The organism is Sphingomonas changbaiensis NBRC 104936 (assembly GCF_000974765.1).
GTDB classification, from domain to species: Bacteria; Pseudomonadota; Alphaproteobacteria; order Sphingomonadales; family Sphingomonadaceae; genus Sphingomonas_B; species Sphingomonas_B changbaiensis.
Window position 1 is genome coordinate 1 of sequence record NZ_BBWU01000003.1, and the last position, 54,375, is coordinate 54,375.

The following is a 54,375-nucleotide window of genomic DNA, read 5'->3' on the forward strand; positions in this document are numbered from 1 at the left end:
GGGGTCGCGAGCGACAGCGAGCCCTATGCCGAACCGACCCCTCCACCATGCTTCGCATGGTTCCCCTCCCCGTTCCGGGGAGGATTTGAAATCCGCCACTCGAATGCCGGCGCCGGTTCCCGGTCCGCCGTCATGAAGGCATCGGCCACGAGCCGCAGCGGCTCGTAATCGACGTGGCTCCGTCGCCCCTGGACCAGCTTTGCGAACGCGGCATAGATGCCGGGATACTCGCCCAGGCCTGTCGGCGCGTGCGCCTGGCCGCCGATCTCGATCTCCGAGCCGCCGTGCCGCAGCACCACCTCGGGTCCGCCCACCGGCTGGACGGTGATCGTCCATTCGTCCTCCGTCGTCGGGCACCAGTCGAACGTCGCCTCGATCGGGCCGTCCGCGACCGGGCTCGACAGTTTCAGTCGGGCGATGATCGGCTGCTGGCGATTTGCGGGAACGCGGAGCACCGCCTCGTCCAGGATCAGCTTGCCCGGCACGATCTTCACCGCGATCGACAGCGCGTTGATGCCGGGATCGAACACGCCGAAGCCGGCTGGCCCCCAGACCCAGTCCTGGCCAGGGTGATATTTGTTGACGTCCTCGTGCCAGCAGATGCGCATCGACGCGATCCGCGCGCCCGCAAGCACGTCGCGCGCCTGCTCGACCGCGGCCGCATATTGCGAATGCCAGGTGGTGAACAGCACGCGCCCCGCCTTCTCGCAGTCGACCGCGAGTTCCTGGATTTGCCCGAGCGTCGATGCCGGCGGCTTTTCGAGCAGCATGTCGAGTCCGGCGGCGAGGCACTGGCGCGCGATGTTGTAGCGCGGTTCCGGCGGCGTGCTGATCGTGACAGCATCAATCTCGCCTTTGAGCGCCTGAAGCAGGTCTTCGGTCGTCCGGAACACCGGCACCCCGTCGGGTCCAGAGCCGGCCGTGGTGACGACGCCCTTCAGCTCATACCCGCCATGATTGGTGAGCGCCGGATAATGCTGGTCGCGCGCGATCTTGCCGTAACCGATGATCGCCAGCCGGATCATGCCCGCACTCCCGCAACATAGGCGCGCGCGGCGTCGGCGACCTGGGCGGCGCTCTGCCCCGGCTTGAACAGCCCGGAGCCGAGCCCGAAGCCGCTCGCGCCTGCCTCCGTCCAGGGCCGCATCGTGTCCGGCTTGACGCCACCGACGACGATCAGCGGCACATCGTGCGGCAGGACCGCCTTGATCGCCTTGAGAACCGCGGGGGACGCCGCTTCGGCCGGGAAAAATTTCAGCGCATGCGCGCCGGCCTTCAGCGCGCAGAACGCCTCGCTCGGGGTGAAGAAGCCAGGCGCGGCGACCAGGCCTTCGTCCCACGTTTCCCTGATCACGGCCGCGTCGCTGGACGGCGAGACGATGATCCGGCCGCCCGCGCGCGCAGCCCGCTTGACGTCGTCGGGGTCCAGCACCGTGCCGGCGCCGATCAGGGCCTCGCTGCCGAACCTTTTTGCCAGCCGCTCGATGCTGACGAACGGATCGGGCGAGTTCAGCGGGACTTCCACGATCCGGATGCCGGCGCCGATGATGGCGTCGCCGACCGCCTCGACCTCGTCAGGACGCACGCCGCGGATGATCGCGATCAGCGGACATTCGGCGAGGTAGCGGGTGAAATCGGCAAGGGCAGTCATGTCAGTCTCTCCGCAATCGCGCGCGCCCCGAGCAGGAACGCGCGCTCGCCGTCGATCTGTCGGGCTTCGCGTCCGGCCAGGCTGAGCGCCTCGGCATAGAGCGCAGTCAGGTCCGGACGGCCGACCAGCGCGACAGGGCCCTCGCCGCCGAATGCGAGGCCGATCCGCACGTCCGCGCCGATCAAAAGGCCGCTGGCGTAGGATGCATCATCGCATGCGCCGACGTTCAGCAGATAACGCGCGCGGATCGAGAAGAGTTCGGCGGTGAGGTCGTCGCAGCCGAGCCCATGCTCCGCCCCGGCGCGGAAATTGTCGTTCGGTACGACCTTGCCCTGCAGGCGGTCCATCAGGATGCCGTGGCGCGAGAGGGTGCTGAACAGCTCTCCGGTCATCACCGTACGGAATGGCCCGATCGCGCGACCCTGCAGCCGCACCCATTTTGCATGGGTACCGGGGTGACAAAGCAGGCCGTCCGGCTGCAGGCCGGCCGCCAGTCCGCCGAAAATCTGCACTTCCTCGCCGCGCATCACGTCGGCGTCCCGCCCGTAACGGTAGCTCACGCCCGGCACGATGCAGACGCCGTCCTCCGGCCAGCGCATCGCGTCGACGATCCCATCGAGCGTGGCAGGGGCGGGTACATAAGCCGCCTCGATCCAGCCCCGGTTCGAGCCGATCATGCCCGCGAGCAGTATCGGCCTGTCGCCATGCTGCTGCCGAAGCGCCGCAATCTCGCTGGGGAATCCGCCCGGTTCGACTTTCAGCACGCCGAGGCCGTCGTCGAGCAATTCGCGGGTCTCGCCGTTCGCAGCGACCGCCCAGGCGCGGCGGTTGGTCGTGCCCCAATCGACCGCGATGAACCCGTCAGACCAGTCGAACCGTCCCGCCATGCGGTTGGGAACGGTCGGGCCGCAACTTCGTTTCGTGATCGTGATCGAACATTCCGCAGCCGAACCGATCGCACCGGTCGAGGCCGTGCTCGGAGAAGGCCCCGTCTGGGTGGAACGGGATCAGGCGCTCTGGTGGGTCGACATCAAGGGTCCCGCCGTGTTCCGCTGGACGGAAGCGGGCGGTGTCGCGCGGTGGACGCCGCCGCTCCGGATCGGCTCGCTGGCACCCGCGGAGCGCGGCGGCTTTGTCGCCGGAACGGAGCGAGGCTTTTTCTGGGCCGATCCGGAAGCCGGCCTTTACGAGGCGATCGCGGACCCCGAAGCCCTGATGCACGACAATCGATTCAACGACGGCAAGGTCGATCGCGCCGGCCGCTTCTGGGCGGGAACGATGGATGATCGCGAGGAGCTGGCCCAGGGCGGCCTCTACCGCCTCGATCCTGATCTCAGCTGGCGACTGGTAGACGACGGCTACATGGTCACCAACGGTCCCGCGTTCAGCCCGGACGGGCGGACCATGTATCATACGGATTCGGTCAAGCGGCTGATCTACGCATTCGACCTGGACAGTGACGGGAATGCGTCCAACCGCCGGCCGTTCGTCAGCTTCCTCGAAGAACACGGACATCCCGACGGCATGACGGTAGATTCAGAAGGCTGCCTCTGGATCGCCTTCTGGAACGGCTGGTGCGTGCGCCGGGTGTCGCCCGAGGCGGATGTGCTCCAGACCGTCAACCTGCCGGTCGAACGGCCGACCAGCTGCGCGTTCGGTGGCCCCGCGCTTGATCGCTTGTTCGTCACGTCCGCCCGCGTCGGCCTCAATGAAAATGCGCTCGCCGTGCAACCTTTGGCGGGCGCGCTCTTTATGTTCGAAACGAATGTGCGCGGCATTGCCGAGCGGCCGTTCGGATAAAGCCTGGGAGGGCAGAGCCATCGCAAACTTCATGTTCTGCACCGGGATCGAAAACAGCGTCCCGACCATCAACAACGGCAAGACTCGCGTCGATGAGATGGAGGTGTGCGGCCATTACAAGCACTGGCGCACCGACTTCGACCTGCTCGAGGACATGGGCATCCCCTATGTCCGCTACGGCCCGCCGATCCACACGACCTTCCTCGGGCCCGGCAAGTACGACTGGGAATTCGCCGATATGACGTTCGCGGATCTGCGGCGGCGGGACATCACGCCGATCGTGGACCTGTGCCATTTCGGGGTGCCGGACTGGATCGGCAATTTCCAGAACACCGACTTTCCCGAGCTGTTTGCGGACTATGCGTCCGCCTTTGCGGAGCGGTTTCCCTGGGTCCAGCTCTACACGCCGGTCAACGAGATGTTCATCTGCGCGACCTTCTCTGCGCGGATCGGCTGGTGGAACGAGCAGATGCACGGGGACAAGCCGTTCGTCACCGCGCTCAAGAACATCGTCAAGGCCAATGTGCTGGCGATGCAGTGCATCCTGAAGCGCCGCGCCAATGCGATCTTCATCCAGTCCGAATCGTCGGAATATTTCCACGCCGAGAACCCGGCTGCGATCGGTCCGGCCGAAGTCCTGAATTCGATGCGGTTTCTGTCGCTCGACCTGAACTATGGCCGTCGCGTCGATTCCGAAATGTACGAGTATCTGTTCGATAACGGCATGACCAAGGAGGAATATCATTTCTTCCTTGGCAACCGCATCAAGCAGCACTGCATCCTCGGCAACGACTATTACTGGACCAACGAGCACCGGGTCAGCGCCGATGGCACGTCGGTCGCGTCGGGAGAAGTGTTCGGCTACACCGAGATCACGCGCCAATATTACGACCGCTATCGGCTGCCGGTGATGCATACCGAGACCAACCTGATCGAGGGCCCGAACGGCGATGAAGCCGTGCAGTGGCTCTGGAAGGAATGGGCGAGCGTGCTGCGGCTTAGGAACGACGGCATCCCGACCGTCGGCTTCACCTGGTATTCGCTGACCGACCAGGTCGATTGGGATTGCGCCCTTCGTGAGCAGCGCGGCACGGTCAACCCGCTCGGCCTCTACGACCTCGATCGGAATATCCGCGCCGTCGGCAAGGCCTATAAGCAGCTGATCCGCGACTGGCGCGACGTGCTGCCGGCATCCAGCGTGTGCCTGGTCGTGCCGATCGTGCCGCCGTCTCACTACAACATCATGGAAGAGCGAGAGGTCGAACGCCACCAGCGCGTCGTCAATCTCCGTCCGACCACCACTCAGTCCAACCCGCAAGCCGGCTGATCGGGATGCAGATCGGGCGGATCGAGACCTTCATCGTCCCGCCACGCTGGCTGTTCGTGCGGGTCGAGGCCGATGACGGCCATTTCGGCTGGGGAGAGGCGAGCCTGGAAGGTCATGCCGAAGCGGTCGAAGGCACGTTCGAAGCCTATCGCGACCGCTTCGTCGGGCACGACCCGTTCCGGATCGAGGACATCTGGCAGATCGGTTACCGCAGCGGATTCTATCGCGGCGGCCCGGTGTTCATGTCGGCGCTGTCCGGGCTCGATCAGGCGCTGTGGGACCTGAAGGGCCGGGCGCTGGGCGTTCCGGCCTGGGAGCTGCTCGGCGGCCGGGTGCGCGATCGCATCCGCGCCTATGCCTGGATCGGCGGCGACCGGCCGGGCGAGATCGGTGCGGCGGCCAAGGCGCGCGCGGCGCAAGGCTTTTCCGCGGTCAAGATGAACGCGACCGCCGAGCTCGACTGGCTCGGCACGCCGAAGCTGCTGGAGGAAGTCGTCGCGCGCGTCGAGGCGGCGCAGGCCGAAGGCATGGATGTCGGGCTCGACTTCCATGGCCGCGTCCACCGTCCGATGGCCAAGCAACTCGCCAAATTGCTCGAGCCGCTCGGGCTCCTCTTCATCGAAGAGCCGCTGCTTTCGGAGAATCACGAAGGCCTGATCCAGATCGCGCAGTTGGTATCGACCCCGATCGCGCTCGGCGAACGGCTTTATTCGCGCTGGGATTTCAAACGATTCTTTGAATCAGGGGCAGTCGATATCATCCAGCCGGACCTGAGCCACGCCGGTGGCCTGTCCGAATGCCGGCGCATTGCGTCGATGGCGGAGGCGTATGACGTGGCCGTCGCGCCGCATTGCCCCTTGGGCCCGCTTGCGCTCGCCGCCTGCCTGCAGCTGGCCGGCAGCGCGCCCAACGTCGCCATACAGGAAATGTCGCTCGGCATTCATTACAACACCGGCGGGCATGACCTGTTGAACTTCGTGGTCAACAAGGACGCGCTGAGCCCAGTCGACGGCTATCTGCCGATCCCCACGGGGCCCGGTCTGGGCATCGAGATCGACGAGGCCGCGGTGCGAGAGGCAGACAAGGATCGCCATCGCTGGCGCAACCCGGTCTGGCGCACCCGCGACGGGAGCTTTGCGGAATGGTGAGGAACGGCCCTGATCCCTCTTCCCGTCGGGGAGAGGGTTTAAGATCAGGCCGCGATGCTGAGCTGGCCGCCGTGATAGCGGGCGTCACGCGCCGCTTCGTCGGCCGTCTGCGGCCGCAGATAGGAAACGGTCAGGCGCCGTCCGAACACATCGTCGCCGCACATCCGGACCTTGGCGTCTTCCGCCCCTTCGGGCAGCCGGTCGCGGACCGCGGAGAGAAGATCGATCATATGGTCGAGCGACACCTGATCCTCGACCTCGAAGAAATCACGAACCAAACGAGTCATATGCGCCCCCCCGGGCACGAAATTGAACATGTACGCCTTATGCGTCGGCGCTACTTAATGGAGCGTGACTCGGGCAGAAAGCCCATTGCGGTGACTACGATATCGCTTTCTGTGGATAACCTAGGTGAGGGTCGGCCATGATAGCGATCGGCGCCGCGGGCTACGAGCTGGTGCTGGCGCCCGGCATCGGCGGCGCGATCGCTCGCTTCGCGCACCGGGGCAAGGCGGTGCTGCGCGGCGCTGACGCACCCAACAGCCCGCTCGATTGCGGCTGCTTCCCGCTTGTGCCCTATTGCAACCGCATCCGCGGCGGCCGCTTCAACTTTCGCGGCCGCACGGTCGAGCTTGCGCCCAATATGAAGGGCGATCCCAGCCCGCTGCACGGGCAGGGCTGGCTCGGCCCCTGGTTGGTCGAGAGCCAGGGGGCCGACTGCGCCTGCCTGTTCTTCGCGCATCAGCCCGGCGAATGGCCCTGGGCCTATGAATCGCGCCAGACCTTCAGTCTTGGCGACGATGGACTGGAGGCCGAAATCGAATGCAGGAACCTGTCGGGTGACCCGATGCCGTGCGGCCTGGGTTTCCATCCCTATTTCCCCTGCGATGCGGGAACACGGATCGACACTCGGGTCGCGCAGGTCTGGGAAGTGGACGACAAGGTTCTTCCGACCGGCACCGCGCCCGCGACGGGCCGCTATGCGCTCGACGACCAACCTGCCTGCGCGCGTGGCCTGGACAATGGCTATGACGGCTGGAGCGGGGAGATGCGACTGACCGACGGGGATCGGGTTCGCCGGATGGCGTCGCCCGATGCGCGCTTTTTCCAGATATATTCGCCGCCCGAAGGGTGCCTGCTTGCGGCCGAGCCGGTGAGCCATGCCAACGCGGCGCTCAACGAGCCGGAAGCGAAATGGCCGGAGTTGGGCCTGCGCGTGCTTGGGCCGGGCGAGTCCATGCGGTTGCGAATGACCCTGGGCGTACGGCACTAGCAAGGACAAAGCGGTTGTGGGGCCGGAATGAACTGGTCTAGTTTCGGACCATGATCGGCTCGCTGCTCCCCCGCCGCTCGATCCTGCTGGGCGCCGCCGCGTTCGCCGGCACCGCCCGGGCGCAGCGCCTTGTCGATCTTCATTTGCCGGGTGGCCCGTCCGAGCGTCCGACCAGCGCCGCCTGGCCGCAAAAAGGCGAGATGATCGTCCAGCGCGCGCGGCCGCCGCTGCTTGAGACGCCGTTCGACGTGTTCGACGAAAGCGTGTTCACGCCGAACGATCGCTTTTTCGTGCGCTGGCATTGGGGCGACATTCCGACATCCATCGACGCCGCGGCCTTTCGCCTCAACGTGCACGGCCATGTCGCCACGCCGTTGTCGCTGAGCCTCGACGAGCTGATGAAGCTGCCGCGGATCGAATATGCGGCGGTGAACCAATGTTCGGGCAATTCCCGCGGCTTCTTCCAGCCGCGCGTGCTCGGGGCGCAGTGGGGCCACGGCGCGATGGGGAACGCCCGCTGGACCGGCGTGCGGCTGAAGGACGTGCTGGACCGGGCCGGCGTCCAGCCCGGCACCGTGGCGGTCCGCTTCGCGGGGCTCGACCAGCCGCTGGTGCCGGACGGCCCCGATTTCATGAAGTCGCTGGACATCGACCATGCCCGCGACGGCGAGGTGATGATCGCGTTCCTTCAGAATGGCGAGCCGCTGCCGCTCTTGAACGGCTTTCCGCTCCGCCTGGTGGTGCCGGGCTGGTTCTCGACCTACTGGATGAAGATGCTGAGCGACATAGAGGTGCTCAGCGCGCCGGACGACGATTTCTGGATGGCCAAGGCGTATCGCATCCCGGATACGCCCGGCGCGAATGTTCAGCCGGGCGCCAAGGGCTTTGCCACGGTGCCGATCAATCGGATGATCCCGCGCTCCTGGATCACCAGCCATGCGGAAGGCGCGCGCGTGCCGGCCGGCACGCCGCTGTCCGTGCGCGGCATCGCGATGGGCGGCGATGCGGGCGTGAAGTCGGTCGCCTTGTCCGTCGATGGCGGCAGGAGCTGGACGGACGCGAAGCTCGGCCGTGACGAAGGCAAATACAGCTTCCGACGCTTCGACGCGGTTCTGCCCGCACCGGCCGCGGGCGATCTCACTCTGCTGCCGCGCTGCACCAGCACGGCCGGCGTCACGCAGTCGATGCACCCGATCTGGAACAGCGGCGGCTATCTGCGCGGCCAGGTCGAGCCGACCCGGATCGTCGCAGCATGAAGCTGCTGCTCCTCGCTGCTCTCGCAGCCGCCGTCACGCCGGCGCTGAAGTCCGTCGAAATTTCTCTGCCGAATGACGAAACCCAGTTTACCGGCCCCGATGCCGATCTGCTCAATGCGAACTGCACCGGCTGCCACAGCCCGGCAATGGTGCTCTATCAGCCCCGAATGGACGCGGCGCATTGGGCGGAATCGGTGAAAAAGATGCGCGAAACCTACAAGGCGCCGATCGAGGATGCGGACGCGGCCAGGCTTCCGGCAGCGCTGGCGGCGGTCCAGGCAAGATGAAGCTAGCTCTGCTGGTGGGGAGCCGCCTCGAAGCCGAACGCTAGCTGCGCCTCGCCAGCGAGACCGCGACCAGCGCGATCCGCTCGACGTCGCGATAGGCCGGCTTACTCAGTTCCTCGCCGAACACGTCTGGATCGAGTTCCCGGCAGCCGAATGTCAGGTCGCGCTCGGCGGCGAGCGTCGCGATCGCTTTGCACAGCGCATTCCGACCGTCGACGATCGCCGCGCCGGTATAGAGGATCACCCGTCCGCCCGGGGCGATCCGGTCGGCCGCCATGCGGGTCATTTCGAGCGGCACTTCGCCGCCGTGCATGCCGCCGCCGTCGCGATAGGCGCGGCTATCCGCGTCGATGATATAGGGCGGGTTGATCACCGCCAGATCGATCGGACCGGAAAGGGGCTCAAGCGTATCGGTTTCGATCGTCTCGACGGCTATGCCTGCAGCCGCGGCGTTGATCCTGGCCAGCCGCAGCGCCTTCGGATTGAGGTCCGTCAGCGTCACATGAACGCCGGGATTCGCCAGCGCTGCGACGATCCCGCCGACGCCTGCACCGGCGCCCATATCCACGACGCGCGCACCCGGCGGCAGCGGCGAGCGGGCCAGCTCTGCGACAATCAGGTCGGCAAAGCGATAGCTGTCCGGCCCGAAGAACACGGAATCCGGCTGATCGGTGGGATAGGCGGAATGCAGGAACAGCCGCCCGTACAGCCGCGAGACCCGCAACCTGCTTTTCAACAAACCGTTGCCCGCGTCCTCGATCATTCCCGCCTGACGCAGCAGGTCCGCGACTTTCCGATCGATCGTCCCGGGCACGAACGGCAAGCTCCAGCCGAGCATGCCGCGCAAATCATGCGCTCGCCTCATCGTCGGCCGCGCGATCACCCGGGCATGGCTCGCCGGTGTCGGCGTAACGAAGTCATAGGCGCGCTCGTCCAGCAGCCTGAGCAGGTCGAGCAGCGCGGCGTCGGCGGTTCCGGTCATCAGGCAGCAACCAAGCGTGCCCGCGCGTGTTCCCCAACCATGCCTAAGGCCGCACTCTTCGATGTCGACGGAACGCTCGTCGACAGCAACGACCTGCATGCGGAAGCGTGGGGAGAGATTTTCCGGCGCTTCGGGGTCGACATTCCCCACGCCGTTATTCGTCAGCAGATCGGGAAAGGCGGCGACAACCTGATGCCGGCGCTGCTTCCGCCTCGGCTCATTGCCGCGCACGGCCCCGAAATCGAGGCGCAGCGCCGCTCGCTCTATCGCGATCGCTACCTGCCGCGCGTCCGGCCCTTTCCCGGCGTGCGCGCGCTGTTCGAGGCGCTTCGGCGAGATGACATTCGGATCATGCTCGCCTCGTCGGCCGCGGAGCAGCAGGTGAGGCAGCATTGCGCGATGCTCGACATCGCCGACCTGATCGAGGGAACTGTCTCCGGCGATGATGTGGCGCACTCCAAGCCGTGTCCGGACCTGTTCGCGGCGGCTCTCAACAGGCTGGGCGGCATCGATCCCCAAGACGTCGTCGTTATAGGAGATTCGCCGTACGACATGGAAGCGGCGAGCAAGCTCGGCATTCCGGCAATGGGATTGCTGTGCGGCGGCTTCGATGCCGGCCTGCTGCGCTGGAGCGGGGCTGCCGCCCTGTTTGAGGGTCCTTGGACATTACCCGCGCGGATCGACGACTGGTTACCGGCCGAGGTGGCAAAGCCCTGCCCCGCGCCGGCGCCGATCTCGTAAGCGTCGTCCCCCCGAGTGCCGTTGACCGTTTTGCCGCGGGCTGGCTAAGGCCGGCTGGCGAGGAGACGCGCTCATGAAGAAAATCTATCCCGACGCCGCTTCGGCGCTCGACGGCCTGCTGTTCGACGGCATGACGATCTGCTCCGGCGGCTTCGGCCTGTGCGGGCTGCCGGAACGGCTGATCGACGCGATCCAGGCCTCGGGCGTCAAGAACCTGACCTGCGTCTCCAACAACGCCGGCATCGATAACGAAGGGCTCGGAAAGCTGCTGCGCACCCGACAGGTCCGGAAGATGATCTCCTCCTATGTCGGCGAGAACAAGGAGTTCGAACGCCAGTATCTGGCCGGCGAACTGGAGGTCGAGTTCTGCCCCCAGGGCACGCTTGCCGAACGCTGCCGCGCGGGCGGGGCGGGCATTCCCGGTTTCTATACCAAAACGGGCGTCGGCACGCTGGTCGCCGAGGGCAAGGAGCACAAGGACTTCGACGGGGAAACCTACATTCTCGAACGTGGCATCCGCGCCGACCTGTCGATCATCAAGGGCTGGAAGGCGGACGAGATGGGCAATCTCGTTTTCCGCAAGACCGCGCGCAACTTCAACCAGCCGATGGCGACGTCGGGCAAGGTCTGCGTCGCCGAGGTCGAGGAGATCGTGCCGGTCGGCAGCCTCGACCCCGACTGCATCCACGTCCCCAGCATCTTCATCAAGCGCCTGATCCTGGGCGCCCCCTACGACAAGAAAATCGAATTCCGTACCACTCGCCAGAGGGAAGCCGCCTGATGCCCTGGGATCGCAACGAAATGGCCGCGCGGGCGGCACGGGAACTCAAGGACGGTTTCTATGTGAACCTGGGCATCGGCATTCCGACGCTCGTCGCCAACAACATCCCGGACGGGATGACCGTCACGCTGCAGAGCGAGAACGGGATGCTCGGCATCGGCCCTTTCCCATACGACGATGAAGTCGATCCGGACCTGATCAATGCGGGCAAGCAGACCGTCAGCGAGCTGCCGCAGACCGTCTATTTCGGCTCGGACCAGAGTTTCGCGATGATCCGGGGTGGCCATATCGACCTGGCCGTGCTCGGCGCGATGGAAATCTCCGAAGGCGGCGACATCGCCAACTGGATGATCCCGGGCAAGATGATCAAGGGCATGGGCGGCGCGATGGACCTCGTCGCCGGCGTCAAGCGCATCATCGTCGTGATGGAGCATACGTCAAAGAACGGCGATCCGAAGTTCATCCCCGAATGCACGCTGCCGCTGACCGGCAAGAACGTCGTCGACATGATCGTGACCGACCTGGCCGTGTTTCAGCGCCCCGACCATCAGAGCCCGTTCAAGCTGGTCGAGCTGGCGCCGGGCGTCACGGCCGAGGAGGTGAAGGCGAAGACGACGGCGCATTACATCGCATGATGTGTTAGCTTCGTCTCGCGCAAGGTGAGACGCGGCGGCGCTTTTGCTCAGCCACGCTCGCTCCACCTTGGGAGGGACGAGATGGCGACACGGGCGATTGCGCCGCGCCTGGCGGCCGAGCGGCGTTTCTATTTCTGGATGGCGGCAGCGATCCTGGCGACGATCTTCGCCGGCTTCGCGCCAAGCTTCTACCTGCGCGGCGTGGTGCCCGCCTATCGCCCCTATCTGCCGCTCACCTGGCTGGTCGCGCTGCATGGGCTGATCTTCAGCTCCTGGGCGTTGCTGTTCATGACCCAGGTCGGGCTGGTCTCCGCCGGTCGGCCGGATATCCACCGCCGGCTGGGCCTAATCGGCTTCGGCATGGTTGCCGCGATGGCAATCGTCGGCACGTTCGCCGCGCTGTACGGCGTCGCGCGCAAATCGGGTCCGCCGGACCTGTCGCCGCTCACTTGGCTCGCGGTGCCGCTGCTGGACGTGCCTGTGTTTGTGGCCCTGATCGGTCTGGGCCTGGTCAATCGCCGCAAGCCGCAGGTGCACAAGCGGTTCATGCTCGTCTCGATGATCGGCCTGTTGCCGCCGTCGCTCGGCCGTCTCCCCTGGCCAGAAACCGTGCCGTTCCCGCTGATCATCATCGGCGGCCAATTGCTGTTCCTGATCCCGCTCGCCGTCTGGGACCTCAACAGCCGCGGTCGCGTGCATTGGGTGACGATGACCGGGGCGGCTGTGCTGGTCGGTTCCTGGCTCTTCCGCCTGGCAATCTGGCAGACGCCGTGGTGGCTCGCCTTTGCCGGCTGGATTTCGGCGCCGTTCGTCTGAGTTCCCGACTCGACCGCTGTTTCCTGTCGCTTCGTCGTGAAATTGCGGCATAAAAGCTTGTCGTTAAGGTGAATCTCTGATTCCTGTGCCATATAGGGGCAAAGGGCAGAGGGTCGCGCGACGGTGGTGAAGAAAATCAGGACCGGCATCAGGCAACGTCCGCGGGCAGCTGCGATCGGCGGGGGTCTTGCCGGGCTTGTGTCCGTGCTCGCGCTTGGGCCCAGCCTCGTCGCGGCGCGGGCGCCCGCGCAGGTTCCCCAGCCCGCAGTCTATGCCGGCGCCCGGTCGGGTGTCGTCTCCTCCAGCCTCCACGCGCCGAAAAAGATCGATTACGAGCGGCTGGACCAGCGGATGCGCATCGCCGCGTCAAAGCCGGACGTGGTCGGCATGGCGGTCGCCGTGATCGAAAATGGCGAGATCACCTTCGTCCAGGGCTATGGCACGACGACGGCGGGCGGTTCCGATCCGGTGACGCCGAACACCGTGTTCCGCTGGGCCTCTCTGTCGAAGGGCGTCGCCGCAACGATGGTCGGCGTGCTCGCCAACGAAGGCAAATTGTCGCTCGACGAGCCGGTCGCGAAGTTCAACACGTCGCTGCGCCTGCCGGCCGGCGGCGAGCAACTCGCGACGGTCGCGGACATCCTGTCGCATCGCGTCGGCCTGCCGCATAACTCCAACGACAACAAGCTGGAGGCGGGCGCCGATCCCAAGGCGCTGCGCGCCTCGCTGGCCGAGGTGAACGCGATCTGCGCGCCCGATACCTGCCACAGCTACCAGAACGTCGCCTTCGATACGACAAGCGAGATCGTTCAGCGCGTGACGGGCGTTCCCTATACCGAAGAAGTGCGCCGTCGCCTCTTTGCGCCGCTCGGCATGCAGAATGCCAGTCTCACGCGCGCCGGGCTGATGTCCGCCCGCAGCTGGGCGCGTCCGCATATCGGCCGCCGCACGGTCGAGGTGAACGATAATTACTACCGCATCCCGGCCGCCGGTGGCGTCAACTCGTCGATCATGGATATGGCCCTGTGGATGCGGGCGCAGATGGGCCTTGCGCCGCAGGTGGTGCCTGAGCGTGTGCTCGACACCATTCACGAGGCGCGGGTGAACACCGAACGCCGGAACACGATGTTCGCGCGGGTGATGGGGCCGTCGAGATACGCGCTCGGCTGGCGCGATTACACTTATGCCGGTCACGCGCTGATCGGGCACCAGGGCGCGGTGATGGGCTATCGCTCGACGATCCTGTTCGATCCGCAGACCAAATCCGGCGTCGCCGTGCTCTGGAACTCGCAGAGCACGCGGCCATCTGGCGTCCAGCTCGAAGTGCTCGAAATGCTCTACGACCAGCCGCGCAACGACTGGCTGAAGATCGACAGCCCCGGCGGCGGGCCGATCCAGGCCGAGGACATTGCGGCGCAATAATCGGGCAGCTCTGCCTCGACTTCACGTAATCATCTGTTAGGCGATAGCGCATGGCAAGCCGCCCGCGCACTCTGTACGAAAAAATCTGGGACGCACATGTCGTCGAACGGCGCGCCGACGGCACCTGCCTGATCTATATCGACCGTCATCTGGTCCACGAAGTGACGAGCCCGCAGGCCTTCGAAAGCCTGCGTCTCGGCGGGCGCAAGGTTCGGCGCCCCGACCTGACGCTCGCGGTTCCGGATCATAACCTGCCGACCACGGCACGGCTCGACGCGGAAGGAAACCGCATCCCGATTGCCGATCCCGAAAGCGCCGCGCAGCTGGCGGCACTGGAAGCGAACGCACCGGCATTCGGCATCCGCTATATTGGGCCGACCGATGCAGAACAGGGAATCGTGCATGTCGTCGGGCCGGAACAAGGCTTCACGCTGCCCGGCTGCACGCTTGTCTGCGGCGACAGCCACACCGCGGCGCACGGAGCCCTCGGCGCGCTCGCGTTCGGCATCGGCACCAGCGAGGTCGAGCATGTGCTCGCCACACAGACCCTGCTGCTGAAACAGTCGAAATCGATGAACATCCGGATCGAGGGCGCGCTCGGCTTCGGCGTCACGCCCAAGGATCTGATCCTGCACATCATCGGCCGGATCGGCGCGGCGGGCGGCACCGGCTATGTGATTGAATATTCCGGCTCCACGATTCGCGACATGTCGGTCGAAGGGCGGCTGACCGTTTCCAACATGTCGATCGAAGCCGGCGCCCGCGCCGGCCTGATCGCGCCCGACGACAAGACTTTCGCGTATCTGCAGGGGCGGCCGATGGCGCCGAAAGGGGAGGCGTGGGAGCAGGCAGTCGCCTGGTGGCGGACGCTGCCCAGTGACCCCGGCGCCCCGTTCGACTGCGTGGTCGACATCGACGCCGCCGCCGTCGCGCCGACCGTCACCTGGGGCACAAGTCCCGAAGACGTGGCGCCGGTGTGGGGGGCCGTGCCGGACCCGCAGAGCTTCGCCGAACCGGCCAAGCGGGAGGCCGCGCAGAAATCGCTCGCCTATATGGGGCTCGAGCCCGGCCAGCGCATGCAGGATTTGGCCGTCGAGAACATCTTCATCGGCAGCTGCACCAACAGCCGGATCGAGGATCTGCGCGCCGCCGCCGCCGTGCTGAACGGGCGCCGCCGCGCGGATGGCATCAAGCAGGCGCTGGTCGTGCCGGGCTCCGGGCTGGTCAAGCGCCAGGCCGAAGCCGAGGGTCTTGACCGAATCTTCATCGAAGCTGGGTTTGAATGGCGCGAGCCTGGTTGCTCCGCCTGCCTGGGCATGAACCCGGACAAGGTGCCGCCGGGCGAGCGCTGCGCCTCGACGTCCAATCGAAATTTCGTCGGACGCCAGGGGCCGGGCGCGCGGACGCACCTGGTGTCGCCGGCGATGGCGGCGGCGGCGGCGGTGACTGGGCGTCTGACGGACGTGCGCGAGTTGATGGGTTGAGTGGTTCGAGTCGGGGAGCGGGATAATGAAACGGGCAATTTTCCTTCTGGTCGCAGGCACCTTGCTGAGCGGGATCGCGTCATTCGCAGTGAGCGCCAAGCCCGAACCGGTCGCGATGCGGGCGCCGTGACGCCGGTCAACACCATCGAAGGCAAGGCGATCCCGTTCGGGCGCGCCAACGTCGACACCGACGTGATCATCCCCGCCAAGTGGCTGAAGACGATCAGCCGGCAGGGGCTAGGACGCGGCGCGTTCGAGACGGTGCGAGCCGAACCGGGCAACGTCTTCGACGATCCAGACTATGCCGGCGCGCCCATCCTGATCGCAGGCGAGAATTTCGGCTGCGGATCGAGCCGCGAGCATGCGGCCTGGGCGCTCGCCAATCTCGGCATCCGCGCGGTGATCGCGCCGAGCTATTCGGACATCTTCTCGGGCAACGCTTTCAAGAACGGCATTCTGGCCGTCGAACTGCCGCGCGCAGCGATCGACCGGTTGATGGACGTGGCGAAGACAGATCCTATCTCGATCGACCTGGAACACCAGACCGTCACGACGCGCTTCCAGGACCGCTTCACGTTCGAGATCGATCCGTTCCGCAAGCACTGCCTGCTGGAAGGCCTCGACGAGGTCGGCCTGACGCTGGCGATGGAGCCCCGGATCGCCGCGTTCGAGAAGCAGCAGGCGAGTTGGCTCAGCCCTGCGGCCTGAGCGCCTTGTACCCGAAGACGCAGAGCAGGATCAGCATCGCTTCGACGATCATCGGCAGCGCCGCGCCTGCGAAATAACCGTTGACCGCTAGGTTCACCGCCCGGCCGGTGATCGCCACGGCATAGAGCGCCGCCGGGACCAGCAGCGCTGCGCCACGTCCTTTCGCCGCCGCGTAGAACGCCCAAGCTGCGCCGATCAGGAAAAAGCTCGACATGTCGGCGCGCAGCGTTGCCTGACCCGCGGCGCCGAGCGGCTCAACGAAGAAGGCAGCCGCCGCCTCCGGCGTCTTGATGAAGAACCATATCCCCAGCGCCAGCCCGAACAGGCCCACCAGCACCGCCGCCACTCTTGCCAATCCCGTCATGATCCAGCCCTCCCGCGCGCGACCGTAACGGTCTGGACAACGCGCGTCACCCCGGCGAAAGCTGGCGCCAATCGGTCGAGGAGAGGAAACGGCATGAAGGCCCTGTTGTCGCGCGCGCCCGGCGGACCCGAGACATTGGAGCTGGCCGAGGTTCCGGAGCCGGTCGCCGGCAAGGGGGAACTGCTGGTGCGCATCCAATATTGCGCGATCAACTATCCCGACGTGCTGGTGATCGAGGACAAATACCAGTTCAAGCCGCCGCGGCCGTTCGCGCCGGGCAGCGAAGTGTCGGGCGTGGTCGAGGCGGTGGGCGAAGGCGTCGAAGGCTGGCAGGTCGGCGATCGGCTGCTTGCGCTGACCGCGTCGTCGGGCGGCCTTGCCGAGAAAGTGGCGGTTGGTGCCAATCGCGCGTTCAAGGTGCCGGACGGGCTGCCGCTGAAGGAAGCCTCGGCGCTGCTGATGACCTATGCGACGACGATCCACGGTCTGCTGGATCGCGGGCATTTGCAGGCCGGCCAGACCCTGCTCGTGCTGGGCGCCGCCGGCGGGGTCGGCCTGTCGGCGGTCGAGCTCGGCAAAGCCTTCGGCGCACGTGTGATCGCGGCCGTGTCCTCGGCCGAAAAGGCGTACGTCGCCAAGGCATGCGGCGCCGACGACGTGCTGATCTACGACCGCGCTCCCTTCGACAAGGAACAGTCGAAGGCGCTCGCCGACGCTTTCAAGGCCAAGCTGGGTCCCGAAGGCGCGCACGTCATCTACGATCCCGTTGGCGGCGACTATGCGGAGCCGGCGCTGCGATCGATTGCCTGGGAGGGCCGGTATCTCGTCGTCGGCTTCCCGGCTGGGATCCCGCGCCTGCCGCTCAACCTGACGCTGCTCAAGAGCTGCGATGTTTGCGGCGTCTTCTGGGGCGCGTTCACGATGCGCGAGCCGAAACGGCACCAGGAGCATGTCGCGACGCTCTTCCGCCTTTGGCAGGAGGGCAAAATCGCGCCGCGCGTGTCGGAAGTCTATCCGCTTGAACGGGGCGGCGAAGCGATCGCGAAGCTGGCCAATCGCGGCGCAGTCGGCAAGCTGGTCGTGGAGATCGCCTGAGCGGCGTTGCGTCGCCGCTCCGCCCTCCTTATCTCACGATCGAAACGAGAGGGCATTGCATGACGACCTTCGACGATCGCGAGCGGGCATTCGAGGCGAAGTTTGCGCGCGACGAGGAGATGCTGTTTCGCATCACCGCGCGCCGCAACAGGCTGCTCGGCCAATGGGCGGCCGAGCGCATGGGCCTCACACCCGCCGAGACCGACGCTTATTCGAAAGCTGTCGTCCAGGCGGAGTTTGAAGAGGCGGGCGACGAGGACGTCATCCGCAAGCTGCTGGGCGACCTGACGGCCGCGGGCGTGGATGTCGACGAGTCGACCGTGCGCCGGGCGCTCGAGGACAAATCGATCGAGGCGCGCCGCCAGCTGATCGAGGCGCAGTCCTGATATGCCGATGCCCGCGCATGAGATCGAAGCCATGATCCAGTCGGCAATCCCCGACGCGCAGGTCCAGATTACCGATCTGGCCGGCGACGGCGATCATTACGCCGCGCGCGTGGTGTCGGAGAGTTTTCGCGGCGTTTCGCGCGTCGAGCGCACCCGCCGCATCTATGCCGCATTGGGCGGCCGCATGGGTGGCGAGTTGCACGCCCTGCAGCTGACTACAGACGTGCCCGCAGGAGGCTGAGTTAAGATGACCGACGAATCCCAGGCCCGCATCCAGGAGCTGGTCTCCGCCAATGACGTGCTGCTGTTCATGAAGGGCACGCCGCTGTTCCCGCAGTGCGGCTTTTCCAGCCGCGCCATCGCGATCCTCGATCGGCTGGGCGTCGACTATGAGAGCGTCGACGTGCTGCAGGACCAAGGCATTCGCCAGGGCATCAAGGCGTTCAGCGACTGGCCGACCATTCCCCAGCTCTACGTGAAGGGCGAATTCGTCGGCGGCTCGGATATCATGATGGAAATGTACGAAAGCGGTGAGCTTGCGGAGCTGATGAACGACAAGGGAGTCGCGAAGGCGGGCTGATCGGAACTTCGTTCCGCGGCGCACGTCCTTGCCCGACATGGGCAAGAAGAAATCGCGATGGTCGTGGCTCTCGTCCATGCTGGACGATCCCAAGGTCCAGGCGGCGCTCGCGGAGTTGGTTGCCGCGGGCATTGGCGCGCTGGCGGCGGCGCTTGCCGAGAACCGGACCGTCCGGCGTGAGGCGGGCAAGCTCGCCGACAAGGGCAAGGCCGCCATCACCGGTGATCCGCCGTCCGCGTGACGGCTTATTCATTGACTGTTCAGCCAAACGATGACACCTGTAATCGTAATAACGACTAAAGGGCCTGGGGAATGGCTGAACGCATCAGTGAAGCCGAGCATGCGGTGATGGAGGTGCTCTGGGAGGAGCAGCCGCTGACCGCCGCCGAAGTCGCCGAGCGCGCGAGCCCGGAACGGGGCTGGAGCGTGCACACCGTCAAGACCCTCTTGTCCCGCCTGCTCGCGAAGGGGGCGATCGCCCATGAAGCGGACGGGCGCCGTTTTCTCTATCGTCCCGCCATCGAACGCGAAGCCTATGTCGGCCGCGAATCGGAAAAGCTGGTCGATAAATTGTTCGGAGGCCGCGTAACGCCGCTGATCGCGCATCTGGCCGAGCGCCGCTCCCTTTCGCCTGAGGACATCGCCGAACTCGAAGCTCTTTTGAAGGAGCTGAAGCCATGATCAGCTGGGCCATCGAGACCTTGATCGCCAGCACTCTGCTGATGCTGGTGGTTCTTGCCGTGCGCCGCCCGGTGGCCCGGCATTTCGGGCCGCATATCGCCTACGGGCTGTGGCTGTTGCCGGCCCTGCGCATGCTGCTGCCGCCGCTGCCCGAGACCGTCGCGCCGGCGCCGATCCATGTGCTGCCTGCCAATGTTGAGGCGCTGCTTGCCGCAGCCGCGACGTTCCATGCGAGCACCGCGACCGCGCAGGTGGATGCGCCCTCCGTCGACTGGCTGCTGCTGTTCGGCTGCTTCTGGGGGGCAGGCGCGCTTGGATTCCTTGGCTGGCATATCTGGTCCTATCGCCGGTTCGTGCGCACCGCGCTCGACGATGCGACGCAGCTGCCGCGCTTCGACCGTCATGGGGTGGAGGTCTGCTCCAGCCCCGCAGCGCGCGGCCCGTTCGCGGCCGGCATCTTCCTGAAGACCGTCGTGCTGCCCCAGGATTATCGGCGCCGCTATGAGCGCGACGAGCTGCGGCTCGCGATCGAGCACGAAATTCAGCACCACCAGCGCTGCGATATGTCCGCCAATTTCGCCGCGCTGGTCGTGCTGGCGCTGCACTGGTGGAACCCGATTGCGCACTTCGCGCACCGCGCGTTCCGCGTTGATCAGGAGCTTGCTTGCGACGCTCTGGTGCTTGCGCAAGCGACACCGTTCGAGCGTCATGCCTATGGTTCGGCGCTGCTGAAATCCGCCTGCGACCGCCTGCCGGTGGCCGCATGCGCTCTTGGGGCCGGGGATGACCTCAAGAGGAGACTGACGATGATGAAGGTTTATCGCTGGAACGCCAGCCGTGCGCGGCTGGGCAGCATGATCGCCACCGGACTGGTCGGCGTCGGCCTGATGCTGACGGCATCGAACGGCATTGCCGCCGAGACGACAAAGCGCGTCGAACAGAAGGTGCGGACGATCCTGCCGGTCGCAGCGCCGTTGCCGCCCACGGCACCCGTGGCGCCGCCGGCGCCGCTTGCGCCGGAAGCGGTCGCAGCTCCGACAGCGCCCGAGGCGCCAATCGCGCCGCCGGCGCCACCGACTCCGGTCGCGGTCCCCACGGCTCCCGCGGCGCTGATGTCGGTCAGCTGGACAAGCGACGACGGTGATCAGGTCATCGATACCGCCGAGATGAACCGCACCATCCAGGAATCGGTGCGCGAGGCGCAGGCGGAAGCGCGTGAAGCGGCGCGCGAGGCGGAGGCCGATGCGCGCGAGGCGGCTCGTGACGCGGCTAACGATGCGCGCGAGGCCGCCCGCGAAGCGGCACGGGTCCGGCCTGCGGTCGCCACGCGGCACTGCCCGGCGGGTGCGCCGTTCATGGCGAAGGTCGGCGACGACGGCAATGCGGTCGTCCGCTGCGGAGCGATGTCGCCGGTCGACAAGGCAAAGATGCGCCAGCAATTGATCGTCTCGCTGGAGCAGGCGCGGCAATCGGTGGCCGCGTCGCTCAACGATGACTGGGCCCGGCGCGCGCGCGAGCAGGCACTCGCCAGCATCGACCGCGAGATCGCGCGGCTCAAAGCGGACAAGTAGGAGCTCGAGGGTTGTCAAAGCCGGCGGGGAACCCCATCGCTTAAGGATGGAGAACCCGCCGGTCGGACAGGTCGTCGAACTCGAGCCCCTGGTGCGCCGGGTGCTGGCCGGCAATCCGAGTCCGTTCACCTACACGGGAACCGAGACCTACATCGTCGGCAAGGGCGAGGTCGCGATCATCGATCCGGGACCCGACGACACCGCCCACATCGCCGCGCTCCTTGAAGCGACTGCCGACGAAAAGGTGATCGCGATCCTCTGCACGCACACCCATCGCGACCACAGCCCCGCCGCACCGGCAGTGAAGGCGGCGACCGGCGCGCCGATCATGGGCTGCGCGCCGCTGGTGCTCGAAGACCTTGGCCCGCGCGCGGACGCGTCGTTCGACGAAAGCTATGCGCCCGATCATGTGATGCAGGATGGCGAGCAGGTGAGGGGTCCCGGCTGGACGCTGGAAGCCGTGGCGACGCCGGGCCACACCTCCAACCATCTCTGCTTCGCGCTCGACGAAACCGGCGCACTGTTCACCGGCGATCATGTGATGGGGTGGTCGACGACCGTGGTCTCACCGCCCGATGGCGACATGGCAGCCTACATGGCCAGCCTCGATCGTCTGATGGCGCGCAAGGACCGCGTCTATTATCCCGCCCATGGCGACCCGGTCGATAATCCGCAGCGCTTCGTGCGCGGGCTCGCCGGTCACCGCAAACAACGGGAAGGACAGATATTGCGGCTGCTCCGCGAGGACGTCGGCGCGATTCCGGCAATGGTCGAGCGCATGTATGTCGGGCTCGACCCGCGCCTGCACGGCGCCGCCGGTCGCTCGGTGCTCGCGCACCTGATCGACCTGCGCGACCGCGGCATCGCGCGGCAGGAGGGCGACGCCTGGAGCCTTGCCGCGTGACACGTGAGCTTCGGAGTGCGCTGATCGGGGGACTGGTCGCGATCGCCGTGCTCGCCGCCGGCTTCTTCGCGATGAAGAGCTATCTCACGTCCAAATTCGCACCGGACCCCGAGACGATCGCCTCCTCGACGCTGAGCGGCATGCGCGAGCAGAACCGGCTGACATCGTTCATCGCAAGCTACGTCGCTGTCGTGACGTCGGAGCAAAGTCGCCTGGGGCTGACGGCTCGCAAGACACTGATCATGCCGGGCACTGTCCGATACGAGGTCGATCTGGGCAAGCTCGGCCCCGAGGATCTCAGTTGGGATGACGGCAGGAACGAGCTGACCGTCACCCTCCCGCCGGTCGAGATCGCCGGGCCGCAAGTCGATCTGAACGCGATCCGCGAATATGACGGCGGCGGCCTATTGATGCGTCTCACCAATGCGGAGGAGCGGCTGGACGACGCGAACCGCAAGGCCGCCCAGGCCGAACTTCTGCGCCAGGCCAAGGCGCCGACGCCGATGCGCATCGCGCGTGAGGCCACCCGCCGCGCGGTCGAGCGCAATTTCGCGCTTCCCCTGCGCGCCGCGGGGCTCGATGCGCATGTAACTGTTCGCTTCCCGGACGAAGGGCACTCCGCCGAGCAGATGGACCGCTCGACGCCGCTGAACGAGGCAGTCGCGACCCACTAAGCGGACTGGATTGTTCCGCCGCCAGTCCCCATCTCCGTTCGGCCTGAGCTTGTCGAAGGCCTCCCTTCTTCTTACGGGCTCCGAAAGAAAGGGAGGGCTTCGACAAGCTCAGCCCGAACGGAGTTTTACGGCGAAATGGACGCGAGAAACGGCTTCGGCGGAACTGTGACTGGCCTCGACCTGCGGGCCGAGATCGACCGGCTGCGCAAGGAGCGCAATGCGGTCATCCTCGCTCATTATTACCAGAAGCCGGAGCTGCAGGACCTCGCCGACTTCGTCGGCGACAGTCTTGAGCTCAGCCGCAAAGCGCAGGAGACGGACGCCGACGTGATCGCCTTTTGCGGCGTCCGCTTCATGGCGGAAACGGCGAAGATCCTGAGCCCCGAAAAGATCGTCGTCCTGCCCGACATGGACGCCGGCTGCAGCCTGGAGGATAGCTGTCCGCCTGAGCGGTTCGCCGCCTTTCGGGCCGAGCATCCGGACCATATCGCGCTGACCTACATCAACTGCTCGGCAGCGGTGAAGGCGCTGTCGGACGTGATCGTCACCTCCTCGTCCGCCGAAAAGATCCTGATGCAGCTCCCGAAGGAACAGAAGATCATCTTCGGCCCGGACCGCAACCTGGGCGGCTACCTCGCGCGCAAGACCGGGCGCGACATGCTGCTATGGCCCGGCGTCTGCATCGTCCACGAAGCCTTTTCCGAAACCGAGTTGCTGAAGCTCAGGGCCGAGCATCCCGACGCGCCGATCCTCGCCCATCCGGAATGCCCGCCGCACCTGCTCGATCACGCCGATTTCGTCGGCTCGACCAGCGCGATCCTTGAACATGCGAAAAAGTCGCCGGCCAGGACAGTCATCGTCGCGACCGAGCCGCACATCATCCATCAGATGCAGAAGGCGGTGCCGGACAAGCAGTTCATCGGCGCGCCCGGAGCGGACGGGAACTGCAACTGCAACATCTGCCCCTATATGGCCCTCAATACGATGGAGAAGCTCTACATCGCGCTGCGCGATCTGGAGCCGCGGATCGAGCTGGACGAGGAGCTGCGCCTGAAGGCCAAGACCAGCCTCGACCGGATGCTGGCGATGGCGAGCGGAACGGTCGGCATGGGCGATCTCGGCCCGGCGCGGGTTACCGGAGACTGAGGCTCGTGAAAGTGCTTGCCCTTGTCCTGGCCGGCATTGGGGCGCCCGTCGCCGCGCAGACCCCCCTCTGCGCCTGGAACGGCGCGGCGCTCGTCTGCCCGGGTCAGACCATGCCCGGGCCGCTGCCCTTGTACGAGCAGCAGACCGGCCAGTTGCCGCCGATCGCCGATCGTATCGACCGCCTGAACGATCAGGCGACGCTGGATCGCGCGCTGGCCCTCGCCCAAGCGGAACAGGCCGGCCGCAAGGCCGAGGCGGCTCGGCAGGCTGATGCGAGCGCGGCCGCCGGTTATTGCACCGGCGGCGAAATGCTCAACACCGACGCCGCCGAGCCAGGACTCGAACTGCTGCGAGCCCGCTGCAAGGCGCCGCGTCGATGAGCTTCAGCCTGCCGGGGTTTGACCTCGACGCCTTCGTCCGCGCCACGCTTGCCGAAGACCTGGGGGACGGCGGCGATATCACGTCGGGATCGGTGATCCCGGCCGATGCGCGGTTCGACGGGGTGATGGACAGCCGCGATGCGATCACCGTTGCCGGCCTACCCATCGCGGCCGCCTTCTTCCGCGCGCTCGATCCGGACGTCGAGATCGAGATGCTGGTGGAGGACGGACAGCAGGTTCGCGCAGGCACGGATCTGATGCGGCTGCGCGGCAAGGCGCGCGCGATGCTGACCGCGGAGCGCTCGGCGCTGAACACCGTCCAGCATCTCTCCGGCATCGCGACCCTGACGCGGCGCTACGTCGACGCGATCGCCGGCACCGGTGCGACCCTGCTCGACACGCGCAAGACGATACCCGGCCTGCGGCTGCTGGAGAAATATGCGACACGAATGGGCGGCGCGACCAATCACCGCATGGGGCTGTGGGACGCGGCGATGATCAAGGACAATCACGTCGCGGTCGCCGGCGGCGTCGGCGAAGCGGTGCGGCGCGCGAAGGCGGCGGGGATCGCGGAGATCATCGTCGAGGTGGACCGGGTCGACCAGATCGAGCCCGCGCTTGCGGCCGGCGCGACGTGGCTGCTGCTCGACAATATGGACCCGCCGATCTTGCGCGGCGCCGTGACCCTGGTCGGCGGACGCGTTCCGACCGAAGCCTCGGGCGGCGTGCGGCTGGAAACGATTCGCGCGATCGCCGAGACGGGGGTCGATTATGTCTCGGTCGGACGCATCACCCAGTCCGCGGCGGCGGCCGATATCGGACTGGATTTTCAGAGCCTATGATCAGACTTCTGCTCCTCGCCGCACTCGCGCTCGGGCCGAGCTTTGCGGAAAAAACCCACACCGCGCGCCCGGCATTGTCGCATCCGCCCGCCTTTGAGGGATGCGATGCCGAGGACATGCAGGCTCTGATCGGACACCCGTTCCCCGCCGACGGTGCCGATCGCGCGCGCGACGCGAGCGGGTCGGCCATCGTGCGGGTCGTGAGACCGGGCGAGGCCGTGACGATGGACGTTCGTGCCGACCGGTTGACGATCACGCTCGATGCCGAAGGAAAGGTCGTCAGCGCTCGCTGCGGCTGACGTTCCCGTCCAGCGTCACCGTCGCCGGATGGTGCCGGTCGAGATGGCGCTTGATGATCCGCAGATTGCGGGTGTTCGACCGGAAGAAGAAGTCTGGGATCGCGCCGACCCAGGGGATTGCGCCCAGCAGCGTGTCGACGCCGACATTGCCGGCCATCCGCGCCATCTGCCATTTCGACATGCCCAGGTTGCGCGCCTCCCAGATCATCCACGCGCCGAGCGCGCCGGCCGCGATGCTGCCGACGCCGGGCACCACGTCCAGGATCACGTCGAGGCCGAGCTGGCGCTTGGTGCCCGGGATCGTCACCAGCCGCTCAAGCAGCGCTTCCATCGCCTCGACGCGGCGGCGCACGCCTTGCGGCTCCTTCAGCGCCGGCAGGCTGCGCGCGATCTCTTCCATGCGGCGGTAGCGAGTGGCCATTCCGATCTCCTTCGCACGCCAACGTGGGGATCGCCTTCCGGTTTCGCTAGCGATCGGGGCGGCGGAGATAGGCGAGGGGATGATAGGCGCGTGCGTTTTCCTTGAACTGGTTGAGGCGCGGCGAGACCAGCGACCAGCGCAACGGGCGCGTCAGCGGCACGTAGAGACCGGAATTGGCGAGCAGGCGGTCGGCGGTCGCGAGCTGGACACTTCGATCGAGCAGCGACTGGGCGTTGCGCGCGCGATCGAGCGCATCCAGCGCCTCCTCCGAACACGCGTCGGCCGAAGGACAGGCGAGCGTATCGAGATACCAGAGCGCACTGCCGGCAGGGGCGACCGCGTCGACGACGCGCAGGTCGGATTCGGCCGCGTCAGTTACGCGTATCGTTTCGATGCCGACGCGCCGCCAGTCCGCCGCAAGCTGGCCATATAGCAAGGTGCTGCCGGGTCCCGGCGTCAGATAGAGGCGGACCTGCAACGGCCCCGGATGCGCGGCATGCCAGGCCTGCACGCGCCGCTGCGCCTCGGCGATGCGGCCGGTGATGTCGAATGAGGCCCAAGGCGGAAAGGCCGGATCGGCGGCCGAGCGATAGCGCTGCGGCAGGACCGCAAGCGCGCCGAGCCAGCCCGGCGCCTTGAATGCGTCGAGCAGCGCATCGCGGTCGATCACCATGCCGAGCACTTGCCGCATGACCGGATCGGCGAGCCAGCCCTTCGACTTGACGACGGACAGGCCGAACAGTCCTTCCGCGGGATCGATCCGGATCGCACGGTTCGATGGTTGCGCGGCCTGGACCAGCGGCCAGCTCAGATACGTGCCCCCGAGCACCAGATCGGTGTTGCCGGTGGTGAACCGCGCGACCGCCAGCGCGGCGCGCTCGCCGGTCAGACGGATGTTCGGAAGCCGCGGGTCCTTCGATCCTTCGGCCGGCTTGACCCGAGCGGTCAGGTTGACCGTGTTCCCGTCGCGATCGTCCACCTGGTACGGGCCCGTTGCCCCCATCGCGCGCGACAGGATGCTCGATTCCGGCTGGGCGAGCAGCTCGAGCAGCGGCGGACGTGGCGTGGTCAGGCGGAATTCGATCACGTCCGGCGTGGTCGGATTGATTTCCTCGATCGAATCGAATGCGTCGCGGAGCGGATTGCGGCTATTGGGCGCGATGATCGCGCGTGCTCGCCGCGCCACCTCCTCCGACGTGACGGCCTTGCCGTTCGGCCAGATCGCGTTCCGCAACCGGAAGATCGCGCTCAGCCCGTCGCTGGTCACGATCCATCGTTGGGCGAGCGCCGGGCCGATCTGCGCGTCCTCGTCAAAGCTGACCAGCGTCTCGGCGACGGCGCCCAGCAGCACGCGCTCGCTCTCGTCCGGCGTCTTGCGATTGGGATCGACCAGGGTCGGCGGGCCGCCGATCACGCTCACTCGGATCGGCCCCTGGTCGCTGGCCTGCTCGCACGACGCCAGCAACAGCAGGGGAAGGAGCCATCGCTTCATCCCGCAAACTGTATGGTGATCGCACGACCGAGCCAAGCGTTTGAAGCCGGATGATCCAGCCTTACCTTAATGCGTCCTTTACTCCCTCCGGCTAAGTCCTTGGGAATGGCTCTGACTGCGCGCGATGGCGGTGATGCTGCGCCCATGGGACCCGATCGGCTGCTGGCCGATACGGCGCAAGTCGCGCGCCACGCCGATGCGCGCCTGACCGCCGCGCTCAACGACCTATTCCTGCCCGATTTCGTCCGGCCCACCGACAGCCAGCGCGCGGCGATGGCCAATATGCTCGACGATCTGGTGACCGAGATCGACCGCGACCTTCGCGCCGGCCTGATCGCCCGGCTGGGCGAGGCCGCGCCGCCGGTGCTGAGCGTCGCGCGAATCCCGATCGTCCGTCCGATCTTCGACCGTGCCGGCGTGCTCCGTGACCGCGAACTGGTCGCGCTGCTGCTCGCCCGTGCCGAGGAACACCGGATCGCGCAGGCGATCCGTCGCGTCGCCCAGATCAGCCCGGAGCCGACGCCGGTCGTCCAGCTGAGCGTCGCGCCGGAGCTCGAAACCATGCTGCAGCAGGCCGAGAACCGCCGCACCGGCAGTCATGGCGAGCCGCATATCACCATCCGCGACGTACCGGCGGACCTGCTCCACCGGCTGTTCTGGTGGGCGGCGGCCGCGTTGCGGGACTATCTCGAACGCTCGACGAGCCTCGACCCCGGCGCACGGGACGAAGCGCTCGCCGGCGTTGTCGCGACGCGCCTTGCCTCTCATGACGAGGGCCAGACGCTCGAAGCCGCGGCCATGCGCGTCGCCATCGCCCTGAACGGCGATGAATCGTTGCTGTTCGAGCTCTTCCGCGCCGGACGGTTCAGCCTGTTCGTGGCGCTGCTGGCGGTCCGCGCGCGGATCGACTTCGCCCCGGCCTTCATGCTCGCCGCCGATCCGGGCATCGGCGCGCTTGCGGTGCTGCTGCGCGCCGTCGAAGCCTCGACCCAGGTCTCGGCCCCTATCCTCCTGCAGATGGCCGCGATAAACCGCCTTTCGGAAGCCAAGCTCGAGGAGCGGGTGAACGATTTTCTGGATCTCGACACTGCCGCTGCGCAGGATGCGATCCGGCCCTGGCGGCTGGATAAGGCGTTCCGCCACGCGATCGCCGATATCGGGCGGGAGCGGCGGCAGAAATGAGCGGTAGCCTCGCTTATGGTCGCGTCGATCGCGAAGGGCGGCTGGTGGAGGCCGAGCTCCCGCTCCAACGGCTGCAGGAGTCGGCCGGCTCGGGCCTGGGGCAACCGGTCGCCGTTCCGCAGATCGCGACGATGGCGCGGCTGGCTCAGCGGCTCGGCATCCTCGTTTCCCGCTGCGTGATCGCAGCCGAGGGTAGCGACGATCTCGATCTCTGGGTCGAGGCCAAGCCGGACGACGACGGCGTCGCGCTGTCGGTCGGGGGCTGGTCCCGACGCCCCTCGCGCGCGGGCGATGAGAGCGGCGAGCGAGTCTATGACTTCATGCGCTCGCGCGGCGACTGGTTGTGGGAAACCGATCCGTCGCTGAAGATCACGTCGGTGGGTGCCGAAGGGGCGGACGCGCTGGTCGGCCAGCCGTTCGGCCGGATGTTCCAATTCGTCGACACAGGCGAAGGGCTGCCCATCCTCGAAGCGCTCGCGACGCGCGCCCGTTTCGAGGGGCAGGAAGCGGTGGTGCGCTCCTCCGGCGAGCGCGTCCGCCTGACCGGCTTGCCGCTGATGGACGGCGGCGGGCGCTTCGCCGGCTATCGCGGCAGCGCCTTTCGGCTGGACGGCGAGCCTGCGCCGGCCGAAGCGCAGGAGCCGGTGGCGGACGCGTTCGGCGCGCGCCTGGAAAAAGCGCTGCGCGGGCCACTGTCGCAGATTATTTCGCAGGCCGAGAATATCGGCGCGCAAAAGGACGGGCCGATCCGGCGCGACTATGCCGAATATGCGAACGACATCGCCAGTGCGGGACGGCATCTGCTGGGTGTGATCGGCGATCTGGTGGACCTGCAGGCGATCGAGCGTGAAGATTTTCGCCTGCGCGCCGAGCGAATCGACATTTCCGATCTGGCCCGCCGCGCCGCCGGCCTGCTGAAGGTGCGTGCCTCCGAACGCGGCATCCGCATCGACATGCCGGCCGTCGACGAGACACTGTGGGCGGCCGGAGACGAAGGCCGTATCGTCCAGATTCTCGTGAACCTGATCGGCAACGCGGTCCGTCATTCGCCGGAGAATGCATCGGTGTGGCTGCGCGCCGAGGCGCAGGACGGCCGCGCCGTGCTGGTCGTCGCCGATCAGGGCCCCGGCATCGCGCCTGGGGATCATCAGCGGATATTCGAGAAATTCACGCGGATTGCCCCTTCGGATGGGGTCGGCAGCGGGCTTGGCCTCTACATCGCCCGCCGGCTGGCCCGGGCGATGGGCGGCGACATCGCAGTCGACAGCGCACCGGGGCAGGGCGCGCGCTTCATGCTGAGCCTGCCGCTCGCTTAATCGAGCTTGCGGATGGTCTCGTCGAGCCGCCCGACCGTGATGCCGAGCTTCGTGATCCGCATCCGGTTGAGCGCGGTGCGGCCGCCCGGCTGCAGATAAATCCATTGCTCGGCGGTGACGCCGCCCTTCATCGGATAACGAAGGTGCAGCATGTTGCCCTGGACATTGCCCTGCACCGGCCCGGTCGCGTCAGTCAGCGTGCCGGCGTAGCGATTGGCGCCCAGGGCACGGAAACGCCACTGGCGCGTCTCCGGCGGCTGCGTGCCGCGCCTGACCACCTGATCGAGGATCAGCGCGCCATCCGGCGTCGCATGGCCGTTGCCCTCGACCCGGACCTGTTCCGGGTCCTTGAAAATGATCTTCAGCGTCGCGTCGCCGTGCGTCCTGCCGGCAAAGAATGCGGCAACGTCGAAGACCGGCTGGGGCCGCGCCAGCTCCTCGCCCGGCTGGCTGGCCGCGCAGCCGGCCAGCGCGGCCAGGCTAAGCAGGCCGACTTTAGCGCCGGTCGATCGGAACATAGTCGCGCTGCGTGGGCCCGGTGTAGAGTTGGCGGGGCCGGCCGATCTTCTGGTCCGGATCGGTGATCATCTCGTTCCACTGCGCGATCCAGCCGACCGTGCGGGCGAGCGCGAACAGGGCGGTGAACATCGAGGTCGGGAAGCCGATCGCCGACAGGATCACGCCCGAATAGAAGTCCACGTTCGGGAACAGCTTCTTCTCGATGAAATACGGATCGTTGAGCGCCATTTCCTCGAGCTGGAGCGCCACTTCGAACACGGGATCGGTGACTTTCAGCGCGCTGAACACCTCGCGCACGGTCTTCTGCATCACCGTCGCCCGCGGATCGTAATTCTTGTAGACGCGGTGGCCGAAGCCCATCAGCCGGAACGGATCATTCTTGTCCTTCGCCCGCTCGATATAATGCGGGATGCGATCGGGCGTGCCGATCTCCCGCAGCATGTTGAGCGCCGCTTCGTTCGCGCCGCCATGCGCCGGGCCCCAAAGGCAGGCAATGCCCGCGGCGATGCACGCGAACGGGTTCGCGCCCGACGAGCCGGCGAGCCGCACCGTCGAGGTCGACGCGTTCTGCTCGTGATCGGCGTGAAGGATAAAGATGCGGTCCATCGCCCGCTCGACCGCCGGATCGACTTCGTACGGCTCGGCCGGCACGCCGAACGTCATGCGCAGGAAGTTGGCGGAGTAGCTGAGCGAATTGTCCGGATAGAGGATTGGCTGCCCGACCGAATATTTATACGCCATCGCCGCGATCGTCGGCATCTTGGCGATCAGCCGGTGGCTGGCGATCATCCGCTGCTGCACGTCGGTGATGTCGGTCGAATCGTGGTAGAAGGCGGAAAGCGCGCCGACGATGCCGCACATGATCGCCATCGGATGCGCGTCGCGTCGGAAGCCGCGCAGGAACGTCGTCAGCTGCTCGTGCAGCATCGTGTGGCGGCTGATCGTGCGGGTGAAGCTCGCCAGCTCGTCCTGCTTCGGCAGCTCGCCGTTCAGCAGCAGGTAGCAGACTTCCATGAAGCTCGACTGCTCGGCGAGTTGATTGATCGGGTAGCCGCGGTGCAGCAGCACGCCCTCATCGCCGTCGATATAGGTGATCTTGGATTCGCAACTGGCGGTGGAGGTAAAGCCTGGGTCGTAGGTGAAAACGCCGGTCTGCGCGTAGAGCTTGCGGATATCGATCACGTCCGGACCGACCGATCCATGCATCACGGGAAATTCGGCTTCTTTCCCCCCGAGCGCCAGCTTTGCCATGTCACCCATAGTCATTACTCCTCAAATCCCGCGCGCGTGCGCGCCGCCCCTGTTCATGTGCGAAGGTCCGCCAGTCGCGCCAGCGATTCCTCACGCCCCAACAACACCAGCACATCGAATATGCCCGGAGAGGTCGTCCGCCCGGTGAGCGCGGCGCGCAAGGGTTGCGCAACCTTTCCGAGACCTATCCCGGCCTCCTCCGCAACCTGCCGCACCGCTTCTTCGATCGGCCCCGCCGTCCAGTCGCGAACGGCCGCAAGCGCGTCGTGGGTTTTTCCCAGGAGCGTTGGCGCGTCGCCTTGTAGCAGCGCCGCAGCCTTTTCGTCGAGTGCGAGCGGGCGAGCGGCAAACAGGAAGGTGGCGCCGTCCGCAATCTCGTCCAATGTCTTCGCGCGCGGCTTCAGCTCAGGCATCGCGCGGACCAGCAGCGCCTGCTCGTCCGGGGTCAGCGCGCGGCCGATCAGCTTGGCGACGCGCGGTCCGACCAGACCGGCGAGACGCTCGTCATCAGCTTCGCGGAGATAGTGGCCGTTCAGATTCTCGAGCTTCTTCAGATCGAAGCGCGAGGGAGAGCGGCCGACGCCGCCGATATCGAACCACTCGATCGCCTGCTCGCGCGAGATGATCTCCGCATCGCCATGCCCCCAGCCAAGCCGGAGCAGGTAGTTGTTCACCGCCTCCGGCAGCATGCCGAGTTCGTCGCGATAGGCGTCCACGCCGAGGGCGCCGTGACGCTTCGACAGCTTCGCGCCGTCCGACCCGTGGATCAGCGGGATATGGGCATAGGCCGGCTCCGGCCAGCCCATCGCCTTGATGATGCCGAGCTGGCGGAACGCGTTGTTCAGATGGTCGTCGCCGCGGATCACGTGGGTGACGCCCATATCGTGATCGTCAACGACGACCGCGAGCATATAGGTCGGCGTGCCGTCGGAGCGCAGCAGGACCATGTCGTCCAGCTCGCTGTTCTGAACAGTGACGCGGCCCTGGACGAGATCGTCGATCACCGTCTCGCCCTCGCGCGGCGCCTTCAGGCGGACGGCATAGCCCTGGTCGTTCGGCCAGTCGGTGCGGTCGCGCCAGCGCCCGTCGTAGCGCAGCGGCTGCTTGGCCGCACGCTGCTGCTCGCGCAGTTCGGTCAGTTCCTCGGGCGTCGCATAACAGCGATAGGCATGGCCGCTCGCCAGCATTGCCTCGGCAACCTCGACATGGCGCGCGGCGCGCTCGGACTGGAACACCGCGTCGCCGTCCCAGTGCAGGTCCAGCCAGGTCATGCCATCCAGGATCGCGTCGATCGCTTCCTGGGTGGAGCGGGCCTTGTCGGTATCCTCGATCCGCAGCAGGAATTTACCGCCGTGGCGACGCGCGAACAGCAGGTTGAACAGCGCGGTGCGCGCGCCGCCGATATGCAGAAAGCCAGTCGGCGAAGGGGCAAAACGGGTGACGACGCTGCTTGCGCTCACGCGCTGATGCTCCCTACGCTGTGATGGACATGAATTCAGGTGCCAGCGCCCCTAGCATGCCCTTTGCCCCGCGCGGAAGAGGGTGGCGGCTGGGCAGCGCAGTCGACCGGATCGAAGGCTGGCTGGAGGCCGAACGCGACCAGCTTCCGTTGTGGCTGCCGGTGATGCTGGGCATCGGCATTGCCGGCTGGTTCGTGCTGCCCGACCGGCCGAGCTGGACGGCATTGATCGCGGCGGCGCTGGGACTGGCCCTCGGCGGAGTCGCAATCGGCCTCGCCCGTCGCGCCGGTTTCGCGCTGCTTGTCGGTGGACTGGCGATCGCCGGCGGCTGCGCGCTCGCCTGGGCCAAGGCGGAATGGGTTGCGGCGCCGGTGCTGACGCGACCGGTGCTCGCCGCGTTCGACGCGGATGTCGAGCGCGTCCAGCAGCTCGCAGCCAAGGATAGCGTGCGCGTCATCCTCTGCCCGGTCGCCGCGCCGACCCTGCCGCCCCGGATTCGACTCAACATCGCCAATGCCGACGCGCCGGCGGGACTCGCGCGCGGCGATCGGCTGCGGCTGCGCGCCCGGCTGGTACCGCCGCCATCGGCCTCACTGCCCGGCGGATATGATTTCGCGATCACGGCCTGGTTCCAGCAGCTGGGCGCGACCGGCAAGGCGTTCGCGCCTGTCGAACGGCTGTCCGCCGCGCCCGACGGCGGCTCGCTCCGGGAGCGGATCGGCAAACACATCCGCGACGCGCTGCCAGCCAAAGCGGCGGGCATCGCGGTCGCGCTGGTCACGGGGGATCAGGGCGCTGTCAGCGAAGCCGACGCCGACGCGATGCGCCGATCCGGCCTGGCGCACCTGTTGTCGGTCAGCGGCCTTCACATCACGGCAGCGGTGGGGGCGGCGATGCTGCTGACGCTGCGCCTGCTCGCCCTCAGCCCCACGCTGGCGCTGCGCTGGCCGCTGATGCTGATCGCGGCGGGAGTCGGGGCGGTGACGGGCATCGCCTATACGTTCGTCAGCGGCGCCGAGATTCCGACCATTCGCTCCTGCATCGCTGCCTTGCTGGTCCTGGCCGGTCTCGTGATTGGGCGCGAGGCGTTGACGCTGCGGCTGGTGGCCGCCGGGGCGCTGGTCGTGCTGCTGATCTGGCCCGAGGCGCTGATCGGCCCCAGCTTTCAGCTGAGCTTTGCGGCCGTGGTCGCGATCATCGCGCTGCACGAGCACCCGCGGATGCGCGCCTTCGTCGCGGCGCGGGAGGAGGGGCCGCTAGTCCGGCTCGGGCGCAATATGGCGGCGCTGCTGCTCAGCGGCATCGCGGTCGAACTTGCGCTGGCGCCGATCGCGCTGTTCCACTTCCATCGCGAGGGGTTGTACGGCGCACTGGCCAACATCGTCGCTATTCCGGTCACGACCTTCATCGTGATGCCGCTCGAGGTGCTGGCGCTGCTGTTCGACGTGGTCGGGCTCGGCGCGCCCTTCTGGTGGGCGACGGGCAAGGCGATCGCGCTGCTGTTGTCGATCGCCCACACCGCCGGCCATGCGCCCGGCGCGGTCGCGTTGCTGCCGGGAGTGCCGCGGGGCGCCTTCGCGCTGATCGTCGCCGGCGGGCTGTGGATCTGCCTCTGGCGCACGCGCCTGCGCTGGCTGGGGGCGCTGCCGTTCGCCGCCGGCGCCGTCTGGGCGCTCGCCATGCCGGCGCCGGACCTGCTGGTCACCGGCGACGGCCGCCACCTCGCGCTCCGTGGAGGCGACGGCAGCTACGCGCTGCTCCGCCCCAAGGCGAAGGACTTCGTGCGCGGCATGCTCTCGGAAGCGGCCGGCATCGACGAAGACCTCGCCGATCTCGACGACCTGCCAGGCGCAGCCTGCACGGCCGATATCTGCCTTGCCACCATCCGCCGCGCGGGCCGGGAATGGCGATTGCTCGCAACCCGCAGCGCCTATCTGGCCCCGATCACGGCGATGAACCGCGCCTGCGCCGCCGCCGATATCGTCGTCAGCGACCGCCGCCTGCCGCGCACTTGCCGCCCGCATTGGTTGAAGCTTGACCTGCCGATGCTGACGCGCACCGGGGGCGTGTCGCTTGTCTTCGGCGACGCCATTCGGATCACGAACATATCGGGCGACGAGCATCCGTGGACAGGGCGAGCTGTGCGCCGGCAATTGGCGAGGTAAATGGCCGTTGGAAGCGTCGGCTTCCGATTTATTGGGAAACTAAGCCCCTCTCCCGCTTGTGGGAGAGGGAGGGGCCCGCCGCGAAGTGGTGGGAGGGTGAGGGTCTGCGGCGCTCACGCTCGCCTCGCTTCGCTCTGGCCCCCTCACCCCGCTCGCTCTGCGCGCGAGTCGCCCTCTCCCCGGCGGGGAGAGGGGCTAGGCAGCGGGCTTGCGTTGTTGTCCGGATCGGCCGCGGCTGGACCGGTTAGCGGCAGCGAATCTTGTCGCGGTCGATCTCTGCCGCCGCATACCGAACGGCTGCCAACATGCCGTCGCAACGCGTCTGGACAAGCCGGGGCGAAACGCCGCACATCTGTCGGGTACGAGAGGGGGCGTTCGCGTGAAGATACGATTCTGGGGAACGCGGGGTTCACTGGCGAAGCCGGGGCCGAGCACGGTGCGGTTCGGCGGCAATACGTCGTGCGTCGAGGTCATCTCCGCGGCCGGCACGCGGCTGGTGATCGATTGCGGGACCGGGGCGCACGAGCTTGGGCAGGCGATCCTCCGCGAGGGCGGGGATTCGCACGGGCATGTGCTGATCAGCCACACCCATTGGGATCATATCCAGGGCATCCCCTTTTTCGCGCCCTTATTCGTGCCCGGCCACAGCTGGGATATCTACGCGCCCCAGGGCTTTGGAGAGTCGCTGAAGGACACGCTCGCCGGGCAGATGGAGTATACCTATTTCCCGGTCACGCCGGAGGCGTTCGGGGCCCAGGTCCGCTATCACAATCTGGGCGAAGGCAGCTTCACGATCGACGACTTCACGATCCGGACGCGCTACCTCAACCACCCGGCGCTGACGCTCGCCTTCCGCGTCGAGGCGGACGGCGCGAGCTTCGCCTATTCCTGCGACCATGAGCCGCATTCGCGCGAGCTGGCGGTCGGCGAAGGCATGATCCATGGCGAGGACCTCGCCCATGCCGAGTTCATGGCCGGCGTCGACCTGGTTATCCACGACGCCCAATATGTCGCCGAAGAATATCAGGAAAAGCAGGGCTGGGGGCACAGCACTGTCGAATATGCCGTTACCATCGGCCGCGCCGCGGGCGCCGACCAGCTGGCGCTCACCCATCACGATCCGAGCCGCACCGACGACCAGATCGACGAGATCCTCGCCCGCATCCAGGCCCAGATCGGCGCTGGCAAGCCGCGCGTGTTCGCAGCCTTTGAAGGGCTGGAGGTCCAGATCGGATCGCAGGAACCCGATGCGCCCCGCGCGGCAGCCCCCAATCTGGAAAGCGCGATCCGGACCGGACCCGAGCAGGAGGGAGCGATCGTCATGCTGATCGCGCCCGACGACGAGATCGCGGCGCGAGTCGAGCGTGCTGCCGCACCGGAGCCGGTCCGCTTGCTCCGCGCCGAAAGCCTCGACCAGGCGGCGGCGATGCTCGGCGAGCGGCGGCCGTCCCTGGTGCTGGTGCAGGACGGGGCGGAGATGCAGCCGTTCGTTCCCGTTCGGCTGGCCGGAGCCGACGAGAGCGGCGAGACCCACTTCGTCCTGCTGGGCGGAACCGGTGCCGCAGACCGGGGCTATGCCGACCGGCTGGAAGAGCCCTGGTCGGTCGAATATGCGCGCACGCGCATCCGCACCTGGTTGATGCGGGCCGAATGCCATTGGGCCCGCCCGGCGGTTCCCGACGATGAAGCCGAACGCATCGCGGCACTCCGCCGCCTGGGCCTGCTCGACACGCCTCCCGAAGAACGGTTCGATCGGCACACCCGCATTGCGTCGGCCTTGTTCAAGGTGCCGATCGCGCTCGTCAGCCTGATCGACGAGGACCGGCAATGGTTCAAATCCTGCTTCGGCACAGATGTCTGCGAAAGTTCGCGCGAGACGAGCTTCTGCGCGCACGCCGTCGCTTCGGGCGAGATGCTGATCGTGCCCGACGCGCTGCACGACGACCGCTTTCGCGACAATCCGATGGTCTGCGACGGACCGCGCATCCGGTTTTATGCCGGCGCGCTCATTCATTCGCCGGAAGGCAAGCGGATCGGAACCTTGTGCATTCTCGATATCCGGCCGCGCAATCTTTCTGCGGAGGAGATCGCGCTGTTGAAGGACGTGGCGTCGGCGGTCGAGGCCGAAATCTGCGGGCCACGCCTGAAGGCCGCCTGACAGCATGAATGCCATCAGTCCCGGCCTGTTCAGGCGCGTCCGGCAAGGCGAAGGCGACGACGCGCGCGCGCTGCTCTGGCGATTGATCTGGATTTACCAGGGCGGCTGCGCGGCGGCGGTCGTGATCTCCATGTCCCTGGTTTTCCTGGGGTTGGAGGTCACCGGCTACCAGTGGGTGATCCTGCTGGTGATGCTGCCGGTCGCCGTCGCGCTCTACAACGCGCCCGACGTCTGGCTGCTGCGGCGTCATGCCGGCCCGATCGTCGACGCGATGCGGGCGCAAGATGCCGGCACCGCAACCGAGCCCGTGCTCGCCACCGGCGTCGTGCGCGCGCTGAACCTGCCTTATTTCTCGTTCCTGCGCGTGACGTTCCTGCACGGACCGCTGGTCACCGCGCTCGTCTTCGTCGTGACCGGCACGGCGAACTGGCTGCTCGACGCCCAGTTTGCCGACTGGCAGATGCTCGCCTTCGGGGCGACCACGCTGTTCTTTGCGTCGCCGACCCACGCGATCTTCGAATATTTCGCCGTCAGTCGCGCGATGGAGCCGGTGATCGTGCGCTTCAGCCGGGCGCTGGGTGGAACGCTGCCGCAGGAATATCGCCAGGGTCTGATCTCGGTCAGGCTGAAGAGCAAATTGCTCTACCTCGCGATCTTCGTCACGACCCTGCCGCTGATCTTCTTCGCCGCCTCGATGGTGTTCAAGGTCGAGCGCATGTTCGCCCAGGTCGGCGTCACCGCGTCCACGGCGATGATGGGGCCGTTCTATGCCTGGATTGTCGGCGTCGTGCTCGCCTGCGGCCTCGGCTCGGTGATGATGGCCCTGCTGACTGCGCGGGAGGTGTCGCGGTCGGCGATGCGGCTGATCGACGGCATGCGCCTGGTCGAAAGCGGACGGTTGGACGAGGTCCGGCTCGAGGTCTTCTCGACCGACGAATATGCCGACATCTTCCACGGCTTTCAGCACATGCTCGACTCTTTGCGCGAAGAGCAGCAGATCCTCGAGATCAGCCACGATCTGGCGGGCGAGCTGCAGCTGGACGTGCTGATCGCGCGGATCATGACGGCAACGACCGAGCTGCTGAACGCGGAACGATCGACGCTCTTCCTGCACGACCCCAAGACCGACGAGCTGTATTCAGTGTTCGCGGAAGGGGATTCAATCACCGAGATCCGCTTGCCGTCCAATCGCGGCATCGCCGGCGCGGTGTTCACGTCGGGCAAGGCGGAAAACATCGCCGATCCGTACAGCGACGATCGTTTCGACCAGAGCGTCGATCTTCAGACCGGCTTCCGCACCCGCAGCATCCTCTGCCAGCCGATCGTCAACAAGCATGGCGGGCGGATCGGCGTGACGCAGGTGCTGAACAAGAAGGGCGCGGGCGGCTTTTCCGAAAAGGACGAAGCGCGCCTCCGCGCCTTTTCGGCGCAGATCGCGGTCAGCCTGGAGAATGCCAAGCTGTTCGACGACGTGCTGAGCATGAAGAATTACAACGAGAGCATTCTCGAAAGCACGTCCAACGGCTTCGTGACGCTGGATGCAGAGCAGCGGATCGTCACCGCCAACACCGCCGCGCTGGAAATCCTGGGCGTGCGCGAAAGCCTGGCCGGCAAGCCCGCCGCCGACGTGTTCGCGGGCGAGAACCGGTGGGTGATCGAAAAATTGGAGCGGGCAGGGCGGGGCGGCGAAACCCAACTGGCCGTCGATGCGGAGATCGTCCGCGCGACCGACGTGCCGGCGTCCGTCAACCTGTCCGCTGCGCCGCTGATCGATGCGAACGAGCAGCGGATCGGGTCGATGCTGGTGATGGAAGACATCACCGCCGAAAAGCGCGTCCGTTCCACGATGGCGCGCTACATGAGCAAGGAGGTCGCCGATCAGCTCCTGCAGGCGGGCGAGGACGTGCTTGGCGGGCGCGACCAGATGGTGTCGATCCTGTTCTCCGACGTGCGCGGCTTCACCACCATCGCAGAGGCGATCGGCGCGCGCGAAACGGTGACGATGCTCAACGAGTATTTCACCGAGATGGTCGACGTGATCCTCGAGAACGGGGGCATCCTCGACAAATATATCGGCGACGCGATGATGGCGCTGTTCGGGGCGCCGTTCGTCGGGCCGAGCGATGCGGACAATGCGCTCGCCGCCGCCAACAATATGCTGCTGTGCCTTGCGGAGCTGAATGCGCGCAGGGGGAGAGACGGGAAGCCGCCGCTCGACGTCGGTTTGGGGGTCAGCACCGGCGACGTGATCGTCGGCAACATCGGCTCGTCGAAGCGGATGGAATATACGGTGATCGGCGACAGCGTGAACCTCGCCTCGCGGCTTGAGGGCGCGAACAAATTCTACGGCACGCACATCCTGATTTCGGAGTTCACGCGCGAGCGGCTGACCCGGCCGTTCCTGACGCGCGAGATCGACCTGATCCGCGTCAAGGGCAAGGACTTCCCGGTCGCCGTTCACGAATCGCTCGAACATTGCCGCGATCGGCTGAACGGCGCGCTCGACGATATGCTCGGCAATTACGGGCGTGGCTTGAGCGCCTATCGCGGCCGCTGCTGGGACGAGGCGAAGCGTGCGTTCGGAGAGGCATGCAAGGCCGTGCCCGGCGACGGCCCGTCGGCGATGTACATCAGTCGATGCGAGCAATTCGCGAAAGTGCCCCCGCCCGAGGATTGGGACGGCGTCTGGTCGCTGACTGCGAAATAGTGGAAATCGTCGCGGTCGATATCGGCGGCACCCACGCCCGTTTCGCTATTGCCGAGATCGGGCGAGGCGGCGTCAGGCTGGGCGCAGAGACGGTGCTGAGGACGGGCGATTTTACCGGGCTGGCCGAAGCCTGGCAGGCGTTCGGGCAAAGCGCCGGCCGTCCGCTTCCGGCTGCAGCGGGCATCGCCATTGCCGCGCCTGTCGAGGGCGAGACGATCAAGCTGACCAACAATGCCTGGGTGCTTCGCCCCGCAACCCTCCATGCTGAGCTTGGGGTCGAGCACGTCACGCTGGTCAACGACTTCGCCGCGGTCGCCTATGCCGTCTCCGTCTGCGAGGATGCGCAGCTTGCGCATGTCTGCGGTCCGGACGTGCCGCTGCCGCGGAATGGCCCGGTGAGCATCGTCGGTCCGGGAACTGGGCTTGGCGTTGCGCTTCTCCTCCGCGGACCTGACGGGGACCAGGTGATTGCGACGGAGGGCGGCCATATCGGCTTTGCGCCCGGCGATGCGATCGAGGACCGGCTCCTCGCTCGCTTGCGGGCGCGCTATGGGCGGGTGTCGGTCGAGCGGACGGCGTCGGGGGCGGGACTCGCGGACATCCATGCCGAGCTGGCCGGCGACGATGGTCCGATCGATGATCGAAGCCTCTGGGGACGGGCGCTGGCGGGCGAGGATCTCGATGCTGTGGCAGCGCTCGACCGGTTCTGCGCGATCCTGGGCGCCGCCGCGGGAGATATCGCGCTGGCTCAGGGCGCCAATGCAGTCGTGATCGCGGGCGGCCTCGGCCTCAGGCTGGCGCAGCATCTGCCGCACTCCGCCTTTGTCGCTCGGTTTCGCGCAAAAGGCCGGTTCGAGGCGCGGATGGCTGCCCTTCCGGTCAGGCTGATTACCCATGCGCAACCAGGCCTGCTTGGCGCCGCCGCAGCTTTCGCTGCCCAGCACACCAGATAAAAAAAGGGGCCCCGCTCCAGCGGGGCCCTATCAGGGAGTCATGTCAGCAGCGGGGGGTGAGATCGCTGCGTCAGGACCAGCTTATCAACTCAAGCTGTCGCCAAACTATGTTCGGGACTGGTTAAAATTGTCTCAATGTGTCGCGGCCTATTGGACCTTGGCGGGCCGCTTCCGCTTGGGGGCCTCCGGGTCGGGGCGTTCGTCCTGTGTGGTGAACTGGATGTGCGCGAGATGTTGCCGGATCAGCGCTTCGCCTTCCCGCATGGTCGGCACCGGGTGTTCGGAAAGCGTCTGGTCGCCAAGCTGGAAAACAACTTTATAGGGTTGTTGTTCGCCCGGCGTGATAACCACGCGGCCCGACGCGGTATCCGCCGGCTTGACGAAAAGGAGCCCGGAATCGCAGTCTTCGGTCGACATCGTTCTGTCCTCCGCCCGCAATGAGACTCAAACCCGCGAGGCGTATGGCCCGTTCCGTTCAGCTATTCTCCTGAACCCAATTCGCATAAGGCAGGTGGGCATGATCGATCGGCCAGGACACCACGGCCGGCACGTCATAGCTGTGCAGCGCCGCAATGCGGGCGATCAGGGCGTCGGGGGCAGCCGTCTTGAACAGCGCCGGCACCTCCTCCGCGCGTTCGACGACCCCCTGCCAACGATAAATCGAGCGGCAAGGCGCGAGGATATTGGCACAGGCGGCGAGCCTTTCCGTCACGACCGTCTCGGCGATCCGCTCGGCCTCGGCGGCGTCAGCGAATAGCGCGTAGACGGTCGCGATCATGTCCGCCGCCCGGCCGAATGGGCGCACCACGTCGCGCTGGCGACGACCAGGACGGCGACCGCCTGGTGCAGCACCGCGACGGGCAGGTCCACGCCGGTCATGATCGTCGCGATGCCGAGCAGGATCTGCGTCCCGAACGCCGTGTGCAGCGCGATGCTGGCGCGGCGATCGCCGGCGCGCTTTGCCAGCCGCGCGAGGACGACGAGCGCGGCGACCGCAACCCAGGCCCACCAGCGATGCTCCCACTGCACCAGGAACGGATCGTTCGCCATGTTCCACGGCCAGTTCGGCGAAACCTCGGGGAAAAAACGGCCGTTCATCAGCGGCCAGTCGCTTGCCGCAAGCCCGGCGCGCAGTCCCGCGGTCCAGGCGCCGAGCAGAATCTGGATCGCGAGAACGATCAAGAGTCCGGCAGGCAGCAGGCGCAGCCGCGCCGGACGCGCTGCGCGATCGCGGGCGAGTTGACGCAGATCGAGCGCGGTCCAGATCAGGCCGGCGAAAATGAACAAGGCCGTCATCAGGTGGACGGCCAAACGGTAGTGGCTGACCTCGGTGCGTCCGGCCAGGCCCGATTCGACCATCCACCAGCCGATCGCCCCCTGCAGTCCGCCCAGCGCCAGCAACGCTACGAGGCGCCAGCCATAGCCGCGGGGGATCTGACGCTTCGCCGCAAACCAGACCAGCGGCAGCGCGAAGGCAACGCCGATCAGCCGCCCGAGCAGCCGATGGATGAACTCCCAGAAGAAAATGAACTGAAAGTCGCCAAGCGTCATCGACCGGTTGAGCGCCTGATACTGGGTGGTGCCCTGGTAGAGCTCGAACGCCCGTTCCCATTGCGCATGGGTGACCGGCGGCAGGGCGCCCGAAACCGGCTTCCATTCGGTGATCGACAGCCCCGATTCGGTCAGGCGCGTAATGCCGCCCACGACGACCATTAGGAACACGAGTGCGGCGACGCTCAGCAGCCACCAGGAAAGCGCGAGCGGGCGGGAAGAACGGTCAGTCACGGGCCGGCTCTGCGACGGGGCGAGGCCAGAGACAAGTCTTTCATCGACAGATGATATATTGTAACCGGCGCCGCTTCCTGCCATATGCAGGCGGACGCAAGGAGTCGCTTTTGCTCGAGAGGTTACCAGGAACGGGAACGCTCGACCGGCTGGCCATTGGCCTGTCGGGGCTATGCCTCGTGCATTGTGTGGCGAGCGTGTTCCTGCTGTCGCTGCTCGCGTCGGCCGGCGGCATGCTGGTGCATCCGGCGGTTCATGAAATCGGGCTGGCGATCGCGATCGCGGTCGGCACGTTTGCGCTGGTTCGCGGTGCCTTCGAACACGGCTATATCCTGCCTGGCGCGGTTGGCGGTCTTGGGCTGGGCGTGATGGCGGGTGCGCTGTCGATGCCGCACGGGCCGATGGAGACGGTCTATACGATGCTCGGCGTCGGTATTCTCGCGCTCGGCCACGACCTCAACCGGCGCGCCGCCAATTAGACAGTCGCGCCGGCGAGGCTGACATCAGGCGAACACCCGACGCGCGGTGCTCCGCCGGCGGATCAGGCCGCCGACCAGGCCGAAGCCGGCCAGCATCAGCGCCCATGTCGCCGGCTCGGGCACCGCATCCAGATCGACGATGTTCACGCGGCTCGAATGATAGATCGCGCCGGTGCCGAGCGAATAGACGAAGCTGTTGATCAGCGGCGTGCCGCCCGGATGCTGCAGGAAGAAGCCGAAGCCGGGCACGGCTGGGGAGACCGTGAAGCTGACAAGCCCGATGTTCGTACCGGTGACCAGCACGTCATTGCCTTTGTTGAACGAGAAGAGCGGGGTGCCGGCGCCGGGCAGGTTGAAATCGGAAAGCCCCACGGCGGCCGGCGGCGTGAGGAACGCCTGGTCGTTATAGGTGTAGCTGAACTTGCCGGTCACGGCCGCGACCGGAGCGCTCGCTTCGAAACCGAGCGCGGTGATCGAAAAATGCTTGGTGACGGTCGCAGCCGGCGCTTGTTGCGCCCCGGCGAGGCTTGCCGCCGCGGCGAGCAGGCGAAGAAGATATTTCATGAAAACCCCATTCCAATGTGATTGTGCAGGCCGCGGAAGGGGCCGCGGCGGGCCGGTGCGTTAACCATGGAGAAAAACGGCATCCCGCACGTCGCGACGAGCGCGCGACCTTTCGCGACGGCGCCGCACCGGCGGGTTCGGCTTGCCGTCTTGGTCGCGCGAGCCTACCTATTCGTCATGGGCGTTCACCATCACGCGCACCACGCGGGCCAGGATCTGGTCGCTGCCGCCCGGCACGCGCTCGAGCGCGCGGGCGAGCAGTGGACGGGCATGCGCCAGAGCGTGTTCGAGGCGCTGACCGGCTTCGATCGGCCCGCCTCCGCCTATGACATCGCCGAGGAAGTTTCGAAGCGGCAGGGGCGGCGCGTTGCTGCGAACAGCGTCTATCGCATCCTCGACCTGTTCGTCGGCGCCAATCTGGTGCGCCGGGTGGAAAGCGCGAACGCCTATGTGGCGAACGAGCATCCCGATTGCCTGCACGACTGCATCTTTCTGGTCTGCGACAGCTGCGGGCAGACCACTCATATCGACGACGATTCGATCGCGTCCAACGTGCGCGGCGCCGCCGCAAAGACCGGGTTCGCGCCGGAGCGGCCGGTGATCGAAGTGCATGGCCGATGCTCGGACTGTGCTGAAGGCTGACAAGCATTTCATCCCGCGGTAACAGCGGGTAAGGGAGGCTGAATGTCCGATCTGCCCGAAACGCCACTGCTCGACTCGGTCCATTTTCCGTCAGACCTGCGCAAGCTGGAGCCGCAACAGCTGCGTCAGCTTGCCGACGAATTGCGTGCGGAGACCGTCTCGGCGGTTTCGGTGACCGGCGGTCATCTGGGCGCGGGGCTCGGCGTCGTCGAGCTGACCGTCGCCCTGCACTACGTGTTCGACACGCCGGACGACCGGCTGGTCTGGGACGTCGGCCACCAGGCCTATCCGCACAAGATCCTGACCGGCCGGCGCGACCGGATCCGCACGCTGCGCCAGGGCGGCGGATTGTCCGGCTTCACCAAGCGGACGGAAAGCGAATACGACCCGTTCGGGGCGGCGCACTCGTCGACCTCGATCTCGGCCGCGCTGGGCTTCGCGATCGCCAACAAGATCGCCGACAAGCCGGGCAAGGCGATCGCGGTGATCGGCGACGGCGCGATGTCGGCCGGCATGGCCTATGAGGCGATGAACAACGCGCGGGACGCGGGCAACCGGCTGGTCGTGATCCTGAACGACAACGACATGTCGATCGCACCTCCGGTCGGGGGACTCTCGGCCTATCTCGCGCGGCTGATTTCCTCCCAGGAATATATGGGCTTCCGGTCGCTTGCGAAGAAAGTGACGAAGAAGCTGTCGCGGCGCATGCACGATGCCGCGGAAAAGGCCGAGGAATTCGCGCGCGGCATGGCGACCGGCGGCACGTTGTTCGAGGAACTGGGCTTCTACTATGTCGGCCCGATCGACGGGCACAATCTGGACCATCTGATCCCGGTGCTCGAGAATGTCCGCGACGCAGACAAGGGGCCGATTCTGGTCCATGTCGTGACCAAGAAGGGCAAGGGCTATGCGCCCGCCGAGGCATCGGCCGACAAATATCACGGCGTCCAGAAATTCGACGTGATCTCGGGCAAGCAGGCGGCGTCGCCTGCCGGGCCGCCCCAATATCAGAACGTGTTCGGCGCCCAGCTGGTCAAGGAAGCGGAGCGGGATCCGACGATCTGCGCGATCACCGCGGCGATGCCGTCGGGCACGGGCCTCAGCAAGTTCGCCGAGAAATTTCCCGATCGCTTCTTCGACGTCGGCATCGCCGAACAGCATGGCGTGACCTTTGCGGCCGGACTCGCGGCGCAGGGCATGCGGCCGTTCGCGGCGATCTATTCGACCTTCCTGCAGCGGGCGTACGACCAGGTCGTGCACGACGTCGCGCTGCAGAACCTGCCGGTCCGCTTCGCTATCGACCGGGCGGGGCTGGTCGGCGCCGACGGCGCGACCCACGCCGGCAGCTTCGACGTGACCTATCTCGCGACCTTGCCCAACATGGTCGTGATGGCCGCCGCCGACGAGGCGGAGCTGGTGCACATGGTCCATACCTGCGCGCTGCACGACAGCGGCCCCATTGCGGTGCGCTACCCGCGCGGCAATGGCGTCGGCGTGCCGCTTCCCGAAACGCCCGAGCGGTTGGAGATCGGCAAGGGCCGCATCGTCCGGCAGGGCAAGACGGTCGCCATTCTGTCGCTCGGCACCCGTCTGGAGGAGGCGCTGAAGGCCGCCGACCGGCTCGATGCGCAGGGCCTGTCCGCCACCGTCGCCGACCTCCGTTTCGCCAAGCCGCTCGACGAGGCGCTGATCCGGCGCCTGCTTACCACGCACGAGGTCGCAGTGACGGTCGAGGAAGCGTCGATCGGCGGTCTCGGTGCACACGTGCTGACGCTGGCAAGCGACGCCGGCCTGATCGATGCCGGCCTGAAGCTCCGCACGATGCGTCTTCCGGACATCTACCAGGACCAGGACAAGCCGGAGCTGCAGTACAAGCAGGCCGGCCTCGACGCGGACGCGATCGTCGATACCGTGCTGAAGGCGCTCCGCAAGAACAGCGTCGGCGTGGTCGAGAGCGCGCGGGCCTGAGACCCGGGCATCGTTCCCGCGACCATTTGCAGCTTTTGACGCGACCGGAAGTGCCGGACAGATTGCCCGCCCGACGCCCCTCTGCTAGCTCCATGCCATGTCGCGTTCTGCTATCATCCTCATCCTGATCGTCGTGCTTATCGGCGGCGGGCTCTGGTATCTGTCCGGCGTCAATGCCGAAAAGCCGCTGACCCACGTCGAAAAGCCGATTCCGAATGAGAAACTGGGCAAGTAGGCGGCTGCTGGGCGGGGCGGCGCTGGCCGCCGCGCTCGCCGCCGTCGCGATCCCCGCCCTGGGCCAGGACCAGGCCCCCGAATCGCTGCTGCCGCCCGGCTTTGGCGAGACGCCGGTCGCGCCGACCCCGGCGCCCGGTGAGCCTGCGGCTCCTGCTGCCCAGCCCGGGGCGCCGGCAGCGCCCGGTGCCGAAGCGTCGCTGACCACCGAGGACCAGCAGGCGACGGCCGAGGAAGATACGCAGGCCGACCAGACGCAGACGGCCGAGGCGAATCCGCTCGACCTGCCGGACGCAGTCCGTCGCGATCCCGATATGGTCGGCGTGCTGACGGCCGACAATGGCGGCTATGGCGCCGACGAATGGGGCAATGTCGACGGCCGCTTCGCCTCGACGCTGATGCGCGACATCAAGGCGCCCGTCGCGTCGCGCTGGGTCCAGATCCTGCTCCGCCGCGCGCTCCTGACCCGTGCGCCGACGCCGGTGGGGATCGACGGCGCCGACTGGGTGGCCGAGCGCGCCTGGCTGCTGCTCCGTATGGGCGAGGCCGATCCGGCCCGGTTTCTGGTCGCCAGCGTCGATGTCGACCGGTTCAGCCCCAAGATGTTCGACGTCGCCCAGCAGACCGCGCTCGCGACTGCCGATCCGGCCGCGATGTGCCCGCTGACCGATCACGTGCCCGCCAGCGCCGACCAGACCAGCTGGGATCTGGTGCGGGCGATGTGCGCGGCGCTATCCGGTGACAACGGCACGGCGAGCGCGATCGTCGATGCGGCGCAGCATCGCGGGCGGGTGCGCGGCATCGACCTGCTGCTCGCGGAGAAAGTCGTCGGCGCCGGTGGCGGCCGACGCGCGATCAACATTGAATGGGCCGGCGTAGACAATCTGACCGCCTGGCGCTTTGGCCTGGCCAATGCCGTCAACGTTCCGATCCCGGCGGCGCTGTTCGATACGGTCGGCCCGCACGTCGAGGCGTGGCAGTATCGCGCGCCGATGATCTCGAGCGAGCAGCGGCTGGTGCCGGCCACCTGGGCGGCGAGCCTGGGCGTGCTGTCGAACGCCGCCTATGTCGACCTGATCGGCCGGGCGTATGAAGACGCCGATCCCGATACGGTCGAGGACACGCCCGGATTCAAGCTGCGCAATGCCTATTCGGCCGACGATGCCGGCGAACGGCTGGACGCCCTGCGCGCGCTCTGGACCGAGCCGAAGACCGATGTCGAGCGCTACGCCCGGCTGGTCCTGACTGCGGGCGCGGCGGCGCGGGTGGTGCCGAACGAGGATCATGCAGACGACGCGCGCAACCTGATCGCGGCGATGCTGACGGCCGGCTATGACGATGCTGCCGCGAAATGGGGCGCGGTCGCCGACGGGCTCGACGATGGCGACGACGGTTGGGCACTGCTCGCGGTCGGGGCGCCGCGGCGCGTGGTGACGCTCAGCGCACGCCGGGCCGGCGCCTATGTCGATCAGCAGGACGACGGCAGCCGCAAGGGCGCGTTCCTGGTCGCGGCGCTGGCCGGGCTCGGCCGTCTCTCGCCGCAGGAGGCGCAGAGCCTCGCGACGGATCACAAGCTGCCGCTGGGCCTCCAGAATAGCTGGACGCGCGCGATCGATCATGCTGCCGCGGAAAACCAGCCCGCGACTGTGGCGCTGCTTGCGGCCGCGGGCATGCAGACGCTGTCGTGGAAGGCGGTGCACCCGGCGTATTTGATGCACATCGTCTCGGCGCTGCGCCGGGTCGGGCGGGAGCCCGAGGCGCGGATGATCGCTGCCGAAGCCATCACGCGGGCGTGAGCGGCGACCGGGAGCTGATCGGACGGTTTCTGGAGATGCTGGCGGCCGAGACCGGCGCCGCCCGCAACACGATCCTCGCCTATCGAACCGACCTTGAGCTGGCGTCAGAAGTGCTGGGAGGCGATCTGGTCGCCGCCGACGAAGCCGCGATCGGGCGGCTCGCCGAAGCATGGATGCCGCTTGCCCGCGCCACCGTCGCGCGAAAGTCGGCGGCGCTGCGGCGCTTCTTCGTCTTTTTGCAGGAAGAGGGCTTCCGCGCCGACGATCCCGGCAAGGCGCTGCCACGGCCCAGCGCCGCGCGGCCCTTGCCGAAGGTGCTCGACCGCGTCGATGTCGACCGGCTGTTCGCCGAAATCGACCGGCGACTGGCTGCCGAGCATTCGCCTCCGGCAGACATCCGGCTGTCCGCCCTGATAGAATTGCTCTACGGCTCGGGTCTGCGGGCGACCGAATTGGTGTCGCTGCCGCGCGGCGCGATCGCGAGCGACCGGCCGTTCATCATCCTGAAGGGGAAGGGCGGGCGCGAGCGGCTGGTGCCGATCTCCGACCGCGCCCGCGCCGCCGTGGCGCGCTGGCGGGCGCTGGTGCCCTCCGACCAGCCGTGGCTGTTCCCGTCGGGCAAGAAGCATCTGAGCCGGGTGCGGTTGTTCCAGATCGTCAAGGCGCTCGCCGCCGCGACCGGCATCCCGCCGGATCGCATCGGTCCGCACGGGCTGCGCCACGCCTTCGCGACCCACTTGCTGGAAGGCGGCGCCGACCTCCGCGCACTCCAGGCCATGCTCGGCCACGCCGACATCGCCACCACGCAGATCTATACGCACGTGGATTCGCGTCGCCTGGTCGAGCTCGTGAATACCCGACACCCACTGGCGGATGAAGCATCCCGATGCGGCTGAGAGGCTTTCGCTGCAACCGTCCAGTAGTTTCCCCAAAATTCCCGCGATGCGCGCTTCCTGGAAGCAAAGCTGACGGGCCGCTTCGTCCCGAAGATCAACTTCATACTTCAGGCTGAAGGTGCGGCCGACACACGACAGTATCAGACCGGCAGTCGCGTAGGACAGCGAAATATGCTTTCGACCTGAAGCTGACTCTCGTCGTCGTCAGACTTGTTTGACAAATGCAGGGCCGCCATCTCGGTGGCCCTGCCACTAGGCTTTCATTCGGCTGGCACGGGCTGTGCCGGCCGTGCGACTCGTTGTTCAGCCTCGGCGTCAACATTCTCACCCCGAATGAAGCCAAGGATGTCGTTATTGAGAAGATCGGGATGCGTTGTCATCATCCCGTGCGGCATGCTGTCGGCGTAGGTTTTCAAAATGCCGTTCTTGAGCAGTTTCGCCGTCAGCGGGCCAGCGGCGGCATAGGGGACCACTTGGTCATCTCGGCTGTGAATCACCAGGACCGGCACTTCGATGCTTTTCAGATCCTCGGTGAAATCGGTTTCCGAGAACACCTTGATGCAGTCGTAGCCCGCATTGGCACCGCCCATCATGCCCTGGCGCCACCAGTTGCGAATAAGTTCTTCTCTCGTCTGAACGCCGGGCCTGTCGAAATTGTAGAAGGGCCCCGACGCCACGGCCATATAGAATTGCGAGCGATTCTCGGCGAGGGCGGCGCGGAACTGGTCGAAGACTTCGACCGGCGTGCCACCTGGGTTGCTCGGCTTCCTGACCATCACCGGTGGAATGGCGCTGATCAAAACCGCTTTGGACACGCGTCCAGGCTTGGCCCTTGCCAAATAGCGCGTCACTTCGCCGCCGCCGGTCGAATGGCCGACGTGGATTGCGTTCCTGAGATCGAGATGATCGGTGAGCTCGATCAGATCGGCGACGTAGGTGTCCATGTCGTTGCCGTAGTCGGGCTGGTCAGACCGTCCATGTCCGCGGCGGTCGTGGGCGATGACGCGGAAGCCCTTGGCCCTGAAGTAGAGGAGCTGGTTGTCCCAATCATCGGCGCTCAAGGGCCAGCCGTGACTGAACACGATTGGCTGAGCATCCTTTGCGCCCCAATCCTTGTAGAAAATGCTGGTGCCGTCTCGGGTGGTGAAGAAGGGCATTCGTGCCTCCCCTGCCTGAAGGCCGGCCAGCGTGACCGGCGCCGGTCCGATCAAACCGGAAAGGGCGGGCAGCTAAGCAACACGTCCGTCTAACGCTCCGACTCGGTCGCGACGACGACCACAGCGGTACCAGTTTTGAGGTGGCCCAGGAACGAGAATGCGGTAGATTGCGGACTCGTCACACATGCTGGGCCGTCTGCCGCCAACTCTTCGAGGAGCCTCGCCGGCGCATCGAAAAGGAGCACCACATGCACGGACGTCTTCAAAGCAAGGTCGCCGTCATTACCGGCGGCTCAACAGGCATCGGACTCGCCAGTGCCAAGGTTTTCGCCGAGGAAGGCGCGACCGTCTTCATCACTGGACGTCGTCAAGACGCCCTGGATGCGGCCGTTGCAGAAATCGGCCATGGGGCGATTGGCATACAGGGCGATGCCTCGCGTCTTGATGATCTCGACGCCCTCTACCGGCGAGTCAAGAACGAAGCCGGGCGGATTGATGTGCTGTTCGCCAACGCCGGCGGCGGCAGCTTATTGCCGCTCGGCGAGATTACCGAGGATCAGGTGAACGACACCTTCAACAGCAATGTGAAGGGCGTGATTTTCACGGTCCAGAAGGCGCTGCCGCTAATGGGAGCGGGGGGCTCGATCATCCTTACCGGCTCCACCGCTGGCGCGCGCGGCACCCCCGCCTTCAGCATCTACTCCGCATCCAAGGCTGCTGTCCGCAATCTTGCTCGAAGTTGGGCGCTGGACCTCAAAGGCACGGGCATTCGCGTGAACGTGCTCAGTCCCGGCCCTATTCGCACGCCTGGACTAGTTGGCCTCGCGGGCGACGACCACGATCAGCAGCAGGGCTTGCTGGATCAATTCGCCGGACTCATACCGCTCGGCCGCGTGGGCCGGCCCGACGAGATCGCTCGGACTGCGCTGTTTCTCGCGACAGAAGACTCAAGCTTTGTGAACGGGGCCGAATTGTTTGCCGACGGTGGAATGGCTCAGGTTTAATGTCGCACCGCTGCTACTCTCAACGCCGAACTTTTGAGTTCGACAAATACTAGGGCCAGGTTCCTGCGCGAGCGCCGAGTCTCTGCCTTCCACCCATCGAGAACGTTGCCCCTCTTTCTGCGGCGACACGAGGCCAGTGATTGCGTCGCCCCACATTGCGTTGGCGCGCGCAACCGCTTAACCGCCGCTCCGCATGATCAGCTTTCTCGATTTCGAAAAACCGATCGCCGAGCTCGAGGCGCGCGTTGCCGAGCTGCGCGAGACGGCGGCAGGCGGTACGGTCGACATCGACGCGGAGATCGGCAAGCTTGAGGCCAAGGCCGACAAGCTCCTGCGCGACACGTATGCGCGCCTGACGCCGTGGCAGAAGACGCAGGTCGCCCGGCATCCGGCGCGGCCCCATTTCAAACATTATGTCGCGCGGCTGGTCGACGATTTCATGCCGCTGGCCGGCGACCGCGCCTTTGCCGACGATCAGGCGATCATCGGCGGCTTCGGTCGCCTGAACGGACGCAAGGTGATGGTGATCGGCCATGAGAAAGGCGACGACACCGCCAGCCGCCTCAAGCACAATTTCGGCATGGGCAAGCCGGAGGGGTATCGCAAGGCGATCCGGCTGATGCAGCTTGCCGACCGCTTCGGCCTGCCGGTGGTGACGTTGGTCGATACTTCAGGCGCTTTCCCCGGCGTGCAGGCGGAGGAGCGGGGCCAGGCGGAAGCGATTGCGCGGTCGACCGAGCAGTGCCTGGCGCTTGGCGTGCCGATGGTCGCCGCGATCGTCGGCGAGGGCGGTTCCGGTGGCGCGATCGCACTGGCGGCGGCCAATCGCGTGCTGATGTTCGAGCATGCCGTCTATTCGGTGATCTCGCCGGAGGGCTGTGCCTCCATTCTTTGGCGGACGGCGGATCAGGCGCCGGCGGCGGCGGAGGCGATGAAGATCACCGCGCAGGATTTGCAGTCTCTCGGAATTATCGACCGCATCGTGCCGGAGCCGGTGGGCGGCGCGCATCGCGATCCGGACGGCGCGATCGAGGCGCTCGGCACCGCGCTGGGCGAAGCGCTCGACGAACTGGCCCCGCTCGATCGCGACCAGCTTCGGGCGGACCGTCGCGCCAAATTCCTGAAGATGGGGTCGCTTTAGAAACGAAACGGGCGGCGAGTTGCCTCGCCGCCCGTCCGTTCTTCGGCAGTAAGCGGGTGCTTACTGGACCATGTTGGTCGAAACGGTGTTGAAGGTCTTGCTGACCTTGCCGCCCAGGTTCGACATGGCGGTGATCGCGGCAACGGCGATCAGCGCGGCGATCAGGCCGTACTCGATCGCGGTCGCACCCTTTTCGTTGCGAATGATCTTGCGCAGGTTCTTCATGTTCGGTCTCCTTGGTCCAGTGCTTCCCCGTTGACCCGACTGGCCGTCCGAAGATCAACATCGTCTCTGCTAGTGGGGCGCTGTTGCGAAAAGTTAAACGCCGATCGGAACCGTGCCGTTAACCAGACACTGCAGGCAGATTGGTCGACGTGTTGGTGGTGCCGATCTTCAGCCCCAGGTTCGCCGTGGCCGCGATCGATGCGGCGGCGATCAGCGCGGCAGCCAGCGTGTATTCAAGTGCATGAGCACGCCGTGGTCTCGGCGGCCGCCGCCCAGCCTTTTCGCCTCGCATCCCGTTCCGATCGGAAGCGGAGGCGGGGCGGGTGCGCATCAGTGCGCCAGGACGTTCTCGGCGATGCCGTTCCACATGCCGATCGTCGTGTCCGCCAGCGCGCCGAGCGCGCCCAGCGAAGCGACGCAGATCAACGCCAGGATCAACCCGTACTCGATCGCCGTCGCGCCAGCGACGGATCGGGACAGGTTGCGAAGGAACTCGATGATCACGCCGGCCCCCAGTGGGTGCAAAGTGGTCGAGAAACTGCCCGATGGAAGTTAAGGAACATTTATGGCGCCCGGTTACCCGATCCTCCTTGTTGTCGCCGCGGCGCTGATGGATGCCGACGGCCGGATTCTGCTCCAGCAGCGCGCGCCGCGCCGATCGATGCCGGGGCTGTGGGAGTTTCCCGGCGGCAAGGTCGAACCCGGCGAGACGCCCGAAGCGGCCCTCGCGCGCGAGCTGGAGGAAGAATTGGGCGTGACCGTAGCACCCGACGCCCTGGCGCCGATCGCCTTTGCCAGCGACACGCTGGGCGAGCGGCACCTTGTGCTGCTGCTCTACGTGGCGCGGACATGGGCCGGCGAGCCGCGCCCGCTCGACGCAAGCGCGCTCCGTTGGGTGACGGTCGACGAGATCGATGACCTCCCGATGCCGCCCGCGGATGTGCCGCTGGTGAAGGCGCTGGCGGCGTCAGCCCCGCTTCGGGCGTAGCGCGTCCGCCAGGGACGCAGTGCCGCTGCCACGGCGCGCGGGTTGGGGCTGATCGGGCGCCGGCGACCAGCCCAGCAGATAGACGATCTCGATCGTCTCGCCGACCTTGCCGTCTTCATCGGCGCCGGCCTGGAACAAGGCCGCGGCCCGTTCGAGCGCTGCGCGGGTGAGCGGCGGCACGGCGTCCGCGAGCAGGTTGGTCGAGGCGGAACCGCGCAAGTCGGCGAGCGATGCGAACAGTGACGCGTAGCGCACCGTGACCCGCTCGAAATCGGCGACCGGCATTGTCAGCCCGGCGCGGGCGAGCAGGTCGCCGGCCGAGCGAACATCGATCTGCGGGTGGAGCCGCGCGACCGCACGATCCTCGGCACCGAGCAGGGCGGCGCGGAGCCGCGGCAGGCTGCCGGCACCGACAAACCCACCGAGAAACAGCCCGTCGGGCTTCAGAACGCGGCGGATCAGCGCCAGCGCCCCGGGCAGATCGTTGACCTGATCGAGCCCGCCACACGCGACGACCAGGTCGAAGCTGCTATCGGCGAACGGCAGCCGGTCTTCGTCGCACTGAATGCCGCCGGCCGCGCGTGCGAACCGGAAGCCCGGATCGGCCGAGACCGTGTCGATCCCGCGCGCACGCAGGGC

Annotated in this window: 59 protein-coding genes and 1 pseudogene (1 of these 60 only partly in view); 41 read left to right on the forward strand and 19 right to left on the reverse strand. The window is 66.7% G+C overall.

Annotation, left to right across the window (positions count from 1 at the left end):
* Positions 1 to 23: 23 nt before the first annotated feature.
* The 3 genes from SCH01S_RS00925 to SCH01S_RS00935 are packed head-to-tail and all read right to left on the reverse strand — an operon-like array spanning position 24 to position 2,538.
* The gene (locus SCH01S_RS00925; protein ID WP_052733700.1) at positions 24 to 1,025 is read right to left on the reverse strand and encodes a Gfo/Idh/MocA family protein; all 1,002 of its coding nucleotides are present in this window, start codon (positions 1,023 to 1,025) and stop codon (positions 24 to 26) included.
* A complete protein-coding gene (locus tag SCH01S_RS00930; protein WP_046346897.1) occupies positions 1,022 to 1,651 on the reverse strand; it encodes a 2-dehydro-3-deoxy-6-phosphogalactonate aldolase in 630 nt (209 codons plus the stop codon). Before SCH01S_RS00930 ends, SCH01S_RS00925 begins: the two co-directional genes overlap by 4 nt.
* A complete protein-coding gene (locus tag SCH01S_RS00935) occupies positions 1,648 to 2,538 on the reverse strand; it encodes a 2-dehydro-3-deoxygalactonokinase (RefSeq protein WP_046346898.1) in 891 nt (296 codons plus the stop codon). The genes SCH01S_RS00930 and SCH01S_RS00935 overlap by 4 nt, the downstream gene beginning before the upstream one ends.
* Before the next feature lie 40 nt (positions 2,539 to 2,578).
* Between SCH01S_RS00935 and SCH01S_RS00940 the strand changes: the two genes are divergently transcribed.
* The 3 genes from SCH01S_RS00940 to dgoD are packed head-to-tail and all read left to right on the forward strand — an operon-like array spanning position 2,579 to position 5,926.
* Positions 2,579 to 3,451, forward strand: coding sequence for an SMP-30/gluconolactonase/LRE family protein (locus SCH01S_RS00940; RefSeq protein ID WP_217995393.1), 873 nt, complete (start codon positions 2,579 to 2,581; stop codon positions 3,449 to 3,451).
* A gap of 31 nt (positions 3,452 to 3,482) precedes the next feature.
* Positions 3,483 to 4,778 carry a family 1 glycosylhydrolase gene (locus SCH01S_RS00945; protein WP_046346970.1) on the forward strand — a complete coding sequence of 432 codons (1,296 nt, stop codon included), beginning with the start codon at positions 3,483 to 3,485 and terminating at the stop codon, positions 4,776 to 4,778.
* Between the two features lie 5 nt (positions 4,779 to 4,783).
* A complete protein-coding gene (gene dgoD / locus SCH01S_RS00950; protein WP_046346899.1) occupies positions 4,784 to 5,926 on the forward strand; it encodes a galactonate dehydratase in 1,143 nt (380 codons plus the stop codon).
* A 44-nt stretch (positions 5,927 to 5,970) separates the two neighbouring features.
* Here the strand turns inward: dgoD and SCH01S_RS00955 are convergent, their stop codons facing one another.
* The gene (locus tag SCH01S_RS00955; protein ID WP_169746339.1) at positions 5,971 to 6,213 is read right to left on the reverse strand and encodes an RNA-binding protein; all 243 of its coding nucleotides are present in this window, start codon (positions 6,211 to 6,213) and stop codon (positions 5,971 to 5,973) included.
* 137 nt (positions 6,214 to 6,350) lie between these two features.
* Here SCH01S_RS00955 and SCH01S_RS00960 point away from each other — a divergent pair, with 137 nt between their 5' ends.
* From SCH01S_RS00960 to SCH01S_RS00970, 3 genes are read left to right on the forward strand one after another with little or no spacing between them, the layout of a single operon-like run.
* Positions 6,351 to 7,199: an aldose 1-epimerase gene (locus SCH01S_RS00960; protein WP_046346901.1), complete on the forward strand. Its 849-nt coding sequence runs from the start codon at positions 6,351 to 6,353 to the stop codon at positions 7,197 to 7,199.
* 50 nt (positions 7,200 to 7,249) lie between these two features.
* Entirely contained in the window at positions 7,250 to 8,455 is a 1,206-nt protein-coding gene (locus tag SCH01S_RS00965; RefSeq protein ID WP_046346902.1) for a molybdopterin-dependent oxidoreductase, read from the forward strand.
* Positions 8,452 to 8,742 carry a hypothetical protein gene (locus SCH01S_RS00970; protein WP_046346903.1) on the forward strand — a complete coding sequence of 97 codons (291 nt, stop codon included), beginning with the start codon at positions 8,452 to 8,454 and terminating at the stop codon, positions 8,740 to 8,742. Before SCH01S_RS00965 ends, SCH01S_RS00970 begins: the two co-directional genes overlap by 4 nt.
* Before the next feature lie 40 nt (positions 8,743 to 8,782).
* Here SCH01S_RS00970 and SCH01S_RS00975 read toward each other — a convergent pair whose 3' ends face one another.
* The gene (locus SCH01S_RS00975) at positions 8,783 to 9,724 is read right to left on the reverse strand and encodes a methyltransferase (RefSeq protein ID WP_046346904.1); all 942 of its coding nucleotides are present in this window, start codon (positions 9,722 to 9,724) and stop codon (positions 8,783 to 8,785) included.
* A 39-nt stretch (positions 9,725 to 9,763) separates the two neighbouring features.
* On the opposite strand from SCH01S_RS00975, the gene SCH01S_RS00980 reads away from it, so the two are divergent.
* The 7 genes from SCH01S_RS00980 to leuD all read left to right on the forward strand — a co-directional run bounded on the left by SCH01S_RS00980 (position 9,764) and on the right by leuD (position 16,311).
* Complete coding sequence (locus SCH01S_RS00980; protein ID WP_046346905.1) at positions 9,764 to 10,465, forward strand: HAD family hydrolase; 702 nt, start codon at positions 9,764 to 9,766, stop codon at positions 10,463 to 10,465.
* A gap of 73 nt (positions 10,466 to 10,538) precedes the next feature.
* The gene (locus SCH01S_RS00985; RefSeq protein ID WP_046346906.1) at positions 10,539 to 11,246 is read left to right on the forward strand and encodes a CoA transferase subunit A; all 708 of its coding nucleotides are present in this window, start codon (positions 10,539 to 10,541) and stop codon (positions 11,244 to 11,246) included.
* The gene (locus tag SCH01S_RS00990; protein ID WP_046346907.1) at positions 11,246 to 11,881 is read left to right on the forward strand and encodes a CoA transferase subunit B; all 636 of its coding nucleotides are present in this window, start codon (positions 11,246 to 11,248) and stop codon (positions 11,879 to 11,881) included. Before SCH01S_RS00985 ends, SCH01S_RS00990 begins: the two co-directional genes overlap by 1 nt.
* Before the next feature lie 81 nt (positions 11,882 to 11,962).
* A complete protein-coding gene (locus tag SCH01S_RS00995) occupies positions 11,963 to 12,697 on the forward strand; it encodes a hypothetical protein (RefSeq protein WP_046346908.1) in 735 nt (244 codons plus the stop codon).
* Between the two features lie 126 nt (positions 12,698 to 12,823).
* Positions 12,824 to 14,119 carry a serine hydrolase domain-containing protein gene (locus SCH01S_RS01000; protein WP_046346909.1) on the forward strand — a complete coding sequence of 432 codons (1,296 nt, stop codon included), beginning with the start codon at positions 12,824 to 12,826 and terminating at the stop codon, positions 14,117 to 14,119.
* A 50-nt stretch (positions 14,120 to 14,169) separates the two neighbouring features.
* A complete protein-coding gene (gene leuC, locus SCH01S_RS01005; RefSeq protein WP_046346910.1) occupies positions 14,170 to 15,603 on the forward strand; it encodes a 3-isopropylmalate dehydratase large subunit in 1,434 nt (477 codons plus the stop codon).
* A gap of 126 nt (positions 15,604 to 15,729) precedes the next feature.
* Complete coding sequence (leuD, locus tag SCH01S_RS01010; RefSeq protein ID WP_046346911.1) at positions 15,730 to 16,311, forward strand: 3-isopropylmalate dehydratase small subunit; 582 nt, start codon at positions 15,730 to 15,732, stop codon at positions 16,309 to 16,311.
* Here the strand turns inward: leuD and SCH01S_RS01015 are convergent.
* On the reverse strand, positions 16,295 to 16,675 hold the full coding sequence (locus SCH01S_RS01015; protein ID WP_046346912.1) for a hypothetical protein: 381 nt from the start codon (positions 16,673 to 16,675) through the stop codon (positions 16,295 to 16,297). The two genes, leuD and SCH01S_RS01015, sit on opposite strands and share 17 nt — an antisense overlap.
* 93 nt (positions 16,676 to 16,768) lie before the next feature.
* Here SCH01S_RS01015 and SCH01S_RS01020 point away from each other — a divergent pair, with 93 nt between their 5' ends.
* From SCH01S_RS01020 to SCH01S_RS01080, 13 genes are all read left to right on the forward strand, one after another.
* On the forward strand, positions 16,769 to 17,770 hold the full coding sequence (locus SCH01S_RS01020) for an NADPH:quinone oxidoreductase family protein (protein ID WP_174436019.1): 1,002 nt from the start codon (positions 16,769 to 16,771) through the stop codon (positions 17,768 to 17,770).
* A gap of 59 nt (positions 17,771 to 17,829) precedes the next feature.
* Entirely contained in the window at positions 17,830 to 18,156 is a 327-nt protein-coding gene (locus SCH01S_RS01025; protein ID WP_046346913.1) for a DUF1476 domain-containing protein, read from the forward strand.
* A 1-nt stretch (position 18,157) separates the two neighbouring features.
* Complete coding sequence (locus tag SCH01S_RS01030) at positions 18,158 to 18,397, forward strand: BolA/IbaG family iron-sulfur metabolism protein (protein ID WP_046346914.1); 240 nt, start codon at positions 18,158 to 18,160, stop codon at positions 18,395 to 18,397.
* A gap of 6 nt (positions 18,398 to 18,403) precedes the next feature.
* Positions 18,404 to 18,736 carry a Grx4 family monothiol glutaredoxin gene (gene grxD / locus SCH01S_RS01035; RefSeq protein WP_046346915.1) on the forward strand — a complete coding sequence of 111 codons (333 nt, stop codon included), beginning with the start codon at positions 18,404 to 18,406 and terminating at the stop codon, positions 18,734 to 18,736.
* 37 nt (positions 18,737 to 18,773) lie between these two features.
* Positions 18,774 to 18,977 (forward strand): hypothetical protein, encoded by a 204-nt coding sequence (locus SCH01S_RS01040; protein WP_046346916.1) that lies wholly within the window; start codon positions 18,774 to 18,776, stop codon positions 18,975 to 18,977.
* Positions 18,978 to 19,048: 71 nt separating this feature from the next.
* Entirely contained in the window at positions 19,049 to 19,417 is a 369-nt protein-coding gene (locus SCH01S_RS01045) for a BlaI/MecI/CopY family transcriptional regulator (protein WP_046346917.1), read from the forward strand.
* Entirely contained in the window at positions 19,414 to 20,988 is a 1,575-nt protein-coding gene (locus SCH01S_RS01050) for a M56 family metallopeptidase (RefSeq protein WP_052733703.1), read from the forward strand. The genes SCH01S_RS01045 and SCH01S_RS01050 overlap by 4 nt, the downstream gene beginning before the upstream one ends.
* A 46-nt stretch (positions 20,989 to 21,034) precedes the next feature.
* Entirely contained in the window at positions 21,035 to 21,892 is an 858-nt protein-coding gene (locus SCH01S_RS01055) for an MBL fold metallo-hydrolase (RefSeq protein WP_046346918.1), read from the forward strand.
* The gene (locus SCH01S_RS01060; protein ID WP_052733704.1) at positions 21,889 to 22,566 is read left to right on the forward strand and encodes a DUF4230 domain-containing protein; all 678 of its coding nucleotides are present in this window, start codon (positions 21,889 to 21,891) and stop codon (positions 22,564 to 22,566) included. The genes SCH01S_RS01055 and SCH01S_RS01060 overlap by 4 nt, the downstream gene beginning before the upstream one ends.
* A gap of 135 nt (positions 22,567 to 22,701) precedes the next feature.
* Positions 22,702 to 23,712, forward strand: coding sequence for a quinolinate synthase NadA (gene nadA, locus SCH01S_RS01065; protein WP_046346920.1), 1,011 nt, complete (start codon positions 22,702 to 22,704; stop codon positions 23,710 to 23,712).
* A 5-nt stretch (positions 23,713 to 23,717) separates the two neighbouring features.
* Positions 23,718 to 24,092 (forward strand): hypothetical protein, encoded by a 375-nt coding sequence (locus SCH01S_RS01070; protein WP_046346921.1) that lies wholly within the window; start codon positions 23,718 to 23,720, stop codon positions 24,090 to 24,092.
* Positions 24,089 to 24,934, forward strand: coding sequence for a carboxylating nicotinate-nucleotide diphosphorylase (gene nadC, locus SCH01S_RS01075; protein ID WP_046346922.1), 846 nt, complete (start codon positions 24,089 to 24,091; stop codon positions 24,932 to 24,934). Before SCH01S_RS01070 ends, nadC begins: the two co-directional genes overlap by 4 nt.
* Complete coding sequence (locus SCH01S_RS01080; protein ID WP_046346923.1) at positions 24,931 to 25,233, forward strand: I78 family peptidase inhibitor; 303 nt, start codon at positions 24,931 to 24,933, stop codon at positions 25,231 to 25,233. The genes nadC and SCH01S_RS01080 overlap by 4 nt, the downstream gene beginning before the upstream one ends.
* Here SCH01S_RS01080 and SCH01S_RS01085 read toward each other — a convergent pair.
* Complete coding sequence (locus SCH01S_RS01085; RefSeq protein ID WP_046346924.1) at positions 25,214 to 25,654, reverse strand: DUF4112 domain-containing protein; 441 nt, start codon at positions 25,652 to 25,654, stop codon at positions 25,214 to 25,216. The two genes, SCH01S_RS01080 and SCH01S_RS01085, sit on opposite strands and share 20 nt — an antisense overlap.
* Before the next feature lie 46 nt (positions 25,655 to 25,700).
* Positions 25,701 to 27,146, reverse strand: coding sequence for an ABC transporter substrate-binding protein (locus SCH01S_RS01090; protein WP_046346925.1), 1,446 nt, complete (start codon positions 27,144 to 27,146; stop codon positions 25,701 to 25,703).
* A 105-nt stretch (positions 27,147 to 27,251) separates the two neighbouring features.
* Between SCH01S_RS01090 and SCH01S_RS01095 the strand changes: the two genes are divergently transcribed.
* Positions 27,252 to 28,328 carry a DUF2336 domain-containing protein gene (locus SCH01S_RS01095; RefSeq protein ID WP_157032755.1) on the forward strand — a complete coding sequence of 359 codons (1,077 nt, stop codon included), beginning with the start codon at positions 27,252 to 27,254 and terminating at the stop codon, positions 28,326 to 28,328.
* The gene (locus tag SCH01S_RS01100) at positions 28,325 to 29,644 is read left to right on the forward strand and encodes a sensor histidine kinase (protein WP_046346927.1); all 1,320 of its coding nucleotides are present in this window, start codon (positions 28,325 to 28,327) and stop codon (positions 29,642 to 29,644) included. The genes SCH01S_RS01095 and SCH01S_RS01100 overlap by 4 nt, the downstream gene beginning before the upstream one ends.
* On the opposite strand, the gene SCH01S_RS01105 is transcribed toward SCH01S_RS01100, so the two are convergent.
* The 3 genes from SCH01S_RS01105 to gltX are packed head-to-tail and all read right to left on the reverse strand — an operon-like array spanning position 29,641 to position 32,874.
* Positions 29,641 to 30,162, reverse strand: coding sequence for a DUF3833 family protein (locus tag SCH01S_RS01105; RefSeq protein WP_046346928.1), 522 nt, complete (start codon positions 30,160 to 30,162; stop codon positions 29,641 to 29,643). The genes SCH01S_RS01100 and SCH01S_RS01105 overlap by 4 nt on opposite strands.
* Positions 30,140 to 31,423 carry a citrate synthase gene (locus SCH01S_RS01110; RefSeq protein WP_046346929.1) on the reverse strand — a complete coding sequence of 428 codons (1,284 nt, stop codon included), beginning with the start codon at positions 31,421 to 31,423 and terminating at the stop codon, positions 30,140 to 30,142. Before SCH01S_RS01110 ends, SCH01S_RS01105 begins: the two co-directional genes overlap by 23 nt.
* 44 nt (positions 31,424 to 31,467) lie before the next feature.
* The gene (gene gltX, locus SCH01S_RS01115) at positions 31,468 to 32,874 is read right to left on the reverse strand and encodes a glutamate--tRNA ligase (protein WP_046346930.1); all 1,407 of its coding nucleotides are present in this window, start codon (positions 32,872 to 32,874) and stop codon (positions 31,468 to 31,470) included.
* A 56-nt stretch (positions 32,875 to 32,930) separates the two neighbouring features.
* On the opposite strand from gltX, the gene SCH01S_RS01120 reads away from it, so the two are divergent.
* The 4 genes from SCH01S_RS01120 (at position 32,931) to glk (ending at position 40,857) form a co-directional block, all read left to right on the forward strand.
* Positions 32,931 to 35,039 carry a ComEC/Rec2 family competence protein gene (locus tag SCH01S_RS01120; RefSeq protein WP_052733705.1) on the forward strand — a complete coding sequence of 703 codons (2,109 nt, stop codon included), beginning with the start codon at positions 32,931 to 32,933 and terminating at the stop codon, positions 35,037 to 35,039.
* Positions 35,040 to 35,418: 379 nt separating this feature from the next.
* A complete protein-coding gene (locus tag SCH01S_RS01125) occupies positions 35,419 to 37,197 on the forward strand; it encodes an MBL fold metallo-hydrolase (protein WP_046346931.1) in 1,779 nt (592 codons plus the stop codon).
* 4 nt (positions 37,198 to 37,201) lie between these two features.
* Positions 37,202 to 39,904, forward strand: coding sequence for an adenylate/guanylate cyclase domain-containing protein (locus SCH01S_RS15640; RefSeq protein WP_052733707.1), 2,703 nt, complete (start codon positions 37,202 to 37,204; stop codon positions 39,902 to 39,904).
* Positions 39,904 to 40,857: a glucokinase gene (glk, locus tag SCH01S_RS01135; RefSeq protein ID WP_174436020.1), complete on the forward strand. Its 954-nt coding sequence runs from the start codon at positions 39,904 to 39,906 to the stop codon at positions 40,855 to 40,857. The genes SCH01S_RS15640 and glk overlap by 1 nt, the downstream gene beginning before the upstream one ends.
* Positions 40,858 to 41,004: 147 nt before the next feature.
* Here glk and SCH01S_RS01140 read toward each other — a convergent pair whose 3' ends face one another.
* From SCH01S_RS01140 to SCH01S_RS01150, 3 genes are read right to left on the reverse strand one after another with little or no spacing between them, the layout of a single operon-like run.
* The gene (locus SCH01S_RS01140; RefSeq protein WP_046346932.1) at positions 41,005 to 41,274 is read right to left on the reverse strand and encodes a hypothetical protein; all 270 of its coding nucleotides are present in this window, start codon (positions 41,272 to 41,274) and stop codon (positions 41,005 to 41,007) included.
* Positions 41,275 to 41,332: 58 nt separating this feature from the next.
* Positions 41,333 to 41,635: a divalent-cation tolerance protein CutA gene (gene cutA / locus SCH01S_RS01145; protein ID WP_046346933.1), complete on the reverse strand. Its 303-nt coding sequence runs from the start codon at positions 41,633 to 41,635 to the stop codon at positions 41,333 to 41,335.
* Positions 41,632 to 42,642 carry a COX15/CtaA family protein gene (locus tag SCH01S_RS01150; protein ID WP_281174935.1) on the reverse strand — a complete coding sequence of 337 codons (1,011 nt, stop codon included), beginning with the start codon at positions 42,640 to 42,642 and terminating at the stop codon, positions 41,632 to 41,634. Before SCH01S_RS01150 ends, cutA begins: the two co-directional genes overlap by 4 nt.
* Before the next feature lie 110 nt (positions 42,643 to 42,752).
* Here SCH01S_RS01150 and SCH01S_RS01155 point away from each other — a divergent pair, with 110 nt between their 5' ends.
* Positions 42,753 to 43,121 carry a MerC domain-containing protein gene (locus SCH01S_RS01155; RefSeq protein WP_046346934.1) on the forward strand — a complete coding sequence of 123 codons (369 nt, stop codon included), beginning with the start codon at positions 42,753 to 42,755 and terminating at the stop codon, positions 43,119 to 43,121.
* A 24-nt stretch (positions 43,122 to 43,145) separates the two neighbouring features.
* On the opposite strand, the pseudogene SCH01S_RS17450 reads toward SCH01S_RS01155, so the two are convergent.
* A pseudogene (locus SCH01S_RS17450) lies at positions 43,146 to 43,253 on the reverse strand (PEPxxWA-CTERM sorting domain-containing protein); the annotation flags it as partial.
* Positions 43,254 to 43,862: 609 nt separating this feature from the next.
* Between SCH01S_RS17450 and SCH01S_RS01165 the strand changes: the two are divergent.
* The 5 genes from SCH01S_RS01165 to SCH01S_RS01180 all read left to right on the forward strand — a co-directional run bounded on the left by SCH01S_RS01165 (position 43,863) and on the right by SCH01S_RS01180 (position 49,221).
* The gene (locus tag SCH01S_RS01165) at positions 43,863 to 44,327 is read left to right on the forward strand and encodes a Fur family transcriptional regulator (protein WP_046346936.1); all 465 of its coding nucleotides are present in this window, start codon (positions 43,863 to 43,865) and stop codon (positions 44,325 to 44,327) included.
* Between the two features lie 42 nt (positions 44,328 to 44,369).
* Entirely contained in the window at positions 44,370 to 46,295 is a 1,926-nt protein-coding gene (gene dxs / locus SCH01S_RS01170; RefSeq protein ID WP_046346937.1) for a 1-deoxy-D-xylulose-5-phosphate synthase, read from the forward strand.
* A gap of 97 nt (positions 46,296 to 46,392) precedes the next feature.
* Entirely contained in the window at positions 46,393 to 46,530 is a 138-nt protein-coding gene (locus SCH01S_RS16275; protein WP_157032756.1) for a hypothetical protein, read from the forward strand.
* Positions 46,511 to 48,325 carry a hypothetical protein gene (locus SCH01S_RS01175; protein WP_046346938.1) on the forward strand — a complete coding sequence of 605 codons (1,815 nt, stop codon included), beginning with the start codon at positions 46,511 to 46,513 and terminating at the stop codon, positions 48,323 to 48,325. Before SCH01S_RS16275 ends, SCH01S_RS01175 begins: the two co-directional genes overlap by 20 nt.
* A complete protein-coding gene (locus SCH01S_RS01180; protein WP_245612126.1) occupies positions 48,322 to 49,221 on the forward strand; it encodes a tyrosine-type recombinase/integrase in 900 nt (299 codons plus the stop codon). The genes SCH01S_RS01175 and SCH01S_RS01180 overlap by 4 nt, the downstream gene beginning before the upstream one ends.
* A 260-nt stretch (positions 49,222 to 49,481) precedes the next feature.
* Here SCH01S_RS01180 and SCH01S_RS01185 read toward each other — a convergent pair whose 3' ends face one another.
* Positions 49,482 to 50,378 (reverse strand): alpha/beta fold hydrolase, encoded by an 897-nt coding sequence (locus tag SCH01S_RS01185; protein ID WP_046346978.1) that lies wholly within the window; start codon positions 50,376 to 50,378, stop codon positions 49,482 to 49,484.
* Positions 50,379 to 50,626: 248 nt separating this feature from the next.
* On the opposite strand from SCH01S_RS01185, the gene SCH01S_RS01190 reads away from it, so the two are divergent.
* Together SCH01S_RS01190 and SCH01S_RS01195 are read left to right on the forward strand one after the other, a co-directional pair.
* Positions 50,627 to 51,382: an SDR family NAD(P)-dependent oxidoreductase gene (locus SCH01S_RS01190; RefSeq protein ID WP_046346939.1), complete on the forward strand. Its 756-nt coding sequence runs from the start codon at positions 50,627 to 50,629 to the stop codon at positions 51,380 to 51,382.
* Positions 51,383 to 51,575: 193 nt separating this feature from the next.
* On the forward strand, positions 51,576 to 52,523 hold the full coding sequence (locus tag SCH01S_RS01195) for an acetyl-CoA carboxylase carboxyltransferase subunit alpha (RefSeq protein WP_046346940.1): 948 nt from the start codon (positions 51,576 to 51,578) through the stop codon (positions 52,521 to 52,523).
* A gap of 60 nt (positions 52,524 to 52,583) precedes the next feature.
* Here the strand turns inward: SCH01S_RS01195 and SCH01S_RS01200 are convergent, their stop codons facing one another.
* Positions 52,584 to 52,748, reverse strand: a complete 165-nt coding sequence (locus tag SCH01S_RS01200; protein WP_046346941.1) for a Flp family type IVb pilin — start codon at positions 52,746 to 52,748, stop codon at positions 52,584 to 52,586.
* A 330-nt stretch (positions 52,749 to 53,078) separates the two neighbouring features.
* Positions 53,079 to 53,249, reverse strand: coding sequence for a Flp family type IVb pilin (locus SCH01S_RS01205; protein ID WP_439645793.1), 171 nt, complete (start codon positions 53,247 to 53,249; stop codon positions 53,079 to 53,081).
* 64 nt (positions 53,250 to 53,313) lie between these two features.
* On the opposite strand from SCH01S_RS01205, the gene SCH01S_RS01210 reads away from it, so the two are divergent.
* The gene (locus SCH01S_RS01210; protein ID WP_046346942.1) at positions 53,314 to 53,736 is read left to right on the forward strand and encodes a (deoxy)nucleoside triphosphate pyrophosphohydrolase; all 423 of its coding nucleotides are present in this window, start codon (positions 53,314 to 53,316) and stop codon (positions 53,734 to 53,736) included.
* Here the strand turns inward: SCH01S_RS01210 and SCH01S_RS01215 are convergent.
* Positions 53,716 to 54,375 carry the 3' portion of a methyltransferase domain-containing protein gene (locus SCH01S_RS01215; protein WP_046346943.1) on the reverse strand. 189 nt of this gene lie beyond the right edge of the window, so 660 of the gene's 849 nt are visible here — the last part of the coding sequence; its start codon lies off the right edge, out of view — the gene reads right to left on this strand; it ends in the stop codon at positions 53,716 to 53,718. The two genes, SCH01S_RS01210 and SCH01S_RS01215, sit on opposite strands and share 21 nt — an antisense overlap.

Coding starts and splice junctions, on each gene's coding strand:
- SCH01S_RS01080 (WP_046346923.1), top strand. CDS start 24,931: ATGATCAGACTTCTGCTCCTCGCCGCACTCGCGCTCGGGCCGAGCTTT.
- SCH01S_RS01030 (WP_046346914.1), top strand. CDS start 18,158: ATGCCGATGCCCGCGCATGAGATCGAAGCCATGATCCAGTCGGCAATC.
- SCH01S_RS01110 (WP_046346929.1), bottom strand. CDS start 31,423: ATGGGTGACATGGCAAAGCTGGCGCTCGGGGGGAAAGAAGCCGAATTT.
- SCH01S_RS01165 (WP_046346936.1), top strand. CDS start 43,863: ATGGGCGTTCACCATCACGCGCACCACGCGGGCCAGGATCTGGTCGCT.
- SCH01S_RS00925 (WP_052733700.1), bottom strand. CDS start 1,025: ATGATCCGGCTGGCGATCATCGGTTACGGCAAGATCGCGCGCGACCAG.
- cutA (WP_046346933.1), bottom strand. CDS start 41,635: ATGATCGCGACCGTCTACGCGCTATTCGCTGACGCCGCCGAGGCCGAG.
- SCH01S_RS01120 (WP_052733705.1), top strand. CDS start 32,931: ATGCCCTTTGCCCCGCGCGGAAGAGGGTGGCGGCTGGGCAGCGCAGTC.
- SCH01S_RS01200 (WP_046346941.1), bottom strand. CDS start 52,748: ATGAAGAACCTGCGCAAGATCATTCGCAACGAAAAGGGTGCGACCGCG.
- SCH01S_RS01210 (WP_046346942.1), top strand. CDS start 53,314: ATGGCGCCCGGTTACCCGATCCTCCTTGTTGTCGCCGCGGCGCTGATG.
- SCH01S_RS00930 (WP_046346897.1), bottom strand. CDS start 1,651: ATGACTGCCCTTGCCGATTTCACCCGCTACCTCGCCGAATGTCCGCTG.
- SCH01S_RS00935 (WP_046346898.1), bottom strand. CDS start 2,538: ATGGCGGGACGGTTCGACTGGTCTGACGGGTTCATCGCGGTCGATTGG.
- SCH01S_RS01015 (WP_046346912.1), bottom strand. CDS start 16,675: ATGACGGGATTGGCAAGAGTGGCGGCGGTGCTGGTGGGCCTGTTCGGG.
- SCH01S_RS00960 (WP_046346901.1), top strand. CDS start 6,351: ATGATAGCGATCGGCGCCGCGGGCTACGAGCTGGTGCTGGCGCCCGGC.
- dgoD (WP_046346899.1), top strand. CDS start 4,784: ATGCAGATCGGGCGGATCGAGACCTTCATCGTCCCGCCACGCTGGCTG.
- SCH01S_RS01175 (WP_046346938.1), top strand. CDS start 46,511: ATGAGAAACTGGGCAAGTAGGCGGCTGCTGGGCGGGGCGGCGCTGGCC.
- SCH01S_RS00970 (WP_046346903.1), top strand. CDS start 8,452: ATGAAGCTGCTGCTCCTCGCTGCTCTCGCAGCCGCCGTCACGCCGGCG.
- SCH01S_RS00985 (WP_046346906.1), top strand. CDS start 10,539: ATGAAGAAAATCTATCCCGACGCCGCTTCGGCGCTCGACGGCCTGCTG.
- SCH01S_RS01190 (WP_046346939.1), top strand. CDS start 50,627: ATGCACGGACGTCTTCAAAGCAAGGTCGCCGTCATTACCGGCGGCTCA.
- SCH01S_RS01140 (WP_046346932.1), bottom strand. CDS start 41,274: ATGTCGACCGAAGACTGCGATTCCGGGCTCCTTTTCGTCAAGCCGGCG.
- nadA (WP_046346920.1), top strand. CDS start 22,702: ATGGACGCGAGAAACGGCTTCGGCGGAACTGTGACTGGCCTCGACCTG.
- SCH01S_RS01055 (WP_046346918.1), top strand. CDS start 21,035: ATGGAGAACCCGCCGGTCGGACAGGTCGTCGAACTCGAGCCCCTGGTG.
- SCH01S_RS01085 (WP_046346924.1), bottom strand. CDS start 25,654: ATGGCCACTCGCTACCGCCGCATGGAAGAGATCGCGCGCAGCCTGCCG.
- SCH01S_RS00975 (WP_046346904.1), bottom strand. CDS start 9,724: ATGACCGGAACCGCCGACGCCGCGCTGCTCGACCTGCTCAGGCTGCTG.
- grxD (WP_046346915.1), top strand. CDS start 18,404: ATGACCGACGAATCCCAGGCCCGCATCCAGGAGCTGGTCTCCGCCAAT.
- SCH01S_RS00965 (WP_046346902.1), top strand. CDS start 7,250: ATGATCGGCTCGCTGCTCCCCCGCCGCTCGATCCTGCTGGGCGCCGCC.
- SCH01S_RS01020 (WP_174436019.1), top strand. CDS start 16,769: ATGAAGGCCCTGTTGTCGCGCGCGCCCGGCGGACCCGAGACATTGGAG.
- SCH01S_RS01100 (WP_046346927.1), top strand. CDS start 28,325: ATGAGCGGTAGCCTCGCTTATGGTCGCGTCGATCGCGAAGGGCGGCTG.
- SCH01S_RS00980 (WP_046346905.1), top strand. CDS start 9,764: ATGCCTAAGGCCGCACTCTTCGATGTCGACGGAACGCTCGTCGACAGC.
- SCH01S_RS01105 (WP_046346928.1), bottom strand. CDS start 30,162: ATGTTCCGATCGACCGGCGCTAAAGTCGGCCTGCTTAGCCTGGCCGCG.
- SCH01S_RS15640 (WP_052733707.1), top strand. CDS start 37,202: ATGAATGCCATCAGTCCCGGCCTGTTCAGGCGCGTCCGGCAAGGCGAA.
- SCH01S_RS01045 (WP_046346917.1), top strand. CDS start 19,049: ATGGCTGAACGCATCAGTGAAGCCGAGCATGCGGTGATGGAGGTGCTC.
- SCH01S_RS16275 (WP_157032756.1), top strand. CDS start 46,393: ATGTCGCGTTCTGCTATCATCCTCATCCTGATCGTCGTGCTTATCGGC.
- SCH01S_RS00955 (WP_169746339.1), bottom strand. CDS start 6,213: ATGACTCGTTTGGTTCGTGATTTCTTCGAGGTCGAGGATCAGGTGTCG.
- SCH01S_RS01040 (WP_046346916.1), top strand. CDS start 18,774: ATGGGCAAGAAGAAATCGCGATGGTCGTGGCTCTCGTCCATGCTGGAC.
- SCH01S_RS00990 (WP_046346907.1), top strand. CDS start 11,246: ATGCCCTGGGATCGCAACGAAATGGCCGCGCGGGCGGCACGGGAACTC.
- SCH01S_RS00945 (WP_046346970.1), top strand. CDS start 3,483: ATGTTCTGCACCGGGATCGAAAACAGCGTCCCGACCATCAACAACGGC.
- SCH01S_RS01185 (WP_046346978.1), bottom strand. CDS start 50,378: ATGCCCTTCTTCACCACCCGAGACGGCACCAGCATTTTCTACAAGGAT.
- SCH01S_RS00995 (WP_046346908.1), top strand. CDS start 11,963: ATGGCGACACGGGCGATTGCGCCGCGCCTGGCGGCCGAGCGGCGTTTC.
- SCH01S_RS01050 (WP_052733703.1), top strand. CDS start 19,414: ATGATCAGCTGGGCCATCGAGACCTTGATCGCCAGCACTCTGCTGATG.
- SCH01S_RS01090 (WP_046346925.1), bottom strand. CDS start 27,146: ATGAAGCGATGGCTCCTTCCCCTGCTGTTGCTGGCGTCGTGCGAGCAG.
- SCH01S_RS01095 (WP_157032755.1), top strand. CDS start 27,252: ATGGCTCTGACTGCGCGCGATGGCGGTGATGCTGCGCCCATGGGACCC.
- SCH01S_RS01195 (WP_046346940.1), top strand. CDS start 51,576: ATGATCAGCTTTCTCGATTTCGAAAAACCGATCGCCGAGCTCGAGGCG.
- SCH01S_RS01025 (WP_046346913.1), top strand. CDS start 17,830: ATGACGACCTTCGACGATCGCGAGCGGGCATTCGAGGCGAAGTTTGCG.
- dxs (WP_046346937.1), top strand. CDS start 44,370: ATGTCCGATCTGCCCGAAACGCCACTGCTCGACTCGGTCCATTTTCCG.
- nadC (WP_046346922.1), top strand. CDS start 24,089: ATGAGCTTCAGCCTGCCGGGGTTTGACCTCGACGCCTTCGTCCGCGCC.
- leuC (WP_046346910.1), top strand. CDS start 14,170: ATGGCAAGCCGCCCGCGCACTCTGTACGAAAAAATCTGGGACGCACAT.